The following is a 55,922-nucleotide window of genomic DNA, read 5'->3' as shown; positions in this document are numbered from 1 at the left end:
TTCGTGGGTGACATCCAGTCTGTCCCCTTACTTCAGCGCTTCGATGGGCTTAAAGTAGTTCACGATAAACACGAAAAAGACGTCAACCACTTGGTCGAAGTGGTCATTAGTCAATCTTCCAAGTTTATCGGTAAAACAGTGAAAGAAGCGCGTTTTCGTGAGCAGTTTCACGCCGCAGTGATTGCGATACGCCGTGGCCACGACAGGCTCCAAGGCGGGCTTGGTAAAGTTCAACTCCAAGCCGGCGATTCGCTGATTCTTGCACCGAGTAGCGAGTTCTACGAATTACCTAATTTGAAACGTGAGTTTGTCTATATCTCTGGTCTAGATTTACAAACTCATCTCGCACCAAAGCAGTCGAACTTAGTGCTGGGCAGTTTCGTTGCCGTATTAGGCTTATCGATATTCAACGTGCTACCTCTGGTTAAAGGTTTACTCGTCTTACTCGTTGTGTTTTTGGTGACGGGCATGATCAAGGTAAACGAAATGAAGCGTCGCTTCCCTGTGGAATTATTGGCGGTGGTGGGCAGTGCAATTGGCCTTGCTAAATTGATGATAGAAACAGGCCTTGCGGCACAAATTTCGGCAGGCTTATTTGCCGTGTTGGGTGATTTTGGCCCATATAGCGCCTTCATCGCTATTTTCTTGATGACCGTTTTATTCACTGAGACTCATTACGAATAACGCTGCAGCAGCACTTTCTTTTCCTGTTGCCTATGCGTTAGCGGTTGGGTTCAATGTGAATCCAATGCCATTTGTTATGGCCGTTGCGTTTGGCGCATCCGCTAGTTTCATTTCACCATTTGGTTATCAAACTAACCTCATGGTGTATAGCGCAGGCAACTACCGTATTCGTGACTACGTCACGATGGGATTGCCTCTGTCGGTGATCTATTCCATTACCGTTCTGACCCTTATACCTCAAGTCTTTCCTTTTTAACGAGGCCCTAAAATGGATGAAAATATCGTTTGGCATCAATATGCAGTAAACAAACACACTCGCAGTGAACAGAAGAAGCATAAACCATGTATCCTTTGGTTCACCGGATTTTCAGGGTCGGGGAAAAGTACCGTTGCCGGTGCACTTGAAAGTGCGCTACAACAGTCTGGTGTACACACGTATTTGCTCGACGGCGACAACGTTCGTCATGGGCTTTGTAAAGATCTAGGATTTAGCAACGAAGATCGAGTAGAGAACATTCGCCGCGTTGGTGAAGTGGCAAAGCTTATGGTCGATTCTGGATTAGTAGTCCTTACAGCCTTTATTTCCCCATTTCAGGCAGAACGTGATATGGTAAGAACGCTCGTTGAGGAAGGCGAATTTATTGAAGTATTTTTAGATACCCCTTTAGATGTGTGTGAGTCGCGTGATCCTAAAGGCTTATACAAAAAAGCACGTGCAGGGGAAATAAAGCACTTTACTGGTATAGATTCGGATTACGAACCTCCGGTTAATCCTGAGATCCGCATTGATACAAGTCGCTTAGCACTTAACGAGTCCATAAATACGTTACTAGGCTACTTAAAAGATAAAGAAATCATAGGATAACCCATGAACCAAACGGAGCTACTGGAAGAAGTCTTAAATCTTTCGCGTGAAGCCGGAAAAGCCATCATGGTCATCTATGCGAAAGACTTCGCGATTGACTACAAACAAGATGAAAGTCCAGTGACTGAAGCTGACATCGCCGCTCACCAAATTATCAGTGCTCGTCTTACTGAATTGACACCTCACATTCCAGTACTAAGTGAAGAAAATGCAGACATCAGTTGGGCTGAACGTCAAACTTGGAGTCAGTATTGGCTAGTCGATCCGATTGATGGCACGAAAGAGTTCATCAAGAAAAATGGTGAATTTACGGTCAATATCGCCCTTGTCCGAAATGGCGTCCCAGTATTGGGCGTAGTTCATGCGCCTGCACTCAATGTCAGCTATTTAGCCGCCGAAGCAATTGGCGCGTTCAAAGAGATTGGCGAAGCTCGAATTGAACTCAAAGTGACTGAAGTGCCTAATGAAGGTGTGATTAAAGTGGTCGGGTCTCGTTCTCACCCTTCCCCTGATTTAGCAGCGTTTCTGACTCAATTTGCTGAAGTGGACATGGTGCCCAAAGGCAGTTCATTGAAATTGTGCTTAGTTGCGGAAGGCGAAGCCGATATTTACCCTCGATTAGGCCCAACAAGTGAATGGGATACCGCAGCAGGACATGCCGTCGCGGCTATCGCTGGCGCATCCGTGACTAATATTGATGGTTCACCACTTCGCTACAACCAAAAAGACAGTTACTTAAATCCGTATTTTGTCGTGTCACGGATTAAGTGATTTTCAAGCACTCAAGCAATGCGATATCTGATGTCGCATTGCTCTTGTAGTAAAATTTTAGCTCCTCCCAGAAGCCTCAGACGCGACGTTTTATTTTGCGTAATCCCTCACATTTTTTCCTTCAAATCGATTTGTAAAGAAAACGAGTAAAAAGTGGTATTTGAATATTGACCTTAACTTAACTTGAGGTTCTAAACTGCTTATCAACAACAAATCAGAGAGAACTTCGATGAACATTCAAACCTACTTAGACACGCTAAATTTGGAAACAACGTCATTGGGCTTAAAGCAAATACAAGAATTACAAGTCAAGCACTTAGTGAACTACAGTTTTAGCAGCATTAATGCGATGAAACCCGATTTATTACCTTTAGAACTGAATGATGTCCTCGACAGGTTAATTGCAAAACGCCAAGGTGGGTACTGTTTTGAGCACAACAAAATCGCATTTGAAGCTCTTAAATACCTCGGGTATGACGTGCAATTGCTGCTGGCACGCGTGAAGCTAAGTGGGGCACAAGACAATGCCAGAACGCATCGTATCACGTTAGTCCATTTGGGGGATGAGAGTTATGTTGTGGATGTTGGATTTGGTTCTAAAAATCCGCTCGCGCCAATTAACGTAACACGCTCCGGTTTTGTCGAAATCGGCTCAATGCGTTATTGGGTGGATAGGAACGAACAGGAATTTGAGATCAAATTGGTCGAACCCGAGGAAGTCATTTTGTACAGCGCTGATTTCAGCCATGCAAATGAGAACGATTGTAATGTCGGACACTTTTTCTCACACCAACATCCATCTTCAGGGTTTGTGCAGAATTTAGTGCTGTCGAGAAATGAAGGTCACACTATTCATACACTGCGTAACTTACTCTTAAAAACGTATGATGTTGCCACCAATACCAGTCAAGAAGTGACGCTGACCTCTGTTGACGCACTTAAGCAAGTTATCGAGGCGCAATTTTTAGTGTCACTTAACAACACGGATATTCAGTTTATCTTCGACAAAGCCCAAGCGAATATGCTTTCGCAATAATGGAAATCGAGAACCCACTTCACAATCATCTTCTCATTGATTAAGTCGGTTCTCTTTCGAAGGTACGCTCTTGTGCACAAGTTGGTGGAATTTGAATAAGTTGTATTGCGTCTGTGTGTATTAAGGGTTTACCCAACAAGAATCCTTGAAGCTGGTGATGGTATAAGTGCTCTAACGCACGGAGTTGGCTCTCTGACTCAATGCCTTCAACAGTCACGGTAAGCTGGAAGTTCTCCGCAATGGCGGCAATCGTTTTTATAAGCCGATAGGCTTTTATGCAATGACTCACATCGTCAACAAACGCTTTGTCTATTTTAAGGCCGGTTGCAGGTAAGGATTTAAGCCGCGCAAGACTACTGTGCCCTGTGCCAAAATCATCGATATACACATCGATGTCAGACTCAATGAAAAGCTCCAGTGACTCCGTCATTTGCGTATCAGCTGACACGAGAGCGCTTTCTGTCACCTCAATTTTGATTTGAGATGGAATTATCCCTTTGGTTTGCATCAATTTTGTAAACCAGCGATAAAACCCAGGTTGTTCAAGTTGCAGTGGAGTCACGTTGAGGCTGACAAAAAAGTCTTGCCTGTTCGAGTGCTCGATAAACTCGCATGCCGTTTTACACACCCACTCCCCCAACGCGAGGATCTTGCCACTTTCTTCCGCGATGGGAATAAACTCTGTAGGACTTACGACTCCTAATTCAGGGCTATGCCAACGCACCAGTGCCTCAAACCCCTTTATCTCGATTCCATTACGAGCAAATATAGGTTGATAGACGAGGTGAAATTGATCAAAAACATTCCGATGACTCAAAGCTTTTTCAATGTCTAATCGCCGAGCTTTGGATACCGCCATTGTTGGTGTGAACTCGCAGAATCCATTTTTACCTCGTTTTTTGGCCTCTTCCATGGCAAATCCAGCTTCATGCAACAACCTTTCCGCACGGTTCAATGTGTTTGGCTGAAACTGGCGTACCCCAACGCTGACACTCACCACCAGCGAATTAAACTGCAATACCATGGGCTTTGCCATGGCAATTAAAAAAGACTCAAGTTCGATTTCTAAAGGCTCAGTTAAATTCGATACAGGTAACAAAATAGCAAACTCATCCGAACCTAAGCGTGCAATTTCACCGTTTGCGGCAAACTGGTAACGAAGACGGTTCGACAGTTCAAGTAACACTTGATCGCCAATATCATGCCCTAAGGTGTCGTTAACGACCCTAAAACGGTCAATATTAAGATGGAGCAATGCATAGGTGTGGTTTGCTGATTCTTCCTCGCTGCACACTTGATTGATTGCGTTTAACAGGGAAGAGCGGTTCCACAGATCCGTTAATTCGTCATGCTCAGCTCGATACTTTAGTTGTGATTGCTGTAGCATCTGGTAAGTAATATCACTGAGCTGTCCTTCAAAAAAACGGGTATCACCGCTTTTTATCCATTGGCCCGACAATTTAACCCACAAACTGCCTTTTGTTTTACTTAGTGCCAACCACTCCCATTGGTCAACATCCGTTCCGTTTTGCACTATGCCAAGCCACATTTGACTATCCGCGTCTTCCGCCATCCACATTTCAAGCCTTGGTTCGCTCACCACATTACCGCCTAAGAAAAGGGCTGCAAACTTCGGGTTGTATTCTTGAATTATGCCTTCTGCGCTTATAACAAAGAGCGCTTCTTGAGTATGCATGAAGAGGCTTTTGTATTTTCGCTCCGCAATGAGTTGGTGCTCTAGCGCCTCTGTTCGAAGTAATGCCGCCTCTTGAGAAGCTTTATTCGCCTTTTTTAGCTTTTCCGTTTGGTTTGTGACAGCCTTTGTTATGATGGCCTTTTGCTGGGTGAGTGTCCGTATATAAGTTACTAACATCCAACCGACAAAAGAAACAAAGCAAAATAATGCCAGAAAGGTGTAGTTCCCCCACCCTGAATTTGCGTTTTTTCGAATCGTGGTCGCCAAATCTAAAATAAGCGTACCATTACCCATTTGCACTTGTCGCTCCACTCGGCGGTAGGAAGTGAATAACGTATCATCGCCTTCAAAATAAAGCGTGTGGTGTACTGACGAAATCATTAAATTGTTCGTTAGATCTGAGTAACCATCGACCGCCTGAGCTAAAAACAAGGACGCATCAATGATGGCAACGACAAATTCGTTATCCGCTAGGAGTTGTAACATGGGCTTTTTAATCACAAGCCAACGAGCCGCTCCTTCGTCATTGAAGTATGCAATAACGCTGCTGCTCCCGAGCTTGGTAATTGACAATGCTTGCGTCTGTAAGTCGATCCCTTCAGGGAAAATGGCCCCTTCCCCCGACAGATAACGCACCTGACTGGTATCATGATTGTCAAGCGTAACATAACCTATGGCGCGTAAAGGAACAAAATGGTCGTGCTCTGCAGCAAACAATAAATCGAGATCTCTCTGCTTATCAGTACCTTGTAAGTGGGACTGCGTTGCATCTAGAATATGATCGATATGGACAAATCTATCTTGTAACCGCGCGACGTAGCTCGCAAGAGACTTATCCACTTCCAAATAGGTATTTTCTTCTAGAGAACCTTTCAATTGGAAAAAACATAAGCCAAAGAGCAAGACAAAGGCGACATAACAAGAAGATAACCAGATTGCAGAGCGCATACTCAATTTCATTACCTAAAACACATCCGTACATATTACCTTTCCCCGCCCACTTAACGCTATTAATATTCATTCTCAATCCGATTAACCATATAAAAAGTAAGTTTAATTGCGGGTTTTCTCATTTCGTAACTTCATCAATGACCAAAAACTTGAATTAGCTCAAAAAACAGCCTGTTGGTGATTTTGCTTTGAGAATTTTGGACTAGACTTTTGTTAACGAATAAGCCAAGGCCATCATCGTCCATGATTCAATCATTAAATGCTCTCAAAGTTAGCATCCTCTTTATTGCCCTCATAATATTGAGTGGGTGTCAGCCGAGTTATCAAACGCATCTGCGTGTTGCCGCAAATAACTGGATTGGCTATACACCTTTATATCTTGCTGATGATATGGGGCTATTTGAACCTAAAAAAGATAAAGATGATTGAAATGCCGTCGGCTTCTGAGGTGATCCATGCTTTCCGCTCGGGTTCAATAGAAGTCGCGGCGCTGACCTTGGATGAAGCTTTAACGATAGTTGAAGACAACTATGATGTACGATTAATTTTAGTATTAGACATCTCGGATGGTTCAGATGTACTGCTCGCTAAACCTGAAATAAAGAATATCGCCGAATTAAAAGGGAAAAAGGTCGCTGTTGAATATAATGCTGTTGGCGCCTTACTTCTTGATAGCGCTTTAGCATCAGCAGATCTAACCCCCCAAGATGTCGACATTCAGAGTTGCAATTTCGATGCTCACATTGATTGTTATGCTAAATATGATGCCTTAGTTACCTTCGACCCTGTGAAGACAAAATTACTGAATCAAGAGGCGAAATTACTGTACAGCAGTAAGAGCATGCCCAATGTGATTCTAGATGTGTTAGTCACAACACAAGAGGTGATCGATCACCAGCCTGAGCAGCTCCAAACTCTACTTGCATCCTATTTCCAAGCCCGTACATACCTCCAGAAAAACCCTGACAAAGCCATAACACAACTTGAAGCCAGTATGAAAATACCTAAGGATGTATTAGTTAAAGCCTATGGTGGCGTTATCTTGCCTGACTATTCGCATAATCGACAACTGATAAGCGGCTCATCACCTAAACTCAATCAAACACTCCTTGGTTTGAAAAAAATCATGCTGGAACGCAAATTACTCCGACGAAATATCGATACGAGAGAGTTTATTGACGCATCCTTCTTGGAGAGAGTGGGTGAAGATTATTAACGCGGTACGAATTCGAGTCTGGCTACCGGTTTGTATGCTCATCTTTCTATTGTCATTGATGAGCAGTATTGTTTGGCTAAACTACAGTGAACAGTCACAAAATCTGATACAACAAAGTCAACTTTCTTTTGTAAACGCGATGTCAGGTCTGGCGCGCGACATCGAAAGACACGTGCAACGAGGGGAAAATCTCGAAGTCGAACGCCTATTTAAGCTTCGTAATATCGATACTCATTTTGAGCTTTTGCTAGGCCTTGATGACCAACACGTTATTCAATTTAGCTCAAAGTCCAAGTTTATTGGGCACGACATCAAAGCACTACCCCGCCCTCTCTCTGCAGCGACATTGTCGGAAGTGCAAAAAGTCCACAAGCCCGCGGTTCATTACGATGCGCAATCGAAACGCCTCATCGGCTATTTTCCTTTTGCAAGAACGCCTAAAAATGATGAACTTAGGCCCTTTGTAGTTGGCGTAATTTATGGCGAATATACCTTACAACAAGACTTCTATCGTATTGATCAACAAATCGTCAAAAAAAGCCTCGTCTTTTTATTTTTTATTTGTCTAATGCTCGGCTTCTTAGCCTTTTTTATTCATATCTACGTGCTCAAACCCATTTCACAGCTGATTTCGGCGACACAATTAATTGGCTTAAATACCGATGTCACTAAGTTAGAGATCCATGGCGCCGGCGAATTTGCGTCGCTTGCAAATAACTTTAATTCCATGGCTAAACTGCTTCATCTGCAAGTTCGCGATTTAAGACAAGAAAAAACCAACAGTCATGAGAAACAACTGTTACTAGAAAGCTTTTTAAATGCCATTCCAGACCTGTTTTTTGTCGTAAAACAAGATTCGACAATTACGCAGTTCCATACCGCTAACCCTGAGGCGCTCTACACATCACCGACTCATTTTCTTGGTAAGAAAATGACTGAGGTTTTACCGTTAACCGTTGCAAACCTACTTGAACGGGCATTAAAAGAGTGCATCAAAAAACAAACTCTGTCGGAGATTCAGTACGAGACTCGACATCATAGGACAAACTCGTCACTTTGAAGCAAGACTTAGTCCCATAAAAGCCTATGAGAGTGTTGCGGTGGTCGTCAGGGATATTACTGAGCACAAGCATCAAGAAGAGCTTATCTTTAAACACGCGTTTTATGACTCCTTAACGGGCTTGCCTAATCGTTATCTAGTCCTAGAACGCTTGTCACAAATGATCATTGAATCGAAACGCACACGTGGTCAGATAGCCGTCATGTTTATTGATTTAGATGACTTTAAAAAAGGTGAATGATTCTACGGGACATGAAACTGGCGATAAACTTCTGATCGATGCAGCGAAACGATTACAAGGTGCGCTGCGTGAACAAGACACGGTCGGGCGTCTGGGCGGTGATGAGTTCATCATTTTGCTCAAATCAATACGGGATCAAAGTAATGTGGTGCCTATTGCAAACAATTTGGTCAAATTATTTCAAAGTCCTTTTTGTATAGACCAAAAAGAGTTTTCAGTATCGCTCAGCCTCGGTATTGCCATGTACCCCAATGACGCGGATTCTCCACAAGAATTACTCAGTAAAGCGGATTCTGCGATGTATAACTCAAAACGACAAGGGCGAAATACGTTCTCGTTTTATACAGAAAAAATGAGCGAAATTCTCGCTCGACGTTTACAACTTGAATCTATGATGCAAAGCGCGTTGGAACGAAACGAGTTTTCCGTTTTCTTCCAACCCCAGTTCGACTTGAAGACCAAAAAGTTGCTCGGTGCGGAAGCGCTACTACGTTGGAACAGCAACCGTTTGGGTCCCATTTCCCCAGCTGAGTTTATTCCAGTTGCGGAACAAAATGGCTACATCGTCGAAATGGGCAAATTTGTACTTCGAGAAGCGCTTGCTAACGCACAAACTTGGCAACAGGATTTACCTTATCCCTTAAGGATCGCGATAAATCTTTCTCCTCGCCAATTTAGAGATGTGAGACTCCTCCATGACTTACAGAAATTTATGGCGAACAACGTTGATCCCAAAGTACAAATTGAACTTGAAATCACCGAAGGCCTTCTCTTGAGTGGCGATGATTCTGTAAAGAGTACACTTTACCAACTGCATGATCTGGGTTTTATGCTTGCCATGGATGATTTCGGCACAGGTTACTCTTCGCTTAGTTACTTGAGACAATATCCTTTTGATGTACTTAAAATCGATAAATCCTTTGTGCAGGACATGGGCCATGATTCGGGCATACAACTCGTCAATACCATCATTAGTATGGCACATGGACTCGGTTTAAAAGTGGTCGCGGAAGGAATTGAAACCGAAGAGCAAATGGAACTGTTAACCAAACTTGGCTGTGATGTTGGTCAGGGTTTTTATCTTGGTAAACCAATGCCGTCTAACGTATTCGATGAGTTAATCACACATTTTCGCTCACTCTCTGTCGGATCTTAATCATTATTGTTTGCACCTACTTTGAATACGCAACATACTGATTATTGGAACCAGTTTAAAAAAACTGCCATGAATTATCGCATCAACGATGAAGACTATTAATTAGATTGTGTTAGTATGGCTGAGTAGTTTAAGGATGTGTGAGCATGAATGTAGAATTGTTGGTAGGCAAGGCAAAACAAGTTTGCGATAACCGTGGTGCGCGATTTACCCCTATTCGTGAAAAAGTTTTTCGTCTCTTAGCCAGTAAACAAGGCGGTGTAGGTGCCTATGATTTGTTGGAAGAGGCTCAAAGTGACTGAAACCAGCGCAAAACCTGCGACGGTTTACCGTGCGTTAGATTTTCTTGCTGAGTTGGGCTTTATCCATAAAATAGAAAGCACAAATGCCTTTATGCTGTGCCAACATTTTGATCACCACCATCCTGTGCAGTTGCTCATTTGTGACAAATGTGGTCAAGTGGACGAGCTGCATTCAAGCGTTTTATCGCATGAGTTAAACGCATTAGCGGCAGAACATGGCTTCGTTGTTTCGGCGCAAACCATTGAAGCACATGGGCGTTGTGAAAAGTGCAAAGATTAAATGCAGGAAATCAAATCGGCACTACACTTAAGAATGAGCTTTGAGATTTTGAAATTTTTGTAAGGGAAAAAATACAATGAATGTAGAATTCATCAACCCTTTTTTATCCTCTCTTATCAATGTTTTAGCCACTATGGCACAAACAGAATTGACACCCGGTAAGCCCAAAATCAAGAAAGATGAAGTGGCTCGTGGTGATGTTTCTGGTCTTATAGGAATGGTTGGCCCACAAACCAAGGGATCGTTTTCAATTACGTTTGATGCGAGTTTAGCGCTTGCCATTATGGAACGTATGTTGGGTGAACGCCCAGACAAAATAAATGAAGAAGTCACCGATATGGTCGGTGAAATCACTAATATGGTGACTGGTGGCGCAAAGAATTTGTTGGGCGAAAAAGGCTATGACTTTGATATGGCAACACCGATTGTTGTATCCGGTCCTGGTCACACTATCACGCATAAATGTGAAGGCCCGAAAATCATCATGCCATTCACTTCACCTGACGGTAATGCCAATATCGAGGTTAGTTTCGATAAATTATGATTTGGGTAAGAAAATCGCTTTCGTTGAAACCCCGTTCTCGGGGTTTTCATTTAATAGACAATGAAATAGTTAATGCGATACCGGAACTGTCACAGTGCTCTGTCGGACTCTTGCATCTTTTTCTGCAGCACACATCAGCTAGTCTAACTATTAACGAAAATGCAGACCCAACGGTTCGCATGGACATGGAAAGCCATTTTAATCAGTTTGTTCCTGAGCGCCAACCGTACTATCGTCATGACTATGAAGGGGATGACGACATGCCCGCCCACATCAAATCGAGCATTCTAGGTGTTGCTTTGACGATTCCCGTAGAGGCTGGACGGTTACAAATGGGAACATGGCAAGGAATACCAATCCATGCGTGATAACATATAACTAAAAGTAAATTTTTTGAATATAATAGACTGCACTCTTAAACAGATTTGATGCTAAGTATGTGGACCCAAAAACAGATAATAATTCCTCAAAAAGAACGTGGTATGCACTTAATTACAGAGCTAATTGAGTCTCAGTTGCCTGAACTTTTAGAATATAAAATCGGTTTACTAAACCTCTTTATCCAGCACACTTCTGCATCAATAACCATCAATGAAAATGCAGACCCCACTGTGCGCGGTGATTTTGAAAATTATTTGAATGAAATTATTCCCGAAGACACGCCCTATTTCATTCATACTTATGAAGGTCCTGACGATATGCCAGCACATATAAAATCAAGCATTTTAGGTTCAAGCCTGTCTATACCAATAACAAATGGAGTGATGAATCTCGGGACGTGGCAGGGAGTTTATTTGTTTGAACATCGCAACAACGCTTCTCCAAGAAAAATTATTGCGACAATATCAGGACAAGTATAGTTTATCTAACAATAAGAATTATGCCCTTAACTTTAAATTGCAAAGGCGTAATTCTCCATAACTTCAACTTGAATATCTTCATTAACAGAGACTCTTCCTTCTAGTACATCCATCACAGATAGTGCTACAGCTTCAGCTAGTTTACACGGAACAGCATTTCCTATTTGTCTCCACATTGAAGATTGCTTTCCAAAAAATTCATAATCCGTTGGAAATGTTTGCAAGATTATAGCTTCATCAATGGTCAGTCTGCGAAGTGAGCTACTTACATCATGCATCGACTTCGGCTCTCCACCAGCCATAAGGTGCGCATGGTATTCCTCAACGTAACTTTCCTTGCCATCAAACAAGTGACCTTCATCAATAATAGGTGTTCTATTTCCCCCCATTGATGCTGCTATTGTTGAAGCGTAGCCATCAGGGTTCAAAGGTCGCCCCTGACCGTTAAACATCATTCCTGCATAAGGTGATTTGCGCATTACAGGCTTTGCTGCATTGGTAATTCGAGCATTACACACACGGCTATTTCCTTCCGTACCAGCTTTACCCAAATGAATTAAGGCCTCTCTAACTGTGGGTGATTGCATATGGTGAGATTCAATTACCTTACCAATATTAATTGGGCCGAATTCCTCTTTAAAACCAATTAGAAACATACGTTGACGGTTTTGGGGGATACCAAAGTCTTTTGCATTGAGTAACAAAAGTTCGCACCTATACCCTAGCTGTATTGCTTTTTTAATTAGACCTTCTCGAAAATCGGCAAACTTAGATAATGTCCCCAAAGCCTTAACATTCTCCATCACAAAAGACTTTGGTTTTAATTTTTCAACCACGGACATGTACGACCAAACTAATTTGCTTCTAGGGTCATCAACATCCATTTTTCCAGCAACAGAAAAACCTTGGCACGGCGGACCACCAAATACGCAATCAACATTAGAGAAGTCATCTAGCTCCTGCATTAGCTCATCAATATCGCCTTGATGTATTATATCGCCATGATTGATACGAAATGTTTCGCAAGCATCTTTATCCATATCGTTTGCCCACAAGCAACGGAATCCGGCTTTTGAAAAACCAACATCCATACCACCGGCACCAGAAAATAAGCTTACAGAAGTTTTATTAAATTTATTTTTATTCATAATATGCGATTTTGGCATATTTGCCTTATCAAGTAAATATACACCCATGACAAAAAGACTAACAACAATACACGACCCTCGGTACCGAAGGTTGCTTGCAAACATAATCAAGGCACGGAAGGAAGCGGCCCTATCCCAAAAAGAGCTAGCCTCACTCGTCGGCCTCACACAACCAGACATTTCAAAGATTGAGCGCTTTGAAAGAAGACTGGATGTGGTTGAGTTTATCGATATGTTAACCCAAATCAGCAAGCGCCTAAACAGGGATTTAAGTTATATTTGGCAGGAGTTGTATGAGCATCAATGTAAACAATGACTTAGCATTTGAAAAGGCATTAAAAGCAGCAAAAGAGTCTAAAGCACTATCAAGCCCAAAGTCAAAGTGGGCTGATGACATAAAAAAAATAATACTTGGTTCACACCTCACATACAGATACATACTTGTAACAGGCTTGCTTGCAAAATCAACAGACGAAAGAGTAAACCCTCTCTGCTTACAAGCAAAAGCTGATGACGCTGGCGCCTACGATGCCAGAAGCGTTTGCCACGACGTAATAGTTGGCCGGGGTATAGAGAGGGACCATCTGGAGGGGAAACTCGGGGCATCCAATGAACCATTCTTGAATAAACCCGCAAGGTTTGAAATGCACTCATCGGGCAACGCAGTCAGAAAGGGGAATGACAAACTACTGCAAACCATATCAATAGAGATACTCAGCAACGCGAAAGACTCTTCGGACGCTTACGACATGTTGGTTGATGCTTTTTATTTCACCCTTCAAAGACCAGCAAGGGCAATCCCTGTTTCACAAAATAAAACATTTGATTTCAACTCTTTCGTTGACAATGTATTGCAATTATCGTCAGAAGGGGAAGTGTGTGCGACGCTAGTATCTTCTGTTTTCCTTCTTAGATTTCCTAGTAAGGGGTGGAAAGTAAAGGCGCACCCAGTAAACCAAGCAGGAAGCTCATCAAAAGAGGTTTTAGATATTGACGTCTACCAAGAGGACAAGCCTATAATCGCCATCGAGGTTAAGGACAAGGCCTTTTGTGTGGCTGACGTGACTCACGCTGTTCAAAAGGCGCAGCAAGCAGGAGTTGCAACAGTGCTCTTTGCAAAAGGTCCTCAAGCTACAATTACAGACGGTGATGAATCATCAATCTCAAGTAAAGCGTCAGAAACAGGATGCAAATTAATATTTGCAGATGTTAAGGATATAGTTAAGACCTCCTATATTTTATGTGGCTACCCACCCGTAGAGCGCATAACGGAACTTATAAATACAACACTCGCCTCCATACGAGCAAAGGACGCGACAGTGCAGCATTTTAGCGACTTACTTACGAAACCTTAGAGGCGCTCAATATTCTGTAAATCGACGATTTACTGACGGATAATTCTGAAACTATCTCCTTAACGGTGTACCCCTTTTGGTGTAGCTTCAGAATTTCATCCTTCTGCCTCTGGGCTGTAGGCACCCTTCCCTTATACACCCCTTTGCTCTTCGCCTTTTCTATACCCTCAAGCTGGCGCTCCTTTCTTAAGTTAGTCTCAAACTCAGCGAAAACCCCGAGCATATCAAGAAAGCACTTACCCGCTGCTGATGACGTATCAATTTGCTGCTCAGTACACCTAAGGGTTACCCCACCAGCCTGTAAATCTCTAACAATTGACTGAAGGTCTAAGACGGAACGGGCCAACCTATCTATTCTAGTGCAGAGAAGTGTATCCCCTTCGCTTAGTATACCTAGGAGCATCTTTAAGCGCCCACGCCCACTCATGCTAACCCCTGAGGCTACCTCATCAATAACGGACTCAGCACCTGCCTTTTTGAGTGCACTAACCTGCAAGTACACATCCTGACTATCCGTCGAAACCCTAGCGTAACCCAACACCTTTGCCATAATAAATATTCCCATACACTTCTTAGATGCAGTAAGAATAACTCATTCCCACTTGATTATCAATCCATATGGGAATGAATAAATATTTCCATATGGGTATACCCTAGTGACAACTTCACGAAGAATGCAGCGTTTTTGTGTTTTTTTATGGTGCACTCTTATAAATACATTGGCTACCAGTGGAATGGTGGTACTGGCGTAACATGGATTTGATGTAGGGAATGGGCGTCTGGTCTGCCACATTGATAGTTAATGCCAAACAACTTCTTTCGAAATATTTTTTAGGGTGACCGGATATGGGGGAGTTGTATTCAAAATACACATTAGATTAAAAAGTAAACGATAATGCAGGTGCTTGGAAAAGCAAATCATCTCGACAGAGATGTGCGCTTTTCATGGCTCCTGCCGGGTAGTGGTTAGCTACCCGAGAATTAGAGGTGTTATGTGAAAAAACATAAAAGAGTAAAAGAGGGTAGTGGTACTCGCGATAAATCAAAGGCGACGTCTAGTGTGGATGAGTATTTGAACGATATGAAGCAAATAGACAGAAAAGCGAAGTTTTATGCTGGGCTTGAGGTGAAGCGCGAAATTGCATCTCTAAATAAGTATCAAAGGGAGTTGTACGCCAAGATGCAAAGCTGGAATTTGCAAGAGATGGCAAGAGTGCAGCTAGAGGCGAGAGATTTCATTAAATCCCTGGCAGATATAACTAATGACAAAATAGCGTTCATGCTTACACTCACGGCCAAGAAGTACTATTCATACGGATTTAATTTGAAAGAATTAATAGCTACGGGTAATAGGTTTTTGTATTTTTTTAGCAAAGGAAATTACGTATTGAATGGGTGGGCTTTCTTGGAATTAAAAGAAGGCTGGCACCCTCACTTACACATCATTTTATATCAAAATGAAGATAGGACAGGGTTGTCAACAAATGATTATATCAAGCCACTACTTCAATTCGGCTTTGCAATGAATCAGTGCTTAAAGCTGAACCCGGAGCATTGCGACATTACACCGGTCCTTTGCGACCCCGAATATCTGGTTGCGGATTATTTAATGAAGGAGGCTGGGGTTGGTATTGAGATGTTTGACTTAATGGAGCCGCTGCATAAAGGTCAGATTGATGGTGGTCGTTTGATAGAAAAATTTGGAGTGATAATCAATGAAGTTTGATGAGTTTATTAATGGGATTTCTGTTCGACCTCCTGAGCCTCAGGGTGTTGAGTTGCATAGACTTAAGGGGCGGGAGACGAGCGAGCTTATCGAAAAATTCAATGCCGCGCTTTCTGGTAATGATGCTGCTGAATTATCGGCAATCAGTAAGATTTTGTTTTCTCGATTTCAGTTAAATTTGAAGAGAACGTCCAATGTTGGGGAGTCAATCAATGAGATTGGCAATATGCTCAGTATTATTTATCACAAGTTACATTAGGAGAGATTGTGAAATTAATGGAAGTTAGAAAAACATTGAACCTTCAGCCTGAGTTGGCTGAAAGTTTGACCCGGCTTGCAGTCAAGCTGCAAACAACAGAACAGCGACTAATTCGCGGAATTTTATCAAAGGTATTAGTAGAGGTATCAAGTAATGACTAAAAGCAAACAGCCTATCAATCAGCAATCGTGGTTTGTAGAATTCAAACAGAAAATGGAGCATATGAAGGGTGTGGAAACTCAACTTCCATCAGGCTCTGAGGCCAAGTCAGATGTTGCATCATAAGTTTTCAGATAAGACGTTTATTATTAATGCGCTACTAAGTGGTGGCGGAGACCCAAGAATGACAAGGCGAATGGCATTATATGTCATTATTAATTTCTTGTTTGGTGGTCGTCACCCTGACCCTGTAAGTGCTGAGAAGGCTAGACGCTTACTGTTAAGGGCTTTTCGAAATGTTATATAGCCACCGAGATGTTTGTCGTAGTTTGGATGAAATTTCATCATTGGAATTGAAGACCCATCAACAGACAGTGGTTATGTTGATTGAGTTGTACTGGGATTTAAAGGCTGCCGAATTTATACGGATGATTGATGATGAGGATTCTGGTGTTCTTGGTAGGCTTCTGTCTGGCAGTCGCTTGTGCACCAATGGTGACTGCCATCACAATATTAGTGGTGGTCGTGGTCATTCTCAGAAGCGTGATAAGTGTTTTTAATGGCAATTCTCATGAGTATTAATATCAATGCCAATGTCGTAGTCGACCAAGTTGCGGCAAAGTAACCCTACCATTTAAGGGGGTGAATTAAATAGCTTTGTGTGCTTGATTCTCCTTCAATGGGGATGCTTTTAATTGTCCAGAAATCTGCTGATGTGTTTGTCCAAATATCTTTTTGGTGTCCGTTTTTAAACCTTATTCTGAATACTAGGTTTTTGTTTGTTTTGCACTGGACACCAGAGTCATCAAGGATTCTCTTTACAGTGGGGTGGTGTATCTTTAATCCAGTATCTTCAGCGAGTTTCTTGCGGTCTAGTTTATGACCAAGTCCATATCTAAAAATTTCTATCCGCTCAACAATGTCCATCATAATGTCGCGTAGTTTAAGTCTTGACTCATTGTCACCTGACTGCATTAAGCTCTCCTGAAGTGCCGTTATTTGTTGGAGGTGCTCTCTTAAAGTCTCTGGTGATGAAGTTGTAACCTCCTTTTCCAGTCTTGCTATTTCGGTCTTGGTAGTGTCAATGGAAATTGAAACGTTCTCTAGATTGGTTCTGATGCGCTCCAAAGCCTTTTTAGATATTTTGGCGCCGAAAGACAACTCATCTACCAACCTATCTTCTTGGTTGTTTAATTCACGAAGCTTCTTCTTGTATTTAGCGATTTGCTCAAGCGCCTCCTTTTCTTGGTTGGATTGAGTGTAGTTAATGATTTCTTCCATGTGAACTTGGTCTGCGCAATATTTGATTACAGCGCGTTCTAGTATCGATGCTTTGAAAGTACCTGCGGTGCAAACTGTGCTTCCTTTGCTGGCTTGTCCTTGGCACCTTAATCTTCTTGCCCAGTCTTTTATTTGCCCATCTTTATCCAGAACCTTATCCTTGCTTGATGCTTGCTGGCTTACATACGAACTGCCGCAATAACCACATTTAGCAATACCTAATCCGGTTAAGAATGAAGGGTTTCTAGTGCTGACCCCTTTGGAATTATGGCGGTTCTTTCTGATATTTTCGCACCTTTCAAACTGTTCTTTACTAATTACCACGGGGTAATAATCAGCAAATATGAACGGTTTGTCGTTGAGCATTGATTTGAATTTTGCCTCACCCATTAGTGAGCGTGACTTCATGATTGCTTCTACTGAACTTGAACTCCAATCTGTATTTTTGCTAAATGTTTTCAGCCCTTCGGCATTGAGCGCCTTGGCGATAAGTGTCGCTCCATTGCCACCTTCGTACAATTGGAACATTTTGCGAATGACCGCAGTTCTTTCTGGTATTTCTGTATATCCGACAGGAGAATTGTTTTCGCCCAACTTTCTCTTCACCCATGAAGGCTCTTGACCTGACTTAATGATGCCGCCTTCATATCCTTCCAGCATCTTATGGAATGCTTTTGATGTTCTTTGTGATTTTGACTTTGATTCCGAATGCGCCCTCTCGAGTTCGACAATTACCTTTATTATTGTTCCTAAGTCATTGTGGCTTTTTATCTCGAATACATTGTCGTCACCCGAATAAACTACAATTTTAATTCCGCCTTTTACAATGTCTCGAATTACATCGTAAGCGTCATCAGGATGCATTCTGGATATTCGGTCTATATTTTCACACACTAGCACAGAGCCTTTTGGGAACTGGTCTAGCGATTCTTTGAACGCACCTAAGCCGCCTTTAGATGATGTGTTATCGCCTGAGAAGCCGCTCACCCCATCATCAATGATAACTTTCGACAAAGGCATGTTGTGCCGTTCGGCATATTTAACGGCAAGTTCTTCTTGTCGTTTTAGTGACGTATTTCGCCTTTGCTTTCCGGAAGACCAGCGGATATAAGATATGACTTGTGGGGAGTTTGCAGCTTCCATAATTGCGCTTTTGAATTATTAATGATGCGTGTATGTTAACACACTTTGAAATGGATTTACCTTGGCGAACATCGCGATAATGGTGGCGTGCGAAAACTGATAGCGACGCTCCAAGGTCAATAAACCCATTCAACCTAGGGAAAAATGGGCTTTCAACAGAGTTGATTATGCGCGTACTTAACCTAAATACTCGTAGCTCACTCGCGGTGTAACGTTACACAGCAATTCATACGGGATCGTTCCCGCACTCTCGGCAATTTCTTCGACGGGCAGATTTAGATTTCACATTTCGACGGCATCACCAATCTTAACGTTATCGGTATTCTCACCAATGTCGACGGTGATCATATCCATGGAAACACTACCGACAATCCCAAAGCGTTTACCCGCAATCATGACTGGAGTGCCTTCTTTGGCATGTCTTGGGTATCCATCACCATAACCAACAGCAATAACGGCTAAATAGGTGGTTTCTTTCGCTTGCCAACGTGAGCCATACCCCACCCCTTCGCCTTTCGCCACTTTGCGAATTGCGATGACCTTCGTTGTGAGTCGCATGACGGCTTTAAGGCCATGATCTGAACCAATTTGGCCAACCATTGGCGACACACCATACAGCATCAAACCCGGACGCACCCAATCGCCATGACTGCTTGGCCAACCTATTATCCCCGCGGAGTTCGCTAGACAACGCGCCTCGTGATGAGAGTTTATAATATGCTGAAATGTAGCGATTTGTTTTGTTGTTTTGTCATTGGCCAGATCATCTGCGCAAGCAAAGTGGGTCATCAAATTAACGTTCGGTTTGGCATTGGCACAGGCTTTTAAACGACGATAGAACGATTCGAACTGTGAGGGTTCTATTCCAAGACGATGCATTCCAGTATCCACTTTCAACCAAGTCGCAATGGGTGCATCCAAATTAGCGGTTTCCAAAGCAACCAGTTGCGTTTCATCGTGGATAATAGTCTGGAAATTGTTGGCCAATAGAATGGGCAAATCCGCTTCATGGAAAAAGCCTTCCAACAACACGATTGGCTTTGTAAGCCCGCCCGCGCGAAGCGCTAGCGCTTCATCAATACGAGCGACCGCAAATGCATCCGCTTCCGCCAAATGTTGTGCAATCTTTACTAATCCATGCCCATATGCATTTGCTTTCAATACCGCCATAATTTTGCTTTGTGGTGCAAATGCTTTGGTTCTTGACAGGTTAAAAGACAGTGCTTCTAAATCAATTTCTGCAGCAACTAAACGCATTAATACTCATCTTCAAATGCCGGACCGGCGTAATTATCAAAACGCGAGTATTGGCCTTGGAACGTTAACCTAACCTTACCAATCGGACCATTACGCTGCTTACCGATAATTATTTCGGCAATCCCCTTATCTGGACTGTCTTCGTGATATACCTCATCACGGTAAATAAACATGATTAAGTCGGCATCCTGCTCGATGGACCCTGATTCACGAAGATCCGAGTTTACGGGGCGTTTATCGGCTCGTTGTTCCAATGTACGGTTGAGCTGCGACAGCGCCACAACTGGACACTGCAATTCTTTTGCTAAGGCTTTTAATGAACGTGAGATTTCCGCGATTTCTAGGGTACGGTTATCCGATAAACTTGGAACACGCATGAGCTGCAAGTAATCCACCATGATCATGGAAATACCGCCATGATCACGCGCAATACGGCGTGCACGTGAACGAACGTCGGTTGGTGTAAGACCTGAGGCGTCATCGACATACATCTTACCTTTGTCCATGAGAAGTCCCATTGTCGAAGACAAACGCGCCCAATCATCGTCATCTAACTGGCCTGTACGCACTTTGGTTTGGTTAATACGACCAAGCGAAGCGAGCATCCTCATCATGATCTGTTCTGATGGCATCTCTAGTGAGAAGATAAGCACAGGCTTGTCTTGCGTCATCGCCGCATGTTCACACAAGTTCATGGCGAACGTGGTTTTACCCATTGATGGACGCGCCGCGACAATAATCAAATCGGAAGGTTGCATACCCGCCGTCATTTTGTCTAAGTCGTTGTACCCTGTACTGACCCCAGTTACACCATCTTGTGGTGACTGGTAGAGCCTCTTCAATTTTATCGACCGTCTTTTCCAAAATGGCGTGAATACTTTGCGGGCCTTCCGTACTTTTTGTACGCTTTTCCGCAATTTTGAATACTTTACTTTCAGCAAGATCCAACAGCTCATGACTGTCACGACCTTCTGGATTAAAACCTGCTTCGGCAATCTCATTGGCCACGCCAATCATTTCGCGTACAACTGCCCGTTCACGTACGATGTGCGCATAGGCATCAATGTTCGCAGCACTCGGCGTGTTTTTGGCGATTTCAGCCAAATAAGCAAATCCGCCCACACTCGCCAATTGATTGTTCTTTTCCAACGTTTCGGAAATCGTGATTAAATCGATAGGTTGGCCAAGTTCAACCAACTTTTCCATCGCTTCGAAAATCAACTTGTGCGTTCGTGTGTAAAAATCGTGAGAGACAACGAGTTCCGCCACGCGGTCAAATGCCTCGTTATCCAGCATCAATCCACCCAATACCGATTGCTCGGCTTCAATGGAGTGCGGTGGGACTTTTAGTGATTCGACTTGTTTATCCGGTCTTGCCATCTTGCTTATTACCTTGGAAGTGAAGCTCTATTCTATCGGCTTCGAAGGAATGTGCAAACCGTCAGGAAGGAAATCACCAGAAGAACCTAAAAAACGATGCTTCTGGTGACAATTAATGCAAAAAATTAACGATTCTTGAGTGTGATGTTGCCACTGACCGTGTCAATTTCAATGTCTGCTTTACCACCATTCGTTGAAAAGTTTAAGCGTCGAGAGCCTGAATATTTTGCCTTTGCGGCTTGTTCGTCGCTCAATTTGTTATGAATACTGCCACCCGAATGCGTTTGGATATCAAAATTTGCAGACACATTGGTTGGGAAATACAGTTCTGTGTCACCACTTACGCTGTTAATATCAATGCGCGCGCCGGACAATAGCTCTTCAACGTAAATCTCCGCCTCGCCATTAACGGTATTGTAATCCAGGCTTTTAAGCTGTTTAAAACGGAACTCCACTTCACCGTTCACGTTTTCAAATTTCACATCTTGGGCTTCAGTGTCACTGTTCACTTCACCATTGACGGCGTTAATACGTAGCGAGCCTTTCGAGTGACGGTCTTTAATGTCACCGTTAACCGTTTCTAGATGGATATCCCCTTCCAAATCCGCCGAAGTAACTCCGCCATTTACCGTTGATAAATGTGTCGTTCCTATCAGTTTTGTCGCTTTGATATCACCGTTTACCGTCTTAACGCGAGTGAGGTTCATTAGGTCACTCACCGACACATCCACATTGACACCTTCGTAATTCAACGCACTTTGTCTTGGTACGTAAATGACCAAATCGGAACCATCACTGTTGTCGCGCCACTTCTTATTACGTGGTGTGTTGACTATAAACTCTGTCACGTTGCCATTGGTTTCCAAACGATACCCTTTGGCGAGACTCATCCAGTTCACCCGTTACTTTAAAAGACGCTTTGTCCCACGCCTTAATAACCACATCACCACGGTCATTTTCGATGATAATTTTACCGTCCACAGGCACATCGATTTGTCTATCAATGCGTTCGGCTGCAAAGCTACTTGCTGAAAGTAATAGCCCAGGGATTAATGCGAGTGTCATAACTGATAATTTCATAATCTTTTCCTATCCTAAATTTGTTGCCATGTGGGCTGATGGACTTTGTTAATCAGATCCAGTTGCTGTTGGTAAACTTGCGATAACATACGAAGCAGCGCTGCATTTTGCGGGTCGGCTTCGAGTGCTTTACGAATAGCCGCCTCGGCTGATTCCAGCTCAACGAGCTGTGTTTGCCAGTTATCCGTTAACGCCGGTTGCTCTTTGTATTTCACTAATAAACTTTGTTTTTGTGTTTCAAAGAAATCCGCTATCACGACGGCGTTATTAGGCTCACGTTGCATCGTTACCACGATGCTTAAAACCGCCGCCACACTGCATGCCGCAACTCCCATCCAAGGTTTAACGCGAGATCTACTTGTTTGCTGTGGCGCTTCAGTGACGATTGCACGCTCTATTCCTGTCCAAAGGTCACGCTCAGGCGCAATCTCTCTTGGTAGGGAGTTCAATTCTTCATTGAGCATGTCATTGAACGACTTTTTATTCATTTTCATACCACTCCTGCATCAGTTGTCTTGCGCGATGATATTGAGCCTTACTTGAACCTACTGCCATGCCCATTAAGTCAGCTATTTCTTCATGTCGATATCCTTCAACGGCATGAAGCACAAACACCAATCTCGCTCTTTCTGGCAATCGTACAATCAACTTGTCTAATCCACCGAGCATTGGGCAACTTTCAACGTCAGCTTGTTCCATACCTTCTTCTTCAAAACTCACCACTCGTTGCAGCCAGTTTTTTTGCTTACGTAAATAACTGATAGCAATGTTGCTCGTCACACTATGCAGCCAAGTACTAAATTGGGATTGGCCATTAAACTGATCCAATTTATTCCATACTTGGACGAACACTTCCTGACACACATCCTCTGCACTATGAGGATCTGCGGTCAAGCGCAGACTCAGGGCATAAACACGTTTTTCATGACGAGAAAACAAATCTCGAAACGCGTGTTGACAACCAGAGACGCATCGAGTGATCAACGCTTGCTCGTCTTCCTGTAAGAACGCCTGTTTAGCGTCTATCAACATGAGTCTTTCCCATTTTTATTCTATTTTGAGTACATGCTATTTAAACATGCTTTGATAACTAAGACGAAACAGCCTAACGAAAGGTTTAAATGAATTGCAAAAAAACACGTTGTTGTTTGAAATAGAATGGAAATTTCAACGTAAAAATTGAATTGAGTGAAGTAAAAAGCGGGGGTAGGCACATTTTCCATAGGATATCTGTGCCCTGTAGACACTTTATTCCGTTGGCAGCTTGTATCGCCATCCTAAGAAGGTAATTTTCGCGGCTTGCTTCAGTGATGTACTGCCGCCTAGCTGAATATTTTTCAACGCTGCATCAAAATGGACACCGCTTCCGCCAGACGCGTTAATGGAAGCGCCTCTCACTGTACCATAAAGCTGCCCACTGCCTTTCATAATAATCGTGGTACGCGGTGCATAAATAGCGGCATATAGATCGGTAGCGCCGCTAAAAATAAACCCTTCAGGGTCTGAATTTGATGAAAAGAAGCTCAAAGAAGCAAAGCCACTTTTTGTTAATCCTTCTTGTGCTGTGATAATTTTTGCGCTCGCCCCTATATCGACTTTCCCAGTAACAAAAATAGTTAAACTACTTTCTTTTGTAATGTAAATACGGGTATCACCTGACATCACGAAATCGCCATCAATAAGCCAGATTACATCTCCACCTCGAATAGTGACTTGACTATCACTCGTCAGCGATGCCCCTTTCATACCAAAGACAAGTGGCTCATCCGCTCCCACACTGCCTTGATTCGCAGTCATGGCGTCTAGAATATAGATTGATTGTGAAAACGGGGTACGCGTACCTGAGCCATTTTTCGTGAAATAACCAATACTTGGGGTAAAATCAAACTCCTGAGTTGGTCCCGTTTTGAAAGGTCGAAATAAAGAAGATTGCTCCATAACATCGGGCATATTTAGCGGTAGCGCTAACGGATCACATTCTTTATCTGGTTTTCTTGGATCATAGTCCGGTGACGTTGGGTCATACACTCTGACGGGTTCAACATTCGGGTTCACATTAAAACGCGAGTTACTGTACGGAAGTCCTTGCTGTGAATGTTTGCTGCTATCATCGAAGTTACCTCGCCCACCATACTGGATGGCAAAGTCATCATTGTTCACGTTACCAATTTTACTTCCCCATTTCATGGTTGCATCACCATTGACGCGAACGGTGCCGGTGACCAAACCACCTCGGTGTAAATAAAAACCGCCTGATAAGATATTCCCTTCGACTCGCGTTCCCCCGCCGTAGGAAATATCTACTCCAGTATTTGAATGAATGTCGCCAATAATGGGCGAAGAACCTTGCAAATAAATCACGCCTGAGGCTTTCACATCCCCTTTAATTGGTGAATGACCCGCAAGCACCACATCCGAATCACCGATTACCGTATTCACGTCTCCATCATTGGTTTTGGTTTCTTCATAGCTGCCTTTAGAAGAATCATAACTGTCAACCGAACCGCTACCAGACAAATTTACCCCTTTGCACCCAGTCACGGCATGACTAAAAACAGATTCATACACCGCACCTTGAAACGCAAATCGAGCGACTAGACTTGCATTCGCATCTTTGTTGTGTCTCGAACCAGTTGAATGTATTTCAAACTCAGAATCCGATACTTTGACTAAGTTCGTCGCAAACAGCGCATCAGCGTTAATACTCCCTTTTCCCGATTGCTTACCGTAAAGCTCCAGCAACTTATCCACGGTCAAGGTTGCATCGTTCGGTAATTCATTTTGAAGAGACTCTGCGTGCGTGAAAATCCCTTGCTCTGATAGCAATCGTGCATTGAGATCTTTTTGGAAGTTGCCGCTCATACGTTCTTGCACAATCGATTCTTTCAATGCTGCAAACACCACGATGCTCGCCATTGTCGTGAGCAACATGACGGTGATTAGGGTAAACCCTTTTGGCGCTTTTTTCATCATGGCGTACTTCCATAGGCATTAGTCAGAACCAACTGTGATGCTGCAATGTCAATGCGTACACCATTTGCAAAAGGCGCTGGCATATTTGCCGAGCGAATGAAAATACTGACTAACAAATTGTTATATTGGAATCTCGCTGTGTTAAGGCCCTTCACCAAATTGACTTTGCCGACACCATTATTGCACACCAAAAAGTCCCCCTCTCGGGTATAGGTTTCTTCGTAGGCATTTGCAATGACCTGACCACTGCAGCTGATGGTATTTCCGCTTTGAGACAAGACTAATCGTGTCCCTTCATCAAACACTTGGAACTCACGAATTGTTTGCTTAATGCTGCGCGTAAGCACTTGATTACTGTAACGTACGACCTCTTGCGCTATCTCTAAATCACGGGTCGTAGACAAGGTGCTTTTGATTGCACTGTACGACATAGCTACGCCAGACAACAAAATAAGTCCCGCGACCATTGCAACCAACAATTCGATTAACGTATACCCTTTCATCACTCACCCATTAACAGTTATTGGGCAGTGTTGGATACGCAACACTCAAGCGGATCTGGTTGTCGAGCGAGTTTTCCATGCGTTCATCAAACCAACGAACTGAAACGGCCATATTTTTCGCAAAAGCGTTAGGCATGATTAGCTCAAATACGCGACTCTGTGGTTGGATTGCTTGTTTAAAACTGGCTTCGTTATAACGGTCAACAACACCATGTTGTAATTGGCATTGTTCTATCCACATACGCTCAATCGCATTTTGCCCTTGCACAAGTGCCAATGAATAGTAGTAACTGTTCGTCGCAAATTGCAGTGCTTTCAGTTGTGTTGCAGCCAATCCCAACAGCGCGACGCCAGCGACAACAATAGAAACCATCACTTCCAACAGTGAAAATCCTGGAGCAGGTTGGCTTAAGCGCATGCGTTTTGTCCTTCTGCAAGCCAGCTTTGGCCACTTAATAGCGTGCAAAATCGAATGTCCGTGGTACTCACATCGTTATCGGTAATTAGCACGTTACTTGCTTGACTCACTTCGCCGGACTGACGGATCTGCAACGAGGGAAACGCTATAGAAATAGTAGCGTGGGCTATCGATACTCGACGCAGCTCTATCTCTTCCCCATTTATCATCTCGATAACACGCCAGTCTTTATCACTCGCACGTAACTCAAGTGCAACGTCACGTTTTACCGCTTCGTCGCGCGCAAAGCGATAAAGAGCTTGAATCTGATTCGCCTGGGTAACTAACCTGTCGCGTTTGATTTGTGTGATAAAGCTTGGCATCGCAAGCACACTTAAAATAGCCACAATGGCCACACCGATGACAAGTTCCGTTAGTGTAAATCCACGGGTCTGTTTACCAGCAACCATCGCTTGATGCTCCTAGTTTAGACTGATGATCAATGCTCAGTGTCCCACAGATATCTCCTGTTTGACCCGAACCGGATTTAGGTGCTGCACTGAGCTTATAAGCGCGGAAATAATCATCGTCAATGGCCGTCAAAGGCACATACGTGAAGGTGTAGTACTCACTCACTGGTACATCATAATTTTTGGGATAACCACCCTGACGAGTATAAATACGTTCTAAGTGAGTCGCTGTTTGGAACATTGTTTGCTGTGCTTCATTGCGGCGACTTTCTTGTATATAACGAGCGTAACTCGGCATCGCTAAACTGTATAAGATCCCAAGAATGGCTATTGCAATTAAAAGCTCTACGAGCGTAAAACCAGCAAAACGACTTTTCACTTCTAACTCCACAAATGACACCGCTGTCATTTATAAATACATTGATATTGCGAATTTGTAAACAGGGACAAACTCTCAACAGGATAACATGACAATTATACCGATTAAAGGTACTTACATTACATGCAATTACACCGTGTGCGCATGTGAGGTTTCATCATCCGATAATGAATTATTCTTTGAATTTATTTTGAGGCGAGAGAGAGAAATTGCCGCGTGTTAAACACGCGGCACGCTTAATAAATTAAGCTTCAGCGATAACGATTACTTTGATCGTTGCAGTAACTTCAGAGTGAAGTTGAATCGCTACGTCAAACTCACCAGTTTCACGGATTGAACCTAGTGGAAGACGAACTTCTGACTTAGCTACTTCTAGGCCAACAGCAGTGATCGCGTCAGAAATGTCGCGAGTACCGATTGAACCGAAAAGTTTACCTTCGTCACCAGCTTTAGAAACAAGAGTAACTTCTGCAAGAGCAGCTAGTTTCTCTGCGCGCGCTTGTGCTGCAGTTAGCTCTTCAGCTACTTTAGCTTCAAGTTCTGCACGACGTGCTTCAAAAGTTTCAACGTTAGCTTGAGTCGCTGGAACTGCTTTACCACGTGGGAAAAGGAAGTTACGAGCGTAGCCAGATTTAACAGCAACCTGGTCACCCAAGTTACCTAGGTTTGCGATCTTGTCTAGTAGAATAACTTGCATGTCTCTACACCTTTTAAAAACTGTTAAACCGCTGCTTACTTGTGTAAGTCAGTGTATGGAAGAAGGGCTAGGTAGCGAGCGCGCTTGATAGCTGCTGCTAGTTGGCGCTGGTATTTAGCGCTTGTACCAGTAATACGGCTTGGTACGATTTTGCCACTTTCAGTCACATAGTTTTTAAGAGTAGCTAGATCTTTGTAATCGATTTGTTGTACGCCTTCTGCTTTAAAACGGCAGAATTTACGACGTCTGAAATAACGTGCCATGAGTAATTTCCTCAATTAATTCTTTCAATATGCTGAGCATGCAGTACAAGTTGACTCAAACCATTTCGGCTTTCGTGTCGGTTTAAAAAACCGCTTACTTGTATTACCTGTCCAACGTATAAATGCTGTGTTTGAGACTGAAATTGTTCTCCACTAGCAACTACTTGAAGACGAACATAACTTTGTCGCTCCATCCCTGCTTCAATTTGTGTTGAGCGATGCTCTAGCACGAATTGGCAGTGAGAAATGCCAGCTGGGCTTTGGCTAAATTTCGGTGTTTTACACACCGTACCGGATAAAACGAGTAAATTGCTAAACGGATTCGTTTGCACCACTCACCTCATCGCCCGGAGATTCAGAATCAATTAACGATTAAGCAGATGCTGCTTCTTTTTTCTCTTCTTTTGCAAGAGGAGACGCTTCAGTTACCGCGTTTTTAGTACGCATAACTAGGTTACGAAGCACTGCATCGTTGTAGCGGAAAGAAGTCTCAAGCTCGCTGATTACTTCGTATGGCGCTTCAACGTTCAATAGAACATAGTGTGCTTTGTGAAGCTTTTCGATTGGGTATGCCAATTGACGACGACCCCAGTCTTCTAAACGGTGAATAGTACCGCCAGCTTCTGTGATAGCACCAGTATAACGCTCGATCATACCAGGTACTTGCTCACTTTGATCTGGGTGAACCATGAATACGATTTCGTAATGACGCATGGATATTCCTTACGGTTAATTAAGCCTCGTCCCGTTTCGGCCGGTCGGGTTAAGGCAAGGAACGATAGTTACAAGGCCGAAAGAGCGCGTATTTTACGCGTAGCGCTAAAATTAAGCAATAAAATTTATATGGGAATTCGAGCGAAATTGATAGTTAGATGATATTTCAGAAGATTAACTGAGGAATTTGGAGCGGCACATGAGGTTCGAACTCATGACCTCAACCTTGGCAAGGTTGCGCTCTACCAGCTGAGCTAGTGCCGCTTCATGGTTTGCCCATTTTTTAGAATACTTGAGCGCAACGGGTTGCGTCTTTCATTCTTAGCAGCTGAGCGAGTGCCGCTTCGTAGGTTTTCTTCTATTTAAAACACCGAAGAGAGTGTTTGGAGCGGCACATGAGGTTCGAACTCATGACCTCAACCTTGGCAAGGTTGCGCTCTACCAGCTGAGCTAGTGCCGCTTCATGGTTTGCCCATTTTTTAGAATACTTGAGCGCAACGGGTTGCGTCTTTCATTCTTAGCAGCTGAGCTAGTGCCGCTTCGTAGGTTTTCTTCTATTTAAAACACCGAAGAGAGTGTTTGGAGCGGCACATGAGGTTCGAACTCATGACCTCAACCTTGGCAAGGTTGCGCTCTACCAGCTGAGCTAGTGCCGCTTCATGGTTTGCCCATTTTTTAGAATGCTTGAGCGCAACGGGTTGCGTCTTTCATTCTTAGCAGCTGAGCGAGTGCCGCTTCGTAAGTTTTCTTCTATTTAAAACACCGAAGAGAGTGTTTGGAGCGGCACATGAGGTTCGAACTCATGACCTCAACCTTGGCAAGGTTGCGCTCTACCAGCTGAGCTAGTGCCGCTTCGTAGTTTGCCCATTTTTTAGAACGCTGGAGCGCAACAGGTTGCGTCTTTCATTCTTAGCAGCTGAGCTAGTGCCGCTTCATGATTTTCTTCTATTTTAAACACCGAAGAGAGTGTTTGGAGCGGCACATGAGATTCGAACTCATGACCTCAACCTTGGCAAGGTTGCGCTCTACCAGCTGAGCTAGTGCCGCTTCGTAATTTGCCCTTTATTTAGAATGTTGGAGCGCAACGGGTTGCGTCTTTCATTCTTAGCAGCTGAGCGTGTGCTGCTTTAAACTTGAGATAGATTTGCCCCACAAGACTTCTCTACTCAAGCGGGGCGTGATTTTACAAAATAGAATGGGGTTTGCAAGTACTTTTTACAGTTTGAAGAACTTTTCTTGGTAAACCTTCAATTCCATAATGGAATCTTTGATATCGTCTAAAGCAAGATGAGAACTTTTCTTCTTTACTTGCGTCAACAATTCCGGTTTCCAACGACGTGCAAGTTCTTTAATGGTACTTACATCAATATTTCGGTAATGGAAGTACGCTTCAAGTTCTGGCATGTACTTCACCAAAAAGCGTCTATCTTGACCAATTGAGTTACCACACATAGGTGACTTACCAGGAGGAACCCAATGTTTAAGGAAATCTAATGTTTCTTTTATAGCGTCAGCTTCAGTATAGGTCGACGCTTTGCAGCGTGCAGTTAAACCTGAGCGGCCATGTTGATTGATACACCACTCATCCATATTATCAAGCAACTCGTCGCTTTGATGGATAGCGATAACCGGACCTTCTGCCAAAACATTGAGGTCGCCATCGGTTACAACTGTACCAATTTCTAAAATTTTATCGGTTTCTGGCTCTAGGCCAGTCATTTCGAGATCTAACCAGATCAGATTTGATTCATGAAAAGACATACACTACCTTAACGGTACTTCCTTTAGATCTAACGCAATAAGATATATCATATTCGCTTCATCCACTGACCAAAAGCTTTTTTTGCCAGAAACCTTGCCTAAATCAAGTTATCTAGCAAAGCTAAGCATAGGCCATTAACAAAAAACCGTACATTATTTCATGGCAAAGCAGAAAAAATTAAGTCACGGCCAATCTAGACGGATCAACGCGAACCACCAAAAACGCTTAAGTAAAGCTAAGCGCGACAGCGGCTCAAAAGACGTTCAGTGGCAAACCGATAATTTAGGGCAACCTGAATCCGCTTTAGTAATTAGTCGTTTCGGACAACACGCTGATATAGAAACAGTACAAGGTGAAGTGCTACGTTGCAACATTCGCCGTACAGTTAAAAGTATCGTTACTGGTGATGAAGTGGTGTTTCGTCGCGCAAAAGTCAGTGAAGGTGACTTAGCCGGTGTCATTGAAGCCGTTGAAGAACGTCGCTCTCAGCTCACTCGTCCCGATTTCTATGATGGCGTTAAAGTAGTTGCTGCAAATATTGATCAAATCTTAATGGTTTCTGCCGTTGTGCCTGAATTCACACCGCAAATCATCGATCGCTATTTGGTGGCCTGCGAAGACATGGGCATTCCTCCAATTCTACTTCTCAATAAAGTCGACTTATTAGATGAGGAAAGCCGCGAGTTTGTTGAAGATGTGTTAGATATCTATCGTGAGTTGGACTATCAAGTCTTATTAGTCAGTAATGAAACCGGTGAAGGTATCGACGAGCTCAAACACTTACTTATAGACAAAAACAGTATTTTTGTCGGTCAATCCGGCGTTGGAAAATCCACCTTAGTTAATACTGTCCTACCTGATGCGAAGATTTTAACGCAGCAAGTGTCGGAGAATAGTGGCCTTGGTCAACACACCACAACTGTATCTCGATTACATCATTTACCAAGTGGCGGTAACTTGATTGACAGCCCAGGGATCCGAGAGTTCGGTCTTTGGCATCTGGATCCCGAGCGTGTGACGTGGTGTTTCAGAGAATTCCGCGAATACATCGGTGGCTGTAAATTCCGTGACTGCAAACATTTAGACGATCCTGGCTGTATTTTGCGTGAGGCCGTTGATGAAGGTAAAATCAGCGAAATGCGCTTTGAAAACTATCATCGAATCTTAGAATCGATGGCCGATGGCCGAGCAGGCGCTAGAGTCCCAAGGGTGTAAACGAAAAGTTCGATTTTGATGGTATTTTAACCCCGTCAATTTAGTATGCTTATAAAAGGGTCAGACTGCTGATCCTTTTATGTCCCTTTCATGCTTAGCCTGCACTCACTTTAATTTTTGTATTTTCTCTATCAGTCTTTTACGCCGTCCAAGAGTTCAATAGGTTTGAATGCGTCGCCAACGACAGAGCCATTTAGAGATCCCACGCTTGTTACTTCTGAATAACCCCAAAAATCCGAACGACGGATCAAATTTCTTATCCAGCACAGCCAATAACTTGTGCTACTATCTGCAAAATTTTGCGAACAGGATCTTATCGTGAGCTTAGATAAACTAAAAATTGCGTTTCAATATGCTTTGCCAAAACATGGTATTTCTCGCTTGGTTGGGAAACTTGCGGCTGCAGAGGCAGGTGCGTTGACCACCGCGTTGATAAAATTGTTCATCAAACAATATAAGATCGACATGACTGAAGCATTGCATGAAGATCCTGCGCACTATAAAACGTTTAATGAATTCTTTACCCGTCCACTTAAACCGGGTATTCGTCCATTGGCAGATGCAAGCGACATCATTGCACACCCTGTTGATGGAGCAATTAGCCAACTTGGTGATGTCATTGATGGGCAAATCATTCAAGCTAAAGGCCATGACTACAGTTTACAAACGCTTTTAGGCGGCAAAGAAGAAGATGTAGCTCCATATTTAGGCGGAAAATTCGCATGTATTTATTTGGCACCCAAGGATTATCACCGAATCCACATGCCAATTGATGGTGTGCTACGTAAGATGATTTACGTGCCGGGCGATTTGTTTTCAGTGAATCCACTTACCGCACAAAATGTCCCGAATTTGTTTGCTCGTAACGAACGTGTAGTGGCGATATTCGATACGGCAATTGGCCCACTTTCGATGGTATTGGTCGGTGCAACAATCGTCGCAAGCATAGAAACAATTTGGGCTGGCACAGTTACGCCACCAGCAGGAAAAGACGTATTCAGTTGGGAATACCCAACAGAAGGAATGAATGCGATTGAGCTGAAAAAAGGCGACGAAATGGGCCGCTTTAAATTAGGTTCAACCGTTATTCTTGCTTGGGGTGCAAATCAAGCTGAATTTTTAGCGGACCAACAACCTGAAACGGTAACCCGCATGGGTACGCCTTTTGCGACCATCAGCCAGTAAACATATATACAATGTCTTTAAAAGCCAGCGTGTCGCTGGCTTTTTTTATCCTAACTTTCCCGAATTCTGATTCACGTCTGCATTTTTAAAAAAGACATGGTTGCTCATTGACCTGTAAAAAAGAATTGAACATTTTTTCCTCAGCTTGTTGGCCAAATCGGTAAATCCATGTTTAAATAAAGGGTACTTCACATTGCAGTCGTGAAGTCTTTGTCATTTAAAAGGATATTATATGAAACAATGTATTGCAGCTCTGCTGTCACTTGTTAGCTTGTCCTCTATTGCAGCTGAAGTCCCTGTCATTGAATTAGATGGCGCTCCAGTCAAACTCACTATCGATGATTTTTCACCCATCACTAAGAGGTTTGGCCCTCGTGATGCGATAGTCGGTTATGAAGCGCTGATTGATGTAAACAGTGACTCCCCACTATCGCAGCTCATTATTGAAAGTGATGGATTGCTGAAAACAAAATGGTATGCCGCAAATTTCGGTGTAACGACCCGTTTTTACTGTAGTGGAACTCCTGTCGCAATGAGTAAAGCGTTTGGATACCGTGATTTACGCAAGGTCGTATACGCGGAGCCTCATGTTGAAGAAATTAGATACGACATTGCTACTTGCTCACAATTGAAGATTGAAATTACCAAAGATGGTTCGCTATCAAGACAGTTTTACACGCAAATCGAGTCCATCGAGTTCAATGTATCTCTGTCTGGAAATCAGCAAGGAGAAGCCGAATGAGCAACCTACTTAAATCGCTAACGATTGGTACATTCATTTTGACAAGCCAGCATGTCCTTGCGGATGGGTTTGATCAGTCGTTTACGTTGCAAGATTTCACTCAACAAGACGGGGTATACTCAATCAACGTGGATACATCAACATTACCCTATCAGCCTGTTCTGACGTTAACAGTCGCAACTGAAGGTGAAGGTAAACTGGTGACTGGTCAACGCACAGCTTGTACGTATGAAAAAGCGGGTGAATGTGCTGGTGAACTAATTGAGAGCTCGTTTTCTGAATTAGTGTATGAAGCACAAGTATCAGTGTCTTGTGACGACAAGCCGCTCTACAAGCGCTTTATCCACTCAACAGAGCTTACCAATACCGTACTTACAAATAAGTCAGCCTCAGCAAACCTAAAGCACACAGAATACTTAGCAAAAAATACCCTGTGTAGCTCGATTGGTTTGACGATTAGACCTATTGGCGAAACACAGTTAAGTGCTTTGGAAGGCCATTTGAGTCTTGGTCTCTCCACGAAGTAAGCTTGGCAACATCAAGAAGCATGTCAGCATTGGCTTGCTTCTTTTCTTCTTCCTCTAATACGACCCACAACATACACAGTGTGGATCCTTCTGCAACTGAAACACCTGCTGTGCTAACGATTGTCCATCAAAAAAAGCAACATGACTCGGTTTGTTCGCACCAAGAATAATTTGCAGGCACAAGATCACTTGCTGAGACCCTATGACACCAAGTAATGGACTTAGAACACCCAGCGTATCGCAATTTACTGCCCTCGAGGCTGGTTCTTCCGTAGAGTGTCGTGGAAACAAACACTCATAGCACGCACTCTCCATTCGAAAATCAAATGCCATCACCTGTCCAGATGTACCTTGAGCCGCCCCCGCAACTAAAGGGATTTTTTTCGATTGGCAAAAACGATTAATTAAATAACGAGTACTAAAATTGTCCGAACAATCAAGAACACAATCAGCGCCACTCAAACACGACGCGATTGTATCTGACGATACCTTTGCGACATGCGCTTGCAGCACAATGTCATTATTCAAGTTCGCCAACACCTTTTGAGCCGCCTTTGCCTTTTGTTGACCTAAGTGACTTACTTTAAACAAAATTTGCCGCTGCAAATTGGATAATTCAACTGTGTCATCGTCTATCAACGTTAGTCGACCAATACCGCTTGCGGCTAGATACAAGAGCGCAGGACTGCCCAGTCCACCACAGCCCACCACCACGACATGCGCTGACTTTAACTGGAGCTGCCCAACTTCGCCTATGTCAGGCACCAAGAGATGACGACTATAGCGAATACGCTCCTTATCCGTTAGCTTCATTGTTCACCTATTGCCGCTTGTAACTGGCCAATAGCAACGCGATGGTCGTCAGCTTCGGTGATAGCCCGTACTACAGCCACACTTCTCACCCCCGTATCCGCAACATCGCTTGCTCGCGTTAAATCAATACCGCCTATTGCCACTGTCGGATAAAACTCGGCCATTAATGGCACAAAGTAACGCAGCTTCTCCAATCCCTGAATTTGACCCGTCATGTCTTTCGTCGAAGTTGGGTAAATTGCACCAAACGCGAGATAGCTTGGCTTGTAATTGTGCGCACGAACCATCTCGTAAAACCCATGTGTCGACACGCCTAAACAAACACCGGCCTTCTGAATCGCGGCGAGATCCGCACTTACTAAATCCTCTTGGCCTAAATGAACGCCAAATGCTCCATGTTTAATTGCCAACGCCCAATGGTCGTTGATGAAAACGCGAGCACCATAAAGCTGGCCTAATTTTATGGATTCTGCGATTTGTAACTCTAATGTCGGATCACCTGCGTCTTTTATTCGTAACTGCACGGTCTTAACGCCTGCAGATAAACACTTTTCCACCCAATCCAACGAATCCACTACGGCGTACAACCCCAGTTCATCGTCAATGTGTGCAAATCCGGCGGCGAGGCGTTCAGGGTGAGCGCAGTCCAACTCGAGTTCATCCCCAAGCCAACTTCCCCTTCAATAACTTGTGGGTAATCGCCAAGTTCAATAGGGAACCCCCCATGAGCGACAGGCCCGCGCCCTTCACCAAATCGCACTGCCGTCCGTAATCCTTGATTGATGTACGCTTTCGCAAGGATAAACGCATCTTTGAGTGGGTACGCTTTTGCCAAACACGCAGCAATCACTGAAGCAAAACTACATCCCGTACCATGGCTGTGAGGGGTTTGAATTGACATCGAGCCAAGCCAATACTCGTCTTGTCCATTCGAGGCGTAATCAATGCAATACCCCTTTGGATAATCCCAATGCCCACCTTTAATTATCACGTTTGCGATTCCCATGGCATGAAACTTCGTTGCCGCTTCTCGTACAGCGCTTGGGCCAATTAAATAAATCCCTGTGAGCAATTGGGTTTCTTGCGTATTTGGAGTGATCACATCAACAAGCGGAAGTAAATATTTCTTTATTGCCTCAAGTGTATTTTCTTCTGTCAATGCATCACCGCTGGATGCGATGGCAACAGGGTCATACACAACGATCGGTGGCCTAACCCAAGTTTGCTTATAATGGCTCAAATGTTCAGCCACCAGCTCCACTTGAGCCACGTTCGCCAACATGCCAATTTTGATGGCACTGGCCGGCATGTCCTTACCAACCGCAAGCAACTGTGATTCTAATACTTCAAGACTCACACTATTAATCGCAGAGACCTCGACACTGTTTTGTGCCGTAATTGCGGTGATAATACTGCAGCCATGAACACCAAAGCTGTGCATTGCTTTTAAATCGGCTTGGATACCTGCACCGCCACCACTGTCTGATCCTGCGATGCTCCATACTACTTCCGACATGCTAACTCCTACGTGTACTACCTAACTATTTATTGTGATTGATGCCAAAAAGGCATACCCAATGTCGGTGTTGATGGCGCTGCAACCTCTTTTTCAGGCATTGCAACCGCCTCGAAACTCATTCTTCCTGCATCGACGGCTGCTCGAAACGCACTCGCCATGGTTTCAGGACTTCCCGCACCAGCGACGGCGGAATTCAATAAAACACCATCATACCCGATTTCAAGTGCTTGGCAGGCATGTGAAGGCAAACCTAGACCTGCGTCAACTATCAACGTCATATCGGGCAAGCGCTCACGTATCGTTTTAAGCGCATAAGGATTTAAGAGTCCTTTTCCCGTGCCAATTGGTGCGCCCCAAGGCATCAAAACCTCGCAACCACTGTCTGCTAATTTTTGACATAAAACTAAATCATCGGTGCAATAAGGTAGTACTTTAAACCCATCGTTTAATAAAATCTTTGTCGCTTCCAACAGCGCAAATGGATCTGGCTGCAAGTTGTATTCATCACCAATTAGTTCCAGTTTAATCCAATCGGTGGCAAACACCTCACGACACATCTGCGCGAGAGTGACCGCTTCTTTTACACTGTGGCAACCTGCCGTATTTGGTAAAACTCGAAGCCCCAATTCTTTTATTAGATCCCAAAAATCTTGCCCTGCCGACACGGAATTTTGGCGGCGCAATGAGACCGTGACAATATCCGCACCGGAAGCTCGGATAGCGGATTGCATCACCGCTGGCGATGGATAAAGCGCCGAGCCAATCAGCAACCTACTCGTGAACGTTTCTCCATAAATATTAAGCGACATGGATGTTTATCCTCCTTGAATTGGTGACAACACGTCAATACTGTCACCATTATTGAGGACATACCCGCCAAGCATGGAGCCTCGGCACAAATTGTCCATTAACCGCGACTGCGAAAGGTTTCTTGGCGCCTTGCGCGTCAACCACTGCTTGTAATACCGCATCCTCGGAAACTTCGATTGCATCACCATTAAATAAGAGTTTCATAGCAAAACCTCGCTAAGTGCCTCTCGCACCACACTGGGTGCAAGTAAAAAACCATGTCGATATAGCCCATTAATTTCAATCACATTGCCACATCGAGAAATACGCGGACGATTGTCTTTAAATGCGGGTCTTAACCCTGAGCGAAGCGCTAATACCCGTCCTTCGGCAAACCCACTATGTACAGTGTATGCCGCAGACAACAACTCTAAGGTCGAACGCACGGTGACGGGTCCTGTATCTTGAGATTCAATCTCGGTTGCTCCGATCACGAACTCATGATTGGGTTTAGGGGCGATATAAATAGGATAACGCGGATGCATCAGCCTTACAGGCCGCGTAATTGATACATCTTTTGCGTAAACACGTGCAACTTCGCCACGCACCCCACGAAGGTCCTGCATGATTTCTTTTGCTCCAATTCCACGGCAATCAATTATCCAATCAAAATTCTCACCATTGACGCTCTGCTGACACATCGATACTGAGACATTGAAGTGAAATACAACATTTTGTTTCAGCAAGGCACGGTAACTTGCTGTGTAGAAGGCCTGATTATCGAGTTGTCCTTCACAAGGTAAAAAAAGTCCTTGTGTAAAGCGCCCTGTCAGTTCAGGTTCAAACTGACCAATTTGCGTCGCATTAAGGACTGAAACAGAATGCTCCTTGAGCGGCTTAAGTCGCTGCTGAAAACTCAGCAAATCGCCTTTATCCTGATGGTGCGCGACGACCAGAGTGCCTTGCTGTTGGAACATGACGGTGTCATCTAACTCAGCCAGCAGCGTCTGCCACAATGTCATCGACTCTAACCCTTTGAGAGCGAGATCAGCTTCGCATATCACAGATTCTGCCATCGGCGCTAACATCGCTGCAGCGAGTGTTCCAACACTTTGTAGCGTACGTTCATCATCGGCCTCAAAAATGGTCAATGCGTGAGCTTTAGATAACATGAGCGCTGCCACACGGCCTACTAATCCAAACCCAACAATTGCAACTTTTGCCATATCACCTCGTATTACGATTTTGAATCATTGTGGTGTGCCAAGCAGCTCGCTTATGCACACCCTATGCATCACAATAATCAGTTTGGTTTATGGTAAAGTTCTGAGCCTGATGCTTTAAATTCAACGGACTTTGCCTTCATTTCAGCTTCCACATCCACCATTTTGATTTCTATGTGTTCGCCCATGGCATTTGGATCAATACCTTGAGCTTCCAATGACTTAGCAAAATCACGTACATCTTGAGTGATCTTCATGGAACAGAACTTAGGTCCACACATTGAGCAGAAATGTGCCACTTTCCCCGACTCTTGCGGCAATGTCTCATCGTGATAGGACAATGCGCGTTCTGGATCTAAGCTTAAGTTGAATTGGTCGTGCCAACGGAATTCAAATCGCGCTTTTGACAAGGCATTGTCACGAACTTGCGCCCCCGGATGCCCTTTCGCTAAATCCGCGGCATGCGCAGCAATTTTATAGGTAATCAAACCTTCTTTTACGTCTTCTTTATTTGGTAACCCCAAATGTTCTTTTGGTGTGACATAACACAACATCGCACAGCCATACCAAGCGATTTGGGCCGCGCCAATACCTGAGGTAAAGTGATCATAACCTGGGGCAATATCCGTGGTGAGCGGGCCTAAAGTATAAAATGGTGCTTCATCACAATGTTTCAGCTGCTCTTCCATGTTCTCTTTGATCATGTGCATAGGCACGTGACCTGGGCCTTCAATAAAGACTTGAACATCGTGTTTCCAAGCAATTTTTGTCAGTTCACCCAACGTACGTAGTTCACTGAATTGTGCGTCGTCGTTTGCATCCGCAATGGAACCCGGACGTAAACCATCCCCTAGTGAGAACGCCACGTCGTATTGCTTGAGAATTTGGCAGATGTCTTCAAAATGCGTGTACAGGAAGTTTTCCTTATGGTGTGCCAAACACCACTTCGCCATGATAGACCCCCCACGTGACACAATCCCTGTAACCCGTTTCGCGGTCATCGGAACATAACGCAGTAGCACGCCCGCATGAATCGTAAAATAATCAACACCCTGCTCTGCCTGTTCAATGAGCGTGTCTCGAAAAATTTCCCACGTTAAGTCTTCTGCCACTCCGTTCACTTTCTCAAGAGCTTGGTAAATAGGAACTGTACCGATAGGCACTGGCGAGTTACGTACTATCCACTCACGTGTTTCGTGAATATAACGGCCAGTTGATAAATCCATCACCGTATCGGCTCCCCAACGGGTCGACCACACTAATTTTTCAACTTCTTCTTCAATCGACGAGCTTACGGAAGAATTGCCAATATTGGAATTTACTTTCACTAAGAAATTGCGACCGATGATCATCGGCTCTGACTCAGGATGGTTGATGTTACATGGTAAAACTGCTCGTCCACGCGCAATCTCATCACGCACAAATTCTGGTGTTATAAATTCAGGAATAGCAGCCCCATAGGATTCACCTTTGTGTTGCTGTGCCAGCAACTCTTCACGCAACTTCGCACGGCCCATATTTTCACGGATAGCCACATATTCCATTTCAGGCGTCACGATGCCCTGTCGCGCATAATGCATTTGCGTCACATTTTTGCCCGGCTTTGCACGACGAATTTTAGGTAGGTTTTCAAAACGGATGTGATCTAACCCTTCATCGGCAAGACGCTGCTGTGAGAAGTGCGAAGTGACTGACGTTAATTCATCCGTGTCATCACGAGATACTATCCACGTGTCACGAAACTTTGGTAAACCAACACGAACGTCGATTTGCATTTCTGGGTCGGTATAAGGACCTGAAGTGTCGTACACACGAACAGGTGCATTCTTTTCAAAAATCGGATTTTCTTCAGTACCACCAATAAATGAATCATTCAACGTGATTTCGCGCATTCCCACGCGGACACCAGGATGGTCACCGTCAACGTAGACTTTATGACTGTTTGGAAACGGTTGTCCCGTCAGGTTATAAATGTATTCAGAGGCTGCCTCGCGCGACTCGCGGCGGCTTAACTTAGATGTAGAATTTGACATGACTTTCCTCATTGCTCTTAAGGTGTCTTGTCAGATTTCCCACTACAGGAAGAGATAAAGCTCATTGGCTTTAATTGGATCTTACTTGCGAGCGAAGGTTACACCTTCTTTTTTCGCGAATTAACGCTTTTCGGAAAAAGCCCTTAACAACACGAAGCTATTTGCTCACAAGGCCAGTCTTATTTCACAGACTGGCTGCTTGTTCCCTACGCAGGTATTAACCTGATCAGGTTCACGGATCCCGCAAAATGCGATCTCAGCCCAAAAGGGCACTCCGACAAGTAAACGAAATATTGTACACCAAAGAGTCTAACTGAGAATTAGGTTAAGGTACAACCGAAAAACACGTTAATTTCTCATAATCAAAAAACGCGTTTTCAAACCGAGCGTGACATATGAGCTCAAATGAAACGGTTAAGGCGTCGTCTTAAACTACTTAACCGCTTTGAAAAGGAATGTCTGTTCACCAGATAATTGCAGTTTGCCTTCAATAAATGTCGCTTTAACGCCTGACTGTAATAGTGCAAGAAATTGTTGTTCAACGGCGTTACTCGCTTCATCACACAGTTTTCGTGTCATCCCCAAGTTGCCAACTTGCAACGTATTTTCTTGTAACGATGCAGATCCAAAGTAACGGTTACAACCTGAAGAGCCAGACACTTGCAAGGCTTCGATAAATTTCAGACTCACCGGAGCCGAAAATTGTGCTTTTTTCCCATTTAAACTGATCAATTGCCACGAAGTATGTTTGAGCGAATTCTCAGAAATAACTTGGGTTGAACTACAGCCGCTCAATCCAAACAGAAATGCGACAAAAACAGCAAAAACAACGATACTTTTCATGGTCTAATGGCAAATAATAAATTAGGTAAAGTATACACTGCTCTTTTTGCCAGACCCAGTACTTATGCTCAATTACGCCGCTTTTCAGCCTTTATAGGGAATAAAAAGTGAATCAACTGCATCAGGAAGAAACGGACGACCCTGTTCATTAACAGATGTCCCTACAATCAGTGCATCCAACATCACTTTTTCATCACTCATTCGGACCACTCGCTGCAAAAATCCGAACTTGAGTCGACTCAATCTCGTCGGCTCCACTTCAACAACAAAACGATCCCCTGGTTTCAATGAATCTTTAAAATTCATTTCAGCACGGATCACTACAAGATTAATTTTGTCTTCTGCGAGCTTGGCAAAATCAACTCCATTGGCGAGCAAAAATTCATGGCGAGCATGTTCCAAATAATTGAAGTACACCCCATTGTTTACAATCCCTTGCAAGTCGCACTCATAGTCACGCACGCTCAATTCTACTTTAAATGTCATAAACTGATCCTTTTGCTAAATTTGACACGTTTATACCACACTGAATCTATAGACTGGTCTGCTCTATAACAGAAAGTGACAATTTCTGTGCAATCTCGCCTTTTAACATGGTGTGCTTTTGTTAAAATAGCGAGACTAATGATGGAACTGAATGAATTATGAAAAGAAATCTTTCTGTACTTGCGTGTGCTTTACTCCCGTTTTTCCACGGTAATGCGTTGGCATCGAGCAATGATTTAGAGACTATAGAAGTCACTGGCGACTTTAAAAAAGAAAGCCTGATCACACTCTCTGCAAGCGCAAGCGTCTTCACCGACAGCGAAATGCAAGACAGAGGAGCGACCCATTTAGAAAACGTTCTAAACCAAGCTGCGAACATCAATTTCACTGCGGGGGCGTCTCGCGGTAAATTCATTCAAATGCGCGGTATTGGCCTTCGCTCGCAATTTGTCGATCCAATCAATCCAAGCATCGCACTCCTGATTGACGGGATAAATTACTCCGGCCTAGGTGGGGCGGGTGTCTTATTTGACACCGAACAACTTGAAATTTATCGAGGCCCACAAGGAACTCGATTTGGCGCAGATGCCTTAGCGGGTGTAGTACAAATCAGCGGTGTGCGTCCAAGTGACAACGCAGTAAAGCTCCAAGTTGGTGCGGGTAACTACAATGCATGGCAAGCAGGTATCGCTGCAGGTGTCGCATTGTCAGACTCATCGGCTGTGCGTGCAAGTTTCTACCAAAATACCAGTGATGGCTATGTCGATAATGTGTATTTGGACAAACCGACGCAGGACTTAGACGAAGCATCCGCACGAGTGGCGTTTAGCACTCAACTGACTGACGCACTATCTAGCACTTTAGTGCTTCACTACATTGACATCGATAATGGGTATGATGGTTTTACGCTCGACAACTCCAGAACCAGTGTTGCGGATGAACCGGGCCAAGACACGCAAGAAAGCAAAGCTGCAGCTTGGACCGTTAACTACACGGGGTTTGACGCGTTTAATCTGCAATCTAAGGTTACGGGTCTTGATGCAGACCTTGTTTATAGCTACGACGAGGATTGGGTCTGTAAAGATGCCACTAAACCTACTCTTTGCGTCGCGGGGCTTCACGCTGATGGTTACAGCTCGACGGACCGTTATTTGCGTGACCGCCAAGATGCGTCTGTGGATGTGTTCTTATCAGGCAAGCAAAACGAATGGGTGCTTGGCGCTATCGTACAGCGTCGCGATGTCGATTTAGTTCGTCAATATACTTGGTTCACTACTGACTTCAATTCTCGCTATGAAGTGAACAATCAAGCTATCTATGGTCAAAAAGAAACCCTGCTGGATGAGCAAACACGACTTATCGCAGGTCTTCGCGTGGAACGCTATGAAGGAGACTACAGTGACAGCTATCAACTTACGGCAACCACGGATGACACGATGGTTGGTGGTAAAATTGCACTTGAGTATCAAGTTCTGCCAAAAACCATGATATACACGAGTTTAACTCGAGGCTTTAAAGCCGGTGGGATTAACAGTGAAGCACTGGCCAAAGCTCAGGATGATGGCTTAGCGCTGCCAGTTGAAAATCAAAGCTTCGCCCCTGAATATTTGTGGAATGCGGAATTTGGTGTTCGCGGTGTTTCACTAGACAACAAACATACTTTACGCCTAACTGCATTTTACATGCACCGTGAAGACATGCAGTTGAAAGCTTGGAAAGTGCAAGATCAACGCTTTGCGGGCTACATCGCCAATGCGGATGGTGGCAAAAGCTATGGTTTGGAAATTGAAGGCCAATACCAATTTGATGCGCCTTTTAACTTGTCTTATAGCTTAGGTTACTTGGATACAGAAATAGACAAATTTACAACCCAAAGCGGTGTTGACCAAGATGGTCGAGACCAAGCGCAAGCACCAAAGTATCAGTACGCTTTTACTGGTCGCTATGACTTTGCCGATCACTGGCAAGTGAGTTTAGGGGTAGAAGGTAAAGACGAATATTTCTTCTCAGACAGCCACAACGCGAAAGCGCCGAATACCAACTTAGTGAATGCCGGATTGAGTTACCAACGCAATGCGTGGCGCGTCAATGCGTATATTCGCAACGCACTAGATAAAGATGTGCCAGTACGCGGCTTTGAATTTGGCAATAACCCACTGGATGGTTACACGACACATAACTACGTTCAGTGGGGTGAACCGCGAGTTTGGGGTGTCACAGTTACTTACTCAATGTAGGCTTGAAATCACAAAAAAACACGCCATTGGCGTGTTTTTATTGGAAAAAATAAAGCGGCTGAACGCCGCTTATTTTTTGGTTGTTACAAAACAGAAAAGCCGCTTTGTAACTTAGTCCGCATACGGCAAGTTACGACCGTAGAATACTTCTTGAATCTCGCGAGTCAGTTTATGACGGATTTCTTCCTCTTCATCAGCAGAAAGGTCGTCCGTTGTCACACCAAACAGATATGCGTTTAAGTCTGTGTTCTTCAACATCATCTTTGTATGGAACAGGTTTTCTTGATACACATTCACGTCCATCATTTGGTACGCTTCTTTCGTGTCTACCGTCATGTAGTTTTGGATCGAGTTAATTTCATGATCGATATAGTGCTTAACACCATTCACATCACGCGTAAAACCACGAACACGGTAATCTATCGTTACCACATCAGACTCTAACTTATGGATAAGGAAGTTTAAGGCTTTCAGCGGTGAAATCACACCACACGTCGACACTTCGATGTCAGCACGGAAAGTACAAATGCCATCATGAGGATGTGATTCAGGATACGTGTGAACACAAATGTGACTTTTATCTAAATGTGCAACGACCGCACCAGGCAATGGCCCTGGTGTTTCATCATCCACAAACGAATCACGATTTTCTACCGGCTCTTCTGAAACCAAAATCGTTACACTCGCACCTTGCGGATCATAGTCTTGGCGTGCAATATTTAGGATGTTTGCACCGATAATATCAACTACTTCTTTCAGAATGTCCGTTAAACGGTCAGCGCTGTACTGTTCATCGATGTACTCGATGTACTCTTGACGTTGCTGCTCTGTCTGTGCGTAGCAAATATCATAAATACTGAAGCTCAAACTTTTAGTTAAGTTATTAAAGCCATGAAGTTTGATTTTATTAAAGGGCTTGCTCACGTTAAGTCAACCTTATAACATGTCAATCTGCTTTGCAGAACCAAAAGTTCGCGGATTTTATACGAAAATGCCCGTTCAAAAAAGCGTTATTTTTAAACGCTTTCAACTACCTCAAAGCTATGTGTAATTTCGACTGTTTTTTCAAGCATTAACGCAACTGAGCAATATTTTTCTGCTGACAATTGAACTGCGCGAGCCACGTGGTTTTCAGCAACCTTTTCCCCAGTAACCACAAAGTGTAGATTCATTTTGGTAAATACTCTAGGTGCGTTTTCTGCTCGCTCCGCGGAGAGTTTGACTTCTACGCCATGCACAATTTGACGGGCTTTTTTCAAAATGCTCACCACATCAACCGATGAACAGCAGCCAGCAGACATCAATACCATTTCCATCGGGCTTGGCGTCGCGCTGTCTTTGCCCGCATCAAACACAACGTTATGACCTGAATGAGAACGACCAATAAACGTATCGCCTTCCACCCATTTTACTACTGCGTCCATTTTTTCTACCTTTTATAAACAGAAACCGCGCCAGTCACTGCGCGGTTTAACCTTACCTAAGAAATGAATTTTTGCGGTCAAACCGCTGAATCAAATAAATTTTTGACGAGTCCAGCAAACTCTTCAATGAAAGCTCGCTGTTCTTCGGTGACGCGTTTGTCCGTCACACTGGAAAGCACTTCTTGTAGGTCATAAACAATACCATCAACCTCTCGCACAATCATACTGCGCTGCTCGGTCGACAGTGCGTTGTGTTGTTCACACAAACGAATAACCTGCTCCGCGATGACATCTTCAATCAGCTCAATCACCGTCGGTGCACCGGGCTTTACAACGCCAGGCTTTTCAAACAAGGCTAAATTGTGTGTTAAATACATCACTAATTCGTCGTATCCTTGTTGATCAAGCACCATGTTTTACCCACCTAAAAGAATTAATACCGCTTGCTTTGATTTAAGCAGAAAGTGATCTTGATTGCTACTTTTGTGCGCCAAGCAAAACAAAAAAAGCAGCCTAGGCTGCTTTTTTAGTACTTAAGACTGAACCACTATTCAATGTTCAGACCAGGGCTTAATGTCGCTGGAATTTCTACTTTTTCCAACTCCACAGAGGCAACTGGGAATGCGCAGTAATCTGCAGCATAATACGCACTGGCACGGTGGTTACCCGATGCACCGATTCCACCAAATGGCGCCGCACTTGAAGCCCCCGTAATTGGGCGGTTCCAGTTTACGATGCCTGCACGAATACGACGGAAGAAATAGTCGTAATCGGCTTCGTTGTCACCAAGTAAACCCGCAGATAGGCCAAATGACGTATCATTTGCTTTTTCAATTGCAGCATCAAAATCAGTGTAACGGAACACTTTAAGCAATGGGCCGAAGTGCTCTTCATCTGGATAATCCGTTACATTGGTACATTCGATAATACCAGGCGTAACAAAACCAGTACCCGCTTGATGAGTCAGCTCTAGCAGAACTTCAGCACCTAAACTAACCAGTTGTGTTTGCGCTGCAACCATGCCCGCTGCTGCGCGTTCTGAAATCATGGATCCCATGAACGGCTGCTCTTGCGCATCAAAATGACCAATCTTAATCGCTTTTGTTGCACGGATAAGATGCTCAAGAATCGCATCGCCTTGTGCACCAGCAGGTAAGAACAACTTGCGAGCACATGTACAACGTTGACCACTTGAGATAAACGCTGATTGGATTATGTCGTGAACAACCGCTTTAATATCAGAAGCATCTTTTACGATAAGCGGATTGTTTCCACCCATTTCGAGTGCAAGAATCTTGCCCGGTTGACCTGCATATTGCTCATGCAATAAGTGACCGGTACGTGAAGAACCGGTGAAAAATAGGCCATCAATACCACGATGTGATGCAAGTGCTTTACCGGTTTCAACTTCACCTTGTACAAGGTTTAGTACACCTTCAGGTAAACCAGCTTGTTGCCACAATTTCAACGTTTCTTCTGCAACCATTGGTGTTAATTCAGATGGCTTAAAAATCACCGTGTTGCCAGCAAGCAATGCAGGGACAATGTGTCCATTCGGCAAATGACCAGGGAAGTTATATGGGCCAAAGACTGCAACCACACCATGCGCCTTGTGGCGAATAAATGCTTTTCCTTGCGGCATTGGGTTTTCAACCATGCCCGTGCGCTCGTGATACGCTTTTTCAGAAATGGCAATTTTACCGACCATTGCACCAACTTCAGTGCGCGTTTCCCATACTGGTTTGCCCGTTTCTTTACCAATTGCAATCGCTAAAGCTTCACTGTTTTCTTTTAATAGTTCGGCAAAACGTTTTACGATAGCCAGACGTTCTTCAAATGGGCGATCGCTCCACGCAAAGAACGCATTACGCGCTGCTTTTACTGCTATATCGACTTGCTCTGCAGATGCTGCATTCGCTGTCCAAATCACTTCGTTTGTCGCGGGATTCACAGAATTAAATGCTGTGCCTTGGCCTGCTTCCCACTGACCATTTATAAACTGTGCAGGATGTGTTGTCATAATTCGCCCCTAACTTAGATGGTTGCGATGGTGAGAGAGTCACCTTCTTTTACAAGTAGCGCATCAGCCACTGCTTGCGAAATAACAAGTTCGTTAGAACCTGCATCCACGCTCAACTCAACCACAGCAGCTCGATAGTCGACAAGTTTATCATTAGCGACCATGTATGGGGAACCACCTTGGTTGTTTCCAATTTTGACTATTTTGACTTGAGATTCACGTAAGGTACGAATATTTTCGACCTGAGCCTCCACGGTAGAGTTCGCATCGAAGATATCTACATAGCCGTTGAACGTGAAGCCTTCGCTTTTCAAAAGTTCAATTGCAGGGCGCGTATTGTCATGCACTTCACCCACAACCGCTTGCGCTTCTTTGCTTAAAAGATTCACGTAAATTGGGTACTTAGGCATCAACTCGGCGATAAACACTTTCTGACCAATACCAGTTAAATAATCGGCTGTTGGGAAATCCATCGAGAAAAAGTGTTCTTCTAACCATTTCCAAAATGGGCTGTTGCCGTGCTCATCAGACACGCCACGCATTTCTGCAATCACGGTATCCGCAAAACGTTCTTGATGTTGTTTGATAAACATAAAACGCGCTTTAGACAGCAATTTGCCGTTGTACTTTTGACGAAATTGCGGTCTCAAAAACAGAGTACACAATTCAGTTGCGCCAGTGTAATCATTACACAAAGTTAAAATATCTACGGCTTTGTAAACGTTTAACGTGCGTGACGAATGGATCACTTTAGAAAGGTGGTAGTGATAAAACGCATCATCTAACCCTACGGCAGCTTCAATAGCAGACGTGCCTACAACATCACCAGTTTCTGTGTCTTCCAGTACGAAGAGATAGCCTTCATCGTGCGGATGATCGGCCTCTTTTTCAAATGAAGCCATTGAACGCGCAATTTTGTTTTGCAGCAATTCTTCATGAACGGGTAACGAGGTGAAACCATGGCCCGATTCATGGGCAATGTTTAATAACGCTGGAAAATCACTTTCTCGGATTGGGCGAAGAACTAACATGAGACTCGCTTACTCCCCATTTAAATAATTGATATATTTAGGGGAGCTGTGCACTCCCCTAATCCTAATTCTTAATTTGCAGCAACCACTTTCGCTACTGCTTTTTCAAAGCGAGCCATTCCTTCGCGAATATCCGCTTCAGGGATCACTAATGATGGGGTGAAACGCACAACGTCTGCACCGGCCACTAAACTCATCACGCCTTCTTCAATACCCGTAGTTAAAAAGTCTTTTGCTTTACCTTTGTACGCGTCAGAAACCACCGCACCGATCAAGAGGCCTTTACCGCGAATTTCGCTGAATACGTTGTATTTTGTATTGATGTCATTAAGTAAAGACTTAAACAATTCTGCTTTTGCCTTAACCCCATCCAATACTTCAGGCGTATTTACGGTATCAAATGCCGCTTCAGCGACAGCACACGCTAACGGGTTACCGCCGTATGTTGAACCGTGAGTACCGACTTTCAAATGCTGCGCAATGGCAGTCGTTGTCAGCATGGCACCAATCGGGAAACCACCACCAAGCGCTTTTGCCGAAGTTAGGATGTCAGGTGTAACACCTACGCCTTGATACGCATACAATTCGCCAGTACGACCAACACCAGTCTGTACTTCATCAAAAATCAACAGTGCGTTGTGCTTGTCACATAGTTCACGCACACCTTTAACGAATTCCGCTTCAGGTGAAACGATACCACCTTCACCTTGCAAAGGTTCCATCATTACCGCACACGTGTTGTCCGAAATCAGTGCTTCTACTGCACTTAAATCGTTGTAATCCACATGGTAAACGTCACCTGGTTTAGGACCAAAACCATCAGAATATGCAGCTTGACCGCCCACGGTAACCGTAAAGAAAGTACGACCATGAAAGCCTTTATTGAACGCAATAATTTGACTCTTGTGTGCGCCAAAGTTGTCTAATGCCCAACGACGAGCCAATTTCAATGCGGCTTCATTTGCTTCTGCACCAGAGTTCGCGAAATACACCTTGTCGGCAAATGTCGCGTCGACTAATTTTTTCGCTAAACGCAAAGCTGGTTCATTGGTCATGACATTTGATAAATGCCAAATCTTTTCGCCTTGCTCTTTCAAAGCGTTAACCAAGGCTGGGTGACAGTGTCCAAGACAGTTAACCGCGATACCGCCAGCAAAATCGACAAACTCTCGACCTGACTGATCCCAAACGCGAGACCCTTGACCTCTGACTGGGATAACAGCAGAAGGTGAATAGTTAGGGACCATTACTTCATCAAATAACGCACGATTGACTGTCATGTTCTTTCCTCTTGGTTAATTTTCGCCAAATAAATTACTCTTTCAGTTAAGCATTATTTCACAAATCCGCAGTCTAAATACCTGTACAAATTTGCATTGGCGCATTTTTTGTTCGTGCATTATTTCAGAAAAAAATCCCTTTGTCTCATGCAAAAAATTCGTTGAGCCTTTGATTTTAAAGGGGTTGAGACATATTATTCAATCGGAGTGAATAACTATTTGGCATTTGAATAGAAGCTTTCGCCAAACAACTCCATGGCTTAGGAGTATTGTTCACATTTGGCGAAATGAATGAATAGTCGTAAAAAAAATTATAAAATAGTTAACTGCAATGTATGGTAACTATACTTTCCTAGGTGTTCGAGCAACGATTTATCCAATCCTAAATGCTCAAACCACATTTGCGCTTCGTCTTCTTCAATCAAATTACTGTCTTTAAGTAACAGATACTGAGCATAACCGTGCGCTTTGGTTAGAATGCGGGTCAAAGGTAATGGATCTGAGAGAGTATCATTGTTGGACGAGCGCATCGCCACCAACTCTTCCATGACCGCGTTGAATGGCAAATAACGAAAGGCCATTTTTTCAATTAATTTTGCCGACAAAATCATGCTGTCGTGCATTAACAGATTTCGTAAAAACAACGGATCCGGACTTAGCTCAAGCAGCGCCGTGTGAAGATCTTTGTGGTTTTTTTCGCGTGCGATCATTACCTTATTTTGCCAAACCTGCTCAAACGTTCGCAGATACAAACGCGTCACTGCAATTTTCCCAAGGTCCATTAACATGCCAAGAGTGAAAGCATGTTGTGGGTTGACGCCTTCAAGCTCGGCTAACTGCCTAGCGGCGATTGCAGTAGACATCGATAAGTCTCGCAATTTACGCTTCAACAACGGAAATGGCTCGGTGGCATGAGGCATCCAATGGCGCATCGCAAACGTTGGAATAACAAACTGAAGATTTTCTAAGCCGAGATACCTAAGTGCCAGTGCCGGTGTATCCACCTTCACTGCAGTCCCTTTGGCTGACTGTTTACGGTATTGCGGCAAGTTCACTAGAGAAACTAAATCTCGTCCAAGCCAACTTAAATCATTAACGAGTGGTTCTAAGCGACCGACGGAGGCCGAGCGCACAGACAGAATATCTAATATGGTGGGCACCGTATCTTGGATTCCAACCACTTCGGTGTAAAGCTGTTCTAAGTCTTCTTTCTTGTTTTCGATTGCCGATTCAATAACTTGATGTAGGTGATTGCTGGCTTTCGCGACGTATTTTAAATGGCTTGAATTGAGTTCCTGACGTTTTGACGCCGCAGCAATTTCGACGTCCAACATCGTACGCTGTGGAATATCTTCACCATAATTGAGATCAAGCGTATGAATATAGCCAATTTGCTGTTGAGCAAAATTATGGCTAATTAGCACATCGTGAAATCGTCGCGCTAACGCTTGAGCAATCCTTGACTGGCGGATATCTTGGCTCATGGATCCTCTAATTACTTTACGTGACTCTAAAAAAGAAATGATGCTTTTGGCTTACTTGCCGTAATACTATCCCGATTTTACTAATAAATCACATTTTCTGTAGACGCTTATTATAGGTTAGAAGCGACGAATAAAGTTATCAAGTAGAGTCAGACCATATTCCGTCAGGATTGCTTCGGGATGAAATTGCATACCTTCGAGCGCGAATTCCGTGTGCAGCAACCCCATTATTTCCTCAATAGAACCATCCGTTTGCTGTGTCCAAGCTGTCATTTCTAGCGAGCTTGGCAAGGAAGATTGCTCGACGACAAGCGAATGATAGCGGCAAACATTGAATTGCGTTGGTAAGTCGTGGAAAACCCCTTTATGGTTGTGGTGTAGTATGGAAGTTTTGCCGTGCATCACAGTTTTTGCGCGAATAACGTTCGCACCCAGTGCTTGTGCTATCGTCTGATGTCCGAGACAAATACCGAGAATGGGGTAAAGCCCTTTTAATTGCTCCACGACTTGGAGTGAGACCCCGGCTTCATTTGGCGTGCAAGGTCCAGGTGAAATAACGATGTGTTTTGGCTTTAATTGTTTAATTTGCGCAATTGAAATTTCATCGTTGCGTTTTACTACCACTTCTTGATCGAGTCGCTGAAAGTACTGCACTAAGTTATACGTGAATGAATCGTAATTATCTATCATCAACAACATGAACGCGAACCCATTAAAACTCGGTGCAACACACACCGCTTTATAAACAGCGGCATTGTACACGAATCATGCTTGCCGGAGGTAGTTATTGGCAAAAATACGAATTCGGGTTGAGAGCGGCACCAATAATCTCATCCAAAAATAAAGGGAACCGAAGTTCCCTTAAATTTTGAAATGGCCGCATTACTATGGTCTTGGAATATAACCTAATGCGTCGTACACTTTTTTCAATGTTTGCTCTGCACGCGCACCTGCTTTTTCCGCACCTGAACGCATAATTTGGTTTAATAACGTTTGGTCTTCGCGGATGGCCTTGAAACGCGCTTGGATAGGTTCAAGCATGGCGACAACCGCATCGGCCGTGTCTTTCTTCAAATGACCATACATCTTATCCGCGTAGTCAGGAACGAGATCTTCCACGCTACGTTTTGTTGCAACCGACAGTAACGTCAGTAGATTTGAAACACCGGGTTTTTCTTCACGGTCAAAATAAATTCGTGCCTGTTCGTCTGAATCGGTAACCGCTTTTTTCAATTTCTTCTCGATCTGCTTTGGATCGTCCAACAACATCACGTAACCATTCGGGTTGTCATCTGATTTTGACATTTTCTTTAGCGGATCTTGAAGACTCATCACTCGCGCACCTAACTCAGGAATGTAAGGCTCTGGAATTTTGAATACATCACCATATAAGTTATTGAATCGAGTTGCGATATCGCGCGTTAATTCGAGATGCTGCTTTTGATCTTCACCTACCGGCACTTGATCCGCTTGATACAGTAGAATATCCGCAGCTTGTAGAACCGGGTATGCGAACAATCCAACGTTGATATTGTTCGCATTTTTAGCGGATTTATCTTTGAACTGCGTCATGCGATTCAACTCACCCATCTGGGCGTAACAGTTAAGTACCCACGCCAATTGCGCGTGCTCTGGCACTTGTGATTGTACAAAAAGTGCCGCTTTTTCTGGATCAATGCCACACGCTGCATACAGCGCAATACCGTCAAGTACGCGGTTTCTGAGCACTTCAGGTTCTTGGCGAATGGTAATCGCATGCAAGTCAACCAGCATAAAGAAACTTTCGTGATCTTCTTGTAAGCTAAGCCACTGGTTAATTGCACCAACATAGTTACCAATTGTCATACCACCGGTTGGCTGAATGCCGCTTAACACTACAGGTTTAGTCATGATGTTCCTTTACGTTTTGTTAATTGCTATTTCATTAAAACAGGGATTATATCCAAGAATCCACTTAAGAGGTACTGTGGATTAAATTCTTGTAAATTTTCGCCTTGGTGATAGCCATAGGTCAAGGCTATTGCAGGAATTCCTGCAGCATTGGCTGCAACTAAATCACTTTTGGAGTCGCCCACCATCATCACGTCTTCAGGTTTCAATCCCAATGCATTGCAAGCATTGAGCAACGGCTTTGGACTTGGCTTTTTCTGACCATCATCCCCACAAACCAACACCGAAAAATGAGACGCTATGCCCAATTTATTCAAAAGCGTTTCCGTAAAGTCGCGATTTTTATTGGTCACAATTGCTTTTGGAAATGCGGCAAGTGCACTAAGCCCCACCAAGACATTTTGATAAAGCGCGGCATATTGCCCAACAATTTCAGCGTAATGGAGTTTAAAACGTGAAATTGCGTAGGCAACGGTCTCTGGCGGTAACGTTGGGTTCACCTCCATTGAACCGCTGGTTCCACGCTTGACGAGCATATCAATACCATTACCTACCCAAGTCGTCACCAACGCATGACTGACCACAGGATACGCCACTTCCGTCAGTGTCAAATTCAGCGCCATGTACATATCTTCGGCGCTGTCGACTAACGTCCCGTCTAAATCGAATAAAATACCTTTAACCGCCATGATTAAACCTTTGCAAGTTCGGCGCGCATCGCATCGATAACCTGTTTGTAATCAGGTTGACTAAAAATGGCCGAACCGGCAACGAACATGTCGGCCCCAGCCGCTGCAATTTCTGCGATGTTGTCCACTTTCACGCCCCCATCAACTTCCAAACGAATGGGGCGACCCGACGCATCAATACGCTCACGTACTTGGCGCAATTTATCCAACGTATTTGGAATGAAGCTCTGTCCGCCAAAACCTGGATTTACAGACATAAGGAGGATTTGGTCGACTTTGTCCATCACATAATCAAGATAATGAAGTGGCGTCGCTGGGTTAAAAACCAATCCAGCCTCACAGCCGTTTTCTTTGATGAGCGCAAGACTTCTATCTATGTGCTCACTCGCTTCAGGATGGAAAGTAATGATACTGGCGCCCGCTTTCGCAAACTCTGGGATTAAACTGTCGACAGGTTTTACCATCAGATGCACATCAATTGGTGCGGTTATTCCATAGGCTCTTAACGCCTGACACACCATGGGACCAAATGTTAGGTTTGGGACATAGTGATTATCCATCACATCGAAATGAACAACATCAGCGCCGGCATCGAGAACGCGCGCAACATCGTCACCTAATCTGGCAAAATCCGCAGATAAAATGGATGGTGCAATCAAAAACTGAGACATAGTAAAACCCTTGAACGACTAGATACTGGCTATACTTTACCGCAATTTGACCCACTCCATAAAATTATTCTTTGAATATCCAAATGTTGTTGTACATCAATCTATTTGTTTCCAAAATAAGGTAGAGAAAAGTTTGTTTATTGACCAATTTTTGTGTACTATTTGGGAATTACCAAGTGAGTTGGAGTGGTATTATGATACGCCTTAAAACACGGACGCTTTTAGTTGCTACGTTTATCACAGCTTCAGTTGGCGTAGTGTCATTCGATGGTCAAGACGAGACCTTACTTGCAGACGCCAGTTGTGGATGTCAGCAAACAAGTAAAATGAATCAAGCGGTCTGCCAAAAGCAAGTTGGCAGTGAATGGATTAATTGGCTGACAGGCAACAGCGGCAGTGCACAATTCCATTACCTTGATCTTCTTGAACTACTGTTAGGTGGCGATAAGAGCACCAAAAACACTAGTATCCCTGGCTTGTAAGACGCTCAACCATGCGTTGGTTTAGTGTCTTACAAAGCGTGCTGGCCGCAATGTTTGGCGTACAAAGCGAAACCAAACGCCAAAGTGATTTCCATCAACCAAAACCTCTTCCATACATCATCATCGGCGTGATATTCGTTGTCTTGTTTATCCTCGCACTGCTCGCCTTAGTCAATGTAATTACTCCATCCACTGACTGAACGACCAAGATATTAATAGAATTTACGACTAGGATTACGCGTTCACTTAACGCAATACCTGTGATTTGGGTCTCGCGAGAATTCGACAGATTGACTAACGGCGGTATAACGCCATTAATTCATTTACGGCGTTACGACTGTTCCCTTTAGGACTTATCGTACGTTTGACTTGAATAACATCGAGATGGGCTTGTTCGTATATTTTACGAGTCCAAACCGTATCATGGTTCGAAATGAGTACCGGCGTCTTAGAAATGAATGCCGAGTTTTCGGCCAAGTTCGCCAAATTTGCCTGATCGTCTAAATTGAATCCCCCTTTCGCGTAAGCGGTAAAAGAGGCTGTTTTACTAAGCGGTACATAAGGCGGATCACAGTACACAACAGCATTGTTTGGCATGCTAGCAAACACTTTCTCGTAACTCTGACATGTAAACGTTGCCTGTTGTGCTTTGTTGGCGAATGCATACAGCTCTTTTTCAGGAAAGTAAGGCTTTTTGTATTTTCCAAATGGCACGTTGAACGACCCTTTGA

Annotated in this window: 62 protein-coding genes, 5 tRNA genes, 5 pseudogenes and 1 riboswitch (2 of these 73 cut by a window edge); of the genes and pseudogenes, 27 read left to right on the top strand and 45 right to left on the bottom strand. The window is 43.9% G+C overall.

Features of this window, described 5'->3' with window-relative positions:
* The 4 genes and pseudogenes from J5O05_RS11675 to J5O05_RS11660 form a co-directional block, all read left to right on the top strand.
* Positions 1–940, top strand: a pseudogene (locus J5O05_RS11675) (SLC13 family permease); it begins 786 nt to the left of the window's first position.
* Between the two features lie 12 nt (positions 941–952).
* Positions 953–1,549: an adenylyl-sulfate kinase gene (gene cysC, locus J5O05_RS11670; protein WP_208842194.1), complete on the top strand. Its 597-nt coding sequence runs from the start codon at positions 953–955 to the stop codon at positions 1,547–1,549.
* A 3-nt stretch (positions 1,550–1,552) separates the two neighbouring features.
* Entirely contained in the window at positions 1,553–2,320 is a 768-nt protein-coding gene (cysQ, locus tag J5O05_RS11665; RefSeq protein ID WP_208842193.1) for a 3'(2'),5'-bisphosphate nucleotidase CysQ, read from the top strand.
* A gap of 229 nt (positions 2,321–2,549) precedes the next feature.
* On the top strand, positions 2,550–3,356 hold the full coding sequence (locus J5O05_RS11660) for an arylamine N-acetyltransferase family protein (protein WP_208842192.1): 807 nt from the start codon (positions 2,550–2,552) through the stop codon (positions 3,354–3,356).
* Between the two features lie 40 nt (positions 3,357–3,396).
* On the opposite strand, the gene J5O05_RS11655 is transcribed toward J5O05_RS11660, so the two are convergent.
* A complete protein-coding gene (locus J5O05_RS11655) occupies positions 3,397–6,000 on the bottom strand; it encodes a putative bifunctional diguanylate cyclase/phosphodiesterase (RefSeq protein ID WP_208842191.1) in 2,604 nt (867 codons plus the stop codon).
* Positions 6,001–6,246: 246 nt separating this feature from the next.
* On the opposite strand from J5O05_RS11655, the gene J5O05_RS11650 reads away from it, so the two are divergent.
* From J5O05_RS11650 to J5O05_RS11610, 9 genes and pseudogenes are all read left to right on the top strand, one after another.
* Complete coding sequence (locus J5O05_RS11650; protein WP_208842190.1) at positions 6,247–6,432, top strand: hypothetical protein; 186 nt, start codon at positions 6,247–6,249, stop codon at positions 6,430–6,432.
* 1 nt (position 6,433) lies between these two features.
* On the top strand, positions 6,434–7,219 hold the full coding sequence (locus J5O05_RS11645) for an ABC transporter substrate-binding protein (RefSeq protein WP_208842189.1): 786 nt from the start codon (positions 6,434–6,436) through the stop codon (positions 7,217–7,219).
* Positions 7,206–8,279: a HAMP domain-containing protein gene (locus J5O05_RS11640; RefSeq protein ID WP_208842188.1), complete on the top strand. Its 1,074-nt coding sequence runs from the start codon at positions 7,206–7,208 to the stop codon at positions 8,277–8,279. The genes J5O05_RS11645 and J5O05_RS11640 overlap by 14 nt, the downstream gene beginning before the upstream one ends.
* 40 nt (positions 8,280–8,319) lie before the next feature.
* A complete protein-coding gene (locus J5O05_RS11635; RefSeq protein ID WP_208842187.1) occupies positions 8,320–8,520 on the top strand; it encodes a diguanylate cyclase domain-containing protein in 201 nt (66 codons plus the stop codon).
* Positions 8,498–9,676 (top strand): putative bifunctional diguanylate cyclase/phosphodiesterase, encoded by a 1,179-nt coding sequence (locus tag J5O05_RS11630; protein ID WP_208842186.1) that lies wholly within the window; start codon positions 8,498–8,500, stop codon positions 9,674–9,676. Before J5O05_RS11635 ends, J5O05_RS11630 begins: the two co-directional genes overlap by 23 nt.
* 146 nt (positions 9,677–9,822) lie before the next feature.
* Positions 9,823–10,258 (top strand): annotated as a pseudogene (locus J5O05_RS11625) (transcriptional repressor).
* A gap of 76 nt (positions 10,259–10,334) precedes the next feature.
* Positions 10,335–10,802: a chemotaxis protein CheX gene (locus J5O05_RS11620; protein ID WP_208842185.1), complete on the top strand. Its 468-nt coding sequence runs from the start codon at positions 10,335–10,337 to the stop codon at positions 10,800–10,802.
* Complete coding sequence (locus J5O05_RS11615) at positions 10,799–11,170, top strand: secondary thiamine-phosphate synthase enzyme YjbQ (RefSeq protein WP_208842184.1); 372 nt, start codon at positions 10,799–10,801, stop codon at positions 11,168–11,170. The genes J5O05_RS11620 and J5O05_RS11615 overlap by 4 nt, the downstream gene beginning before the upstream one ends.
* A gap of 69 nt (positions 11,171–11,239) precedes the next feature.
* Positions 11,240–11,662: a secondary thiamine-phosphate synthase enzyme YjbQ gene (locus J5O05_RS11610; RefSeq protein WP_208842183.1), complete on the top strand. Its 423-nt coding sequence runs from the start codon at positions 11,240–11,242 to the stop codon at positions 11,660–11,662.
* 32 nt (positions 11,663–11,694) lie between these two features.
* Here the strand turns inward: J5O05_RS11610 and J5O05_RS11605 are convergent, their stop codons facing one another.
* Positions 11,695–12,858, bottom strand: a complete 1,164-nt coding sequence (locus J5O05_RS11605; protein ID WP_208842182.1) for a DNA cytosine methyltransferase — start codon at positions 12,856–12,858, stop codon at positions 11,695–11,697.
* On the opposite strand from J5O05_RS11605, the gene J5O05_RS22865 reads away from it, so the two are divergent.
* The gene (locus tag J5O05_RS22865; protein ID WP_425281498.1) at positions 12,857–13,126 is read left to right on the top strand and encodes a helix-turn-helix domain-containing protein; all 270 of its coding nucleotides are present in this window, start codon (positions 12,857–12,859) and stop codon (positions 13,124–13,126) included. The genes J5O05_RS11605 and J5O05_RS22865 overlap by 2 nt on opposite strands.
* Positions 13,104–14,165: a restriction endonuclease, SacI family gene (locus J5O05_RS11595; protein ID WP_208842180.1), complete on the top strand. Its 1,062-nt coding sequence runs from the start codon at positions 13,104–13,106 to the stop codon at positions 14,163–14,165. Before J5O05_RS22865 ends, J5O05_RS11595 begins: the two co-directional genes overlap by 23 nt.
* Here J5O05_RS11595 and J5O05_RS11590 read toward each other — a convergent pair.
* Positions 14,152–14,715, bottom strand: a complete 564-nt coding sequence (locus J5O05_RS11590) for a recombinase family protein (protein WP_208842179.1) — start codon at positions 14,713–14,715, stop codon at positions 14,152–14,154. The genes J5O05_RS11595 and J5O05_RS11590 overlap by 14 nt on opposite strands.
* Before the next feature lie 444 nt (positions 14,716–15,159).
* Between J5O05_RS11590 and J5O05_RS11585 the strand changes: the two genes are divergently transcribed.
* The 5 genes from J5O05_RS11585 to J5O05_RS11570 all read left to right on the top strand — a co-directional run bounded on the left by J5O05_RS11585 (position 15,160) and on the right by J5O05_RS11570 (position 16,869).
* On the top strand, positions 15,160–15,891 hold the full coding sequence (locus J5O05_RS11585; protein WP_208842178.1) for a hypothetical protein: 732 nt from the start codon (positions 15,160–15,162) through the stop codon (positions 15,889–15,891).
* The gene (locus tag J5O05_RS11580) at positions 15,881–16,150 is read left to right on the top strand and encodes a hypothetical protein (protein WP_208842177.1); all 270 of its coding nucleotides are present in this window, start codon (positions 15,881–15,883) and stop codon (positions 16,148–16,150) included. Before J5O05_RS11585 ends, J5O05_RS11580 begins: the two co-directional genes overlap by 11 nt.
* An 8-nt stretch (positions 16,151–16,158) precedes the next feature.
* On the top strand, positions 16,159–16,311 hold the full coding sequence (locus tag J5O05_RS11575) for a hypothetical protein (RefSeq protein WP_208842176.1): 153 nt from the start codon (positions 16,159–16,161) through the stop codon (positions 16,309–16,311).
* Complete coding sequence (locus J5O05_RS22475) at positions 16,304–16,435, top strand: hypothetical protein (protein WP_280117642.1); 132 nt, start codon at positions 16,304–16,306, stop codon at positions 16,433–16,435. Before J5O05_RS11575 ends, J5O05_RS22475 begins: the two co-directional genes overlap by 8 nt.
* A gap of 170 nt (positions 16,436–16,605) precedes the next feature.
* The gene (locus tag J5O05_RS11570) at positions 16,606–16,869 is read left to right on the top strand and encodes a hypothetical protein (RefSeq protein ID WP_208842175.1); all 264 of its coding nucleotides are present in this window, start codon (positions 16,606–16,608) and stop codon (positions 16,867–16,869) included.
* Between the two features lie 67 nt (positions 16,870–16,936).
* Here the strand turns inward: J5O05_RS11570 and J5O05_RS11565 are convergent, their stop codons facing one another.
* From J5O05_RS11565 to orn, 22 genes and pseudogenes are all read right to left on the bottom strand, one after another.
* Positions 16,937–18,733, bottom strand: coding sequence for a recombinase family protein (locus J5O05_RS11565; protein ID WP_208842174.1), 1,797 nt, complete (start codon positions 18,731–18,733; stop codon positions 16,937–16,939).
* Positions 18,734–18,910: 177 nt separating this feature from the next.
* A pseudogene (alr, locus tag J5O05_RS11560) lies at positions 18,911–19,990 on the bottom strand (alanine racemase).
* Positions 19,990–21,370, bottom strand: a pseudogene (dnaB, locus tag J5O05_RS11555) (replicative DNA helicase). Before dnaB ends, alr begins: the two co-directional pseudogenes overlap by 1 nt.
* A 125-nt stretch (positions 21,371–21,495) precedes the next feature.
* The gene (locus tag J5O05_RS11550) at positions 21,496–22,260 is read right to left on the bottom strand and encodes a DUF4097 family beta strand repeat-containing protein (protein ID WP_341874689.1); all 765 of its coding nucleotides are present in this window, start codon (positions 22,258–22,260) and stop codon (positions 21,496–21,498) included.
* The gene (locus J5O05_RS22730) at positions 22,187–22,450 is read right to left on the bottom strand and encodes a hypothetical protein (protein WP_341874688.1); all 264 of its coding nucleotides are present in this window, start codon (positions 22,448–22,450) and stop codon (positions 22,187–22,189) included. The genes J5O05_RS11550 and J5O05_RS22730 overlap by 74 nt, the downstream gene beginning before the upstream one ends.
* 14 nt (positions 22,451–22,464) lie before the next feature.
* A complete protein-coding gene (locus J5O05_RS11545; RefSeq protein WP_208842173.1) occupies positions 22,465–22,944 on the bottom strand; it encodes a hypothetical protein in 480 nt (159 codons plus the stop codon).
* Positions 22,931–23,482, bottom strand: coding sequence for an RNA polymerase sigma factor (locus J5O05_RS11540; protein ID WP_208842172.1), 552 nt, complete (start codon positions 23,480–23,482; stop codon positions 22,931–22,933). Before J5O05_RS11540 ends, J5O05_RS11545 begins: the two co-directional genes overlap by 14 nt.
* A 216-nt stretch (positions 23,483–23,698) precedes the next feature.
* Positions 23,699–25,423, bottom strand: coding sequence for a DUF7305 domain-containing protein (locus J5O05_RS11535; RefSeq protein ID WP_208842171.1), 1,725 nt, complete (start codon positions 25,421–25,423; stop codon positions 23,699–23,701).
* Entirely contained in the window at positions 25,420–25,926 is a 507-nt protein-coding gene (locus J5O05_RS11530) for a PilW family protein (protein WP_208842170.1), read from the bottom strand. Before J5O05_RS11530 ends, J5O05_RS11535 begins: the two co-directional genes overlap by 4 nt.
* A 10-nt stretch (positions 25,927–25,936) precedes the next feature.
* Complete coding sequence (locus tag J5O05_RS11525) at positions 25,937–26,344, bottom strand: type IV pilus modification PilV family protein (protein WP_208842169.1); 408 nt, start codon at positions 26,342–26,344, stop codon at positions 25,937–25,939.
* Positions 26,335–26,793, bottom strand: coding sequence for a GspH/FimT family pseudopilin (locus tag J5O05_RS11520; RefSeq protein WP_208842168.1), 459 nt, complete (start codon positions 26,791–26,793; stop codon positions 26,335–26,337). Before J5O05_RS11520 ends, J5O05_RS11525 begins: the two co-directional genes overlap by 10 nt.
* Positions 26,780–27,172: a type IV pilin protein gene (locus J5O05_RS11515; protein ID WP_244369580.1), complete on the bottom strand. Its 393-nt coding sequence runs from the start codon at positions 27,170–27,172 to the stop codon at positions 26,780–26,782. The genes J5O05_RS11520 and J5O05_RS11515 overlap by 14 nt, the downstream gene beginning before the upstream one ends.
* Before the next feature lie 244 nt (positions 27,173–27,416).
* Positions 27,417–27,869 (bottom strand): 50S ribosomal protein L9, encoded by a 453-nt coding sequence (rplI, locus tag J5O05_RS11510; RefSeq protein WP_208842166.1) that lies wholly within the window; start codon positions 27,867–27,869, stop codon positions 27,417–27,419.
* A gap of 35 nt (positions 27,870–27,904) precedes the next feature.
* Entirely contained in the window at positions 27,905–28,132 is a 228-nt protein-coding gene (gene rpsR, locus J5O05_RS11505; protein ID WP_005493466.1) for a 30S ribosomal protein S18, read from the bottom strand.
* An 11-nt stretch (positions 28,133–28,143) separates the two neighbouring features.
* Positions 28,144–28,467: a primosomal replication protein N gene (priB, locus tag J5O05_RS11500; RefSeq protein ID WP_208842165.1), complete on the bottom strand. Its 324-nt coding sequence runs from the start codon at positions 28,465–28,467 to the stop codon at positions 28,144–28,146.
* A gap of 37 nt (positions 28,468–28,504) precedes the next feature.
* Positions 28,505–28,846 (bottom strand): 30S ribosomal protein S6, encoded by a 342-nt coding sequence (gene rpsF, locus J5O05_RS11495; protein ID WP_208842164.1) that lies wholly within the window; start codon positions 28,844–28,846, stop codon positions 28,505–28,507.
* A 188-nt stretch (positions 28,847–29,034) separates the two neighbouring features.
* Positions 29,035–29,110: transfer RNA gene (locus tag J5O05_RS11490), tRNA-Gly, on the bottom strand.
* A 120-nt stretch (positions 29,111–29,230) separates the two neighbouring features.
* Positions 29,231–29,306, bottom strand: a tRNA-Gly gene (locus J5O05_RS11485).
* A gap of 120 nt (positions 29,307–29,426) precedes the next feature.
* A tRNA-Gly gene (locus J5O05_RS11480) sits at positions 29,427–29,502 on the bottom strand.
* 120 nt (positions 29,503–29,622) lie between these two features.
* A tRNA-Gly gene (locus tag J5O05_RS11475) sits at positions 29,623–29,698 on the bottom strand.
* A gap of 119 nt (positions 29,699–29,817) precedes the next feature.
* A tRNA-Gly gene (locus tag J5O05_RS11470) sits at positions 29,818–29,893 on the bottom strand.
* A 168-nt stretch (positions 29,894–30,061) separates the two neighbouring features.
* Positions 30,062–30,607: an oligoribonuclease gene (gene orn, locus J5O05_RS11465; protein ID WP_208842163.1), complete on the bottom strand. Its 546-nt coding sequence runs from the start codon at positions 30,605–30,607 to the stop codon at positions 30,062–30,064.
* Positions 30,608–30,767: 160 nt separating this feature from the next.
* Here orn and rsgA point away from each other — a divergent pair, with 160 nt between their 5' ends.
* The 4 genes from rsgA (at position 30,768) to J5O05_RS11445 (ending at position 34,277) form a co-directional block, all read left to right on the top strand.
* A complete protein-coding gene (gene rsgA, locus J5O05_RS11460; protein WP_208842162.1) occupies positions 30,768–31,823 on the top strand; it encodes a small ribosomal subunit biogenesis GTPase RsgA in 1,056 nt (351 codons plus the stop codon).
* Positions 31,824–32,141: 318 nt separating this feature from the next.
* Positions 32,142–33,008: an archaetidylserine decarboxylase gene (asd, locus tag J5O05_RS11455; protein ID WP_208842161.1), complete on the top strand. Its 867-nt coding sequence runs from the start codon at positions 32,142–32,144 to the stop codon at positions 33,006–33,008.
* 232 nt (positions 33,009–33,240) lie between these two features.
* Positions 33,241–33,750: a hypothetical protein gene (locus J5O05_RS11450; RefSeq protein ID WP_208842160.1), complete on the top strand. Its 510-nt coding sequence runs from the start codon at positions 33,241–33,243 to the stop codon at positions 33,748–33,750.
* Entirely contained in the window at positions 33,747–34,277 is a 531-nt protein-coding gene (locus J5O05_RS11445; protein WP_208842159.1) for a hypothetical protein, read from the top strand. The genes J5O05_RS11450 and J5O05_RS11445 overlap by 4 nt, the downstream gene beginning before the upstream one ends.
* A 54-nt stretch (positions 34,278–34,331) precedes the next feature.
* Here the strand turns inward: J5O05_RS11445 and J5O05_RS11440 are convergent, their stop codons facing one another.
* The 8 genes and pseudogenes from J5O05_RS11440 to J5O05_RS11405 form a co-directional block, all read right to left on the bottom strand.
* Positions 34,332–35,090 carry a HesA/MoeB/ThiF family protein gene (locus tag J5O05_RS11440; RefSeq protein WP_208842158.1) on the bottom strand — a complete coding sequence of 253 codons (759 nt, stop codon included), beginning with the start codon at positions 35,088–35,090 and terminating at the stop codon, positions 34,332–34,334.
* A pseudogene (thiD, locus tag J5O05_RS11435) lies at positions 35,087–36,606 on the bottom strand (bifunctional hydroxymethylpyrimidine kinase/phosphomethylpyrimidine kinase). The gene J5O05_RS11440 and the pseudogene thiD overlap by 4 nt, the downstream one beginning before the upstream one ends.
* 29 nt (positions 36,607–36,635) lie before the next feature.
* Positions 36,636–37,418 carry a thiazole synthase gene (locus tag J5O05_RS11430; protein WP_208842157.1) on the bottom strand — a complete coding sequence of 261 codons (783 nt, stop codon included), beginning with the start codon at positions 37,416–37,418 and terminating at the stop codon, positions 36,636–36,638.
* 49 nt (positions 37,419–37,467) lie between these two features.
* Positions 37,468–37,623: a sulfur carrier protein ThiS gene (thiS, locus tag J5O05_RS11425; protein ID WP_341874687.1), complete on the bottom strand. Its 156-nt coding sequence runs from the start codon at positions 37,621–37,623 to the stop codon at positions 37,468–37,470.
* Positions 37,620–38,624 (bottom strand): FAD-dependent oxidoreductase, encoded by a 1,005-nt coding sequence (locus J5O05_RS11420; protein WP_208842156.1) that lies wholly within the window; start codon positions 38,622–38,624, stop codon positions 37,620–37,622. The genes thiS and J5O05_RS11420 overlap by 4 nt, the downstream gene beginning before the upstream one ends.
* A gap of 77 nt (positions 38,625–38,701) precedes the next feature.
* Positions 38,702–40,654 carry a phosphomethylpyrimidine synthase ThiC gene (gene thiC / locus J5O05_RS11415; protein ID WP_244369578.1) on the bottom strand — a complete coding sequence of 651 codons (1,953 nt, stop codon included), beginning with the start codon at positions 40,652–40,654 and terminating at the stop codon, positions 38,702–38,704.
* Between the two features lie 186 nt (positions 40,655–40,840).
* Positions 40,841–40,941: riboswitch (TPP riboswitch) on the bottom strand.
* Between the two features lie 145 nt (positions 40,942–41,086).
* A complete protein-coding gene (locus J5O05_RS11410) occupies positions 41,087–41,497 on the bottom strand; it encodes an META domain-containing protein (RefSeq protein WP_208842155.1) in 411 nt (136 codons plus the stop codon).
* Positions 41,498–41,581: 84 nt separating this feature from the next.
* Positions 41,582–41,983 (bottom strand): acyl-CoA thioesterase, encoded by a 402-nt coding sequence (locus J5O05_RS11405; RefSeq protein WP_208842154.1) that lies wholly within the window; start codon positions 41,981–41,983, stop codon positions 41,582–41,584.
* A 158-nt stretch (positions 41,984–42,141) separates the two neighbouring features.
* On the opposite strand from J5O05_RS11405, the gene J5O05_RS11400 reads away from it, so the two are divergent.
* Positions 42,142–44,220 (top strand): TonB-dependent receptor, encoded by a 2,079-nt coding sequence (locus tag J5O05_RS11400; protein ID WP_208842153.1) that lies wholly within the window; start codon positions 42,142–42,144, stop codon positions 44,218–44,220.
* 111 nt (positions 44,221–44,331) lie between these two features.
* Here the strand turns inward: J5O05_RS11400 and speD are convergent, their stop codons facing one another.
* The 11 genes from speD to rpe all read right to left on the bottom strand — a co-directional run bounded on the left by speD (position 44,332) and on the right by rpe (position 54,709).
* Entirely contained in the window at positions 44,332–45,144 is an 813-nt protein-coding gene (speD, locus tag J5O05_RS11395) for an adenosylmethionine decarboxylase (RefSeq protein ID WP_208842152.1), read from the bottom strand.
* 92 nt (positions 45,145–45,236) lie between these two features.
* A complete protein-coding gene (locus J5O05_RS11390; protein ID WP_208842151.1) occupies positions 45,237–45,644 on the bottom strand; it encodes an OsmC family protein in 408 nt (135 codons plus the stop codon).
* A 77-nt stretch (positions 45,645–45,721) separates the two neighbouring features.
* A complete protein-coding gene (locus J5O05_RS11385) occupies positions 45,722–46,057 on the bottom strand; it encodes a DUF3802 family protein (RefSeq protein WP_208842150.1) in 336 nt (111 codons plus the stop codon).
* Positions 46,058–46,191: 134 nt separating this feature from the next.
* A complete protein-coding gene (gene astD, locus J5O05_RS11380; protein WP_208842149.1) occupies positions 46,192–47,664 on the bottom strand; it encodes a succinylglutamate-semialdehyde dehydrogenase in 1,473 nt (490 codons plus the stop codon).
* A 14-nt stretch (positions 47,665–47,678) separates the two neighbouring features.
* Positions 47,679–48,695: an arginine N-succinyltransferase gene (gene astA / locus J5O05_RS11375; RefSeq protein ID WP_208842148.1), complete on the bottom strand. Its 1,017-nt coding sequence runs from the start codon at positions 48,693–48,695 to the stop codon at positions 47,679–47,681.
* Between the two features lie 71 nt (positions 48,696–48,766).
* Positions 48,767–49,975, bottom strand: a complete 1,209-nt coding sequence (locus tag J5O05_RS11370) for an aspartate aminotransferase family protein (protein ID WP_208842147.1) — start codon at positions 49,973–49,975, stop codon at positions 48,767–48,769.
* Between the two features lie 311 nt (positions 49,976–50,286).
* Positions 50,287–51,459: an HDOD domain-containing protein gene (locus J5O05_RS11365; RefSeq protein ID WP_208842146.1), complete on the bottom strand. Its 1,173-nt coding sequence runs from the start codon at positions 51,457–51,459 to the stop codon at positions 50,287–50,289.
* Positions 51,460–51,576: 117 nt separating this feature from the next.
* Positions 51,577–52,158, bottom strand: a complete 582-nt coding sequence (locus tag J5O05_RS11360; protein ID WP_208844519.1) for an anthranilate synthase component II — start codon at positions 52,156–52,158, stop codon at positions 51,577–51,579.
* Positions 52,159–52,344: 186 nt separating this feature from the next.
* Positions 52,345–53,349 carry a tryptophan--tRNA ligase gene (gene trpS / locus J5O05_RS11355; protein ID WP_208842145.1) on the bottom strand — a complete coding sequence of 335 codons (1,005 nt, stop codon included), beginning with the start codon at positions 53,347–53,349 and terminating at the stop codon, positions 52,345–52,347.
* 26 nt (positions 53,350–53,375) lie between these two features.
* Entirely contained in the window at positions 53,376–54,038 is a 663-nt protein-coding gene (locus tag J5O05_RS11350) for an HAD-IA family hydrolase (RefSeq protein WP_208842144.1), read from the bottom strand.
* A 2-nt stretch (positions 54,039–54,040) separates the two neighbouring features.
* The gene (gene rpe / locus J5O05_RS11345) at positions 54,041–54,709 is read right to left on the bottom strand and encodes a ribulose-phosphate 3-epimerase (RefSeq protein WP_208842143.1); all 669 of its coding nucleotides are present in this window, start codon (positions 54,707–54,709) and stop codon (positions 54,041–54,043) included.
* Between the two features lie 194 nt (positions 54,710–54,903).
* On the opposite strand from rpe, the gene J5O05_RS11340 reads away from it, so the two are divergent.
* The gene (locus J5O05_RS11340) at positions 54,904–55,191 is read left to right on the top strand and encodes a hypothetical protein (RefSeq protein WP_377100136.1); all 288 of its coding nucleotides are present in this window, start codon (positions 54,904–54,906) and stop codon (positions 55,189–55,191) included.
* Positions 55,192–55,202: 11 nt separating this feature from the next.
* Entirely contained in the window at positions 55,203–55,391 is a 189-nt protein-coding gene (locus J5O05_RS11335; protein WP_208842142.1) for a DUF2970 domain-containing protein, read from the top strand.
* 94 nt (positions 55,392–55,485) lie between these two features.
* On the opposite strand, the gene J5O05_RS11330 is transcribed toward J5O05_RS11335, so the two are convergent.
* Positions 55,486–55,922 carry the 3' portion of a Dam family site-specific DNA-(adenine-N6)-methyltransferase gene (locus tag J5O05_RS11330; protein ID WP_208842141.1) on the bottom strand. 394 nt of this gene lie beyond the right edge of the window, so only the last 437 of its 831 coding nucleotides appear in the window; its start codon lies off the right edge, out of view; it ends in the stop codon at positions 55,486–55,488.

It is taken from the genome of Pseudoalteromonas xiamenensis (assembly GCF_017638925.1).
Classification (GTDB): domain Bacteria; phylum Pseudomonadota; class Gammaproteobacteria; order Enterobacterales; family Alteromonadaceae; genus Pseudoalteromonas; species Pseudoalteromonas xiamenensis.
This window is presented reverse-complemented; position numbering and strand designations above follow the sequence as displayed.

Bases quoted from the DNA above. Each gene is read 5' to 3' on its own strand.
- cysC (WP_208842194.1), top strand. From the start codon at position 953: ATGGATGAAAATATCGTTTGGCATCAATATGCAGTAAACAAACACACT.
- cysQ (WP_208842193.1), top strand. From the start codon at position 1,553: ATGAACCAAACGGAGCTACTGGAAGAAGTCTTAAATCTTTCGCGTGAA.
- J5O05_RS11660 (WP_208842192.1), top strand. From the start codon at position 2,550: ATGAACATTCAAACCTACTTAGACACGCTAAATTTGGAAACAACGTCA.
- J5O05_RS11655 (WP_208842191.1), bottom strand. From the start codon at position 6,000: ATGCGCTCTGCAATCTGGTTATCTTCTTGTTATGTCGCCTTTGTCTTG.
- J5O05_RS11650 (WP_208842190.1), top strand. From the start codon at position 6,247: ATGATTCAATCATTAAATGCTCTCAAAGTTAGCATCCTCTTTATTGCC.
- J5O05_RS11645 (WP_208842189.1), top strand. From the start codon at position 6,434: ATGCCGTCGGCTTCTGAGGTGATCCATGCTTTCCGCTCGGGTTCAATA.
- J5O05_RS11630 (WP_208842186.1), top strand. From the start codon at position 8,498: ATGACTTTAAAAAAGGTGAATGATTCTACGGGACATGAAACTGGCGAT.
- J5O05_RS11620 (WP_208842185.1), top strand. From the start codon at position 10,335: ATGAATGTAGAATTCATCAACCCTTTTTTATCCTCTCTTATCAATGTT.
- J5O05_RS11615 (WP_208842184.1), top strand. From the start codon at position 10,799: ATGATTTGGGTAAGAAAATCGCTTTCGTTGAAACCCCGTTCTCGGGGT.
- J5O05_RS11610 (WP_208842183.1), top strand. From the start codon at position 11,240: ATGTGGACCCAAAAACAGATAATAATTCCTCAAAAAGAACGTGGTATG.
- J5O05_RS22865 (WP_425281498.1), top strand. From the start codon at position 12,857: ATGACAAAAAGACTAACAACAATACACGACCCTCGGTACCGAAGGTTG.
- J5O05_RS11605 (WP_208842182.1), bottom strand. From the start codon at position 12,858: ATGGGTGTATATTTACTTGATAAGGCAAATATGCCAAAATCGCATATT.
- J5O05_RS11595 (WP_208842180.1), top strand. From the start codon at position 13,104: ATGAGCATCAATGTAAACAATGACTTAGCATTTGAAAAGGCATTAAAA.
- J5O05_RS11590 (WP_208842179.1), bottom strand. From the start codon at position 14,715: ATGGCAAAGGTGTTGGGTTACGCTAGGGTTTCGACGGATAGTCAGGAT.
- J5O05_RS11580 (WP_208842177.1), top strand. From the start codon at position 15,881: ATGAAGTTTGATGAGTTTATTAATGGGATTTCTGTTCGACCTCCTGAG.
- J5O05_RS22475 (WP_280117642.1), top strand. From the start codon at position 16,304: ATGACTAAAAGCAAACAGCCTATCAATCAGCAATCGTGGTTTGTAGAA.
- J5O05_RS11570 (WP_208842175.1), top strand. From the start codon at position 16,606: ATGTTATATAGCCACCGAGATGTTTGTCGTAGTTTGGATGAAATTTCA.
- J5O05_RS11565 (WP_208842174.1), bottom strand. From the start codon at position 18,733: ATGGAAGCTGCAAACTCCCCACAAGTCATATCTTATATCCGCTGGTCT.
- J5O05_RS11550 (WP_341874689.1), bottom strand. From the start codon at position 22,260: ATGAGTCTCGCCAAAGGGTATCGTTTGGAAACCAATGGCAACGTGACA.
- J5O05_RS22730 (WP_341874688.1), bottom strand. From the start codon at position 22,450: ATGAAATTATCAGTTATGACACTCGCATTAATCCCTGGGCTATTACTT.
- J5O05_RS11545 (WP_208842173.1), bottom strand. From the start codon at position 22,944: ATGAAAATGAATAAAAAGTCGTTCAATGACATGCTCAATGAAGAATTG.
- J5O05_RS11540 (WP_208842172.1), bottom strand. From the start codon at position 23,482: ATGTTGATAGACGCTAAACAGGCGTTCTTACAGGAAGACGAGCAAGCG.
- J5O05_RS11535 (WP_208842171.1), bottom strand. From the start codon at position 25,423: ATGATGAAAAAAGCGCCAAAAGGGTTTACCCTAATCACCGTCATGTTG.
- J5O05_RS11530 (WP_208842170.1), bottom strand. From the start codon at position 25,926: ATGAAAGGGTATACGTTAATCGAATTGTTGGTTGCAATGGTCGCGGGA.
- J5O05_RS11525 (WP_208842169.1), bottom strand. From the start codon at position 26,344: ATGCGCTTAAGCCAACCTGCTCCAGGATTTTCACTGTTGGAAGTGATG.
- J5O05_RS11520 (WP_208842168.1), bottom strand. From the start codon at position 26,793: ATGGTTGCTGGTAAACAGACCCGTGGATTTACACTAACGGAACTTGTC.
- rplI (WP_208842166.1), bottom strand. From the start codon at position 27,869: ATGCAAGTTATTCTACTAGACAAGATCGCAAACCTAGGTAACTTGGGT.
- rpsR (WP_005493466.1), bottom strand. From the start codon at position 28,132: ATGGCACGTTATTTCAGACGTCGTAAATTCTGCCGTTTTAAAGCAGAA.
- rpsF (WP_208842164.1), bottom strand. From the start codon at position 28,846: ATGCGTCATTACGAAATCGTATTCATGGTTCACCCAGATCAAAGTGAG.
- orn (WP_208842163.1), bottom strand. From the start codon at position 30,607: ATGTCTTTTCATGAATCAAATCTGATCTGGTTAGATCTCGAAATGACT.
- rsgA (WP_208842162.1), top strand. From the start codon at position 30,768: ATGGCAAAGCAGAAAAAATTAAGTCACGGCCAATCTAGACGGATCAAC.
- J5O05_RS11450 (WP_208842160.1), top strand. From the start codon at position 33,241: ATGAAACAATGTATTGCAGCTCTGCTGTCACTTGTTAGCTTGTCCTCT.
- J5O05_RS11445 (WP_208842159.1), top strand. From the start codon at position 33,747: ATGAGCAACCTACTTAAATCGCTAACGATTGGTACATTCATTTTGACA.
- J5O05_RS11440 (WP_208842158.1), bottom strand. From the start codon at position 35,090: ATGAAGCTAACGGATAAGGAGCGTATTCGCTATAGTCGTCATCTCTTG.
- J5O05_RS11430 (WP_208842157.1), bottom strand. From the start codon at position 37,418: ATGTCGCTTAATATTTATGGAGAAACGTTCACGAGTAGGTTGCTGATT.
- thiS (WP_341874687.1), bottom strand. From the start codon at position 37,623: ATGAAACTCTTATTTAATGGTGATGCAATCGAAGTTTCCGAGGATGCG.
- J5O05_RS11420 (WP_208842156.1), bottom strand. From the start codon at position 38,624: ATGGCAAAAGTTGCAATTGTTGGGTTTGGATTAGTAGGCCGTGTGGCA.
- thiC (WP_244369578.1), bottom strand. From the start codon at position 40,654: ATGTCAAATTCTACATCTAAGTTAAGCCGCCGCGAGTCGCGCGAGGCA.
- J5O05_RS11410 (WP_208842155.1), bottom strand. From the start codon at position 41,497: ATGAAAAGTATCGTTGTTTTTGCTGTTTTTGTCGCATTTCTGTTTGGA.
- J5O05_RS11405 (WP_208842154.1), bottom strand. From the start codon at position 41,983: ATGACATTTAAAGTAGAATTGAGCGTGCGTGACTATGAGTGCGACTTG.
- J5O05_RS11400 (WP_208842153.1), top strand. From the start codon at position 42,142: ATGAAAAGAAATCTTTCTGTACTTGCGTGTGCTTTACTCCCGTTTTTC.
- J5O05_RS11390 (WP_208842151.1), bottom strand. From the start codon at position 45,644: ATGGACGCAGTAGTAAAATGGGTGGAAGGCGATACGTTTATTGGTCGT.
- J5O05_RS11385 (WP_208842150.1), bottom strand. From the start codon at position 46,057: ATGGTGCTTGATCAACAAGGATACGACGAATTAGTGATGTATTTAACA.
- astD (WP_208842149.1), bottom strand. From the start codon at position 47,664: ATGACAACACATCCTGCACAGTTTATAAATGGTCAGTGGGAAGCAGGC.
- astA (WP_208842148.1), bottom strand. From the start codon at position 48,695: ATGTTAGTTCTTCGCCCAATCCGAGAAAGTGATTTTCCAGCGTTATTA.
- J5O05_RS11370 (WP_208842147.1), bottom strand. From the start codon at position 49,975: ATGACAGTCAATCGTGCGTTATTTGATGAAGTAATGGTCCCTAACTAT.
- J5O05_RS11365 (WP_208842146.1), bottom strand. From the start codon at position 51,459: ATGAGCCAAGATATCCGCCAGTCAAGGATTGCTCAAGCGTTAGCGCGA.
- J5O05_RS11360 (WP_208844519.1), bottom strand. From the start codon at position 52,158: ATGTTGTTGATGATAGATAATTACGATTCATTCACGTATAACTTAGTG.
- trpS (WP_208842145.1), bottom strand. From the start codon at position 53,349: ATGACTAAACCTGTAGTGTTAAGCGGCATTCAGCCAACCGGTGGTATG.
- J5O05_RS11350 (WP_208842144.1), bottom strand. From the start codon at position 54,038: ATGGCGGTTAAAGGTATTTTATTCGATTTAGACGGGACGTTAGTCGAC.
- rpe (WP_208842143.1), bottom strand. From the start codon at position 54,709: ATGTCTCAGTTTTTGATTGCACCATCCATTTTATCTGCGGATTTTGCC.
- J5O05_RS11340 (WP_377100136.1), top strand. From the start codon at position 54,904: ATGATACGCCTTAAAACACGGACGCTTTTAGTTGCTACGTTTATCACA.
- J5O05_RS11335 (WP_208842142.1), top strand. From the start codon at position 55,203: ATGCGTTGGTTTAGTGTCTTACAAAGCGTGCTGGCCGCAATGTTTGGC.